55 protein-coding genes and 1 pseudogene (2 of these 56 cut by a window edge) are annotated in these 54171 nt (G+C 72.1%); 28 read left to right on the top strand and 28 right to left on the bottom strand.

Annotated elements, in window-relative coordinates:
- The 3 genes from ACE3Q8_RS04415 to ACE3Q8_RS04405 form a co-directional block, all read left to right on the top strand.
- Window positions 1-201: the end of a DUF885 family protein gene (locus ACE3Q8_RS04415; RefSeq protein WP_374469027.1), read on the top strand. The gene continues 1608 nt to the left of window position 1, outside the view; the window shows 201 of its 1809 coding nt (coding positions 1609-1809); its start codon lies beyond the left edge, outside the window; its stop codon occupies window positions 199-201.
- Between the two features lie 7 nt (window positions 202-208).
- Complete coding sequence (locus ACE3Q8_RS04410; protein ID WP_374469026.1) at window positions 209-2035, top strand: DUF885 family protein; 1827 nt, start codon at window positions 209-211, stop codon at window positions 2033-2035.
- Between the two features lie 94 nt (window positions 2036-2129).
- Entirely contained in the window at window positions 2130-2768 is a 639-nt protein-coding gene (locus tag ACE3Q8_RS04405) for a glutathione S-transferase family protein (RefSeq protein WP_374469025.1), read from the top strand.
- On the opposite strand, the gene ACE3Q8_RS04400 is transcribed toward ACE3Q8_RS04405, so the two are convergent.
- The 3 genes from ACE3Q8_RS04400 to ACE3Q8_RS04390 all read right to left on the bottom strand — a co-directional run bounded on the left by ACE3Q8_RS04400 (window position 2728) and on the right by ACE3Q8_RS04390 (window position 7066).
- The gene (locus tag ACE3Q8_RS04400) at window positions 2728-3135 is read right to left on the bottom strand and encodes a VOC family protein (protein ID WP_374469024.1); all 408 of its coding nucleotides are present in this window, start codon (window positions 3133-3135) and stop codon (window positions 2728-2730) included. The genes ACE3Q8_RS04405 and ACE3Q8_RS04400 overlap by 41 nt on opposite strands.
- Window positions 3136-3263: 128 nt before the next feature.
- Window positions 3264-5288, bottom strand: coding sequence for an elongation factor G (locus ACE3Q8_RS04395; RefSeq protein ID WP_374469023.1), 2025 nt, complete (start codon window positions 5286-5288; stop codon window positions 3264-3266).
- Window positions 5289-5488: 200 nt separating this feature from the next.
- The gene (locus tag ACE3Q8_RS04390) at window positions 5489-7066 is read right to left on the bottom strand and encodes an EAL domain-containing protein (protein WP_374469022.1); all 1578 of its coding nucleotides are present in this window, start codon (window positions 7064-7066) and stop codon (window positions 5489-5491) included.
- A gap of 87 nt (window positions 7067-7153) precedes the next feature.
- Here ACE3Q8_RS04390 and ACE3Q8_RS04385 point away from each other — a divergent pair, with 87 nt between their 5' ends.
- Window positions 7154-8296 (top strand): phosphatidylinositol-specific phospholipase C1-like protein, encoded by a 1143-nt coding sequence (locus ACE3Q8_RS04385; RefSeq protein ID WP_374469021.1) that lies wholly within the window; start codon window positions 7154-7156, stop codon window positions 8294-8296.
- On the opposite strand, the gene ACE3Q8_RS04380 is transcribed toward ACE3Q8_RS04385, so the two are convergent.
- The 3 genes and pseudogenes from ACE3Q8_RS04380 to ACE3Q8_RS04370 all read right to left on the bottom strand — a co-directional run.
- On the bottom strand, window positions 8271-8849 hold the full coding sequence (locus ACE3Q8_RS04380) for a hypothetical protein (RefSeq protein WP_374469020.1): 579 nt from the start codon (window positions 8847-8849) through the stop codon (window positions 8271-8273). The genes ACE3Q8_RS04385 and ACE3Q8_RS04380 overlap by 26 nt on opposite strands.
- A gap of 125 nt (window positions 8850-8974) precedes the next feature.
- A complete protein-coding gene (locus ACE3Q8_RS04375) occupies window positions 8975-9172 on the bottom strand; it encodes a cold-shock protein (protein ID WP_374469103.1) in 198 nt (65 codons plus the stop codon).
- Window positions 9173-9349: 177 nt separating this feature from the next.
- Window positions 9350-9547, bottom strand: a pseudogene (locus tag ACE3Q8_RS04370) (cold-shock protein); the annotation flags it as partial.
- A 186-nt stretch (window positions 9548-9733) separates the two neighbouring features.
- Here ACE3Q8_RS04370 and ACE3Q8_RS04365 point away from each other — a divergent pair.
- Window positions 9734-10321, top strand: a complete 588-nt coding sequence (locus tag ACE3Q8_RS04365) for a TIGR00730 family Rossman fold protein (protein WP_374469019.1) — start codon at window positions 9734-9736, stop codon at window positions 10319-10321.
- 120 nt (window positions 10322-10441) lie between these two features.
- Here ACE3Q8_RS04365 and ACE3Q8_RS04360 read toward each other — a convergent pair whose 3' ends face one another.
- Together ACE3Q8_RS04360 and ACE3Q8_RS04355 are read right to left on the bottom strand one after the other, a co-directional pair.
- On the bottom strand, window positions 10442-10612 hold the full coding sequence (locus tag ACE3Q8_RS04360; protein ID WP_374469018.1) for a hypothetical protein: 171 nt from the start codon (window positions 10610-10612) through the stop codon (window positions 10442-10444).
- Window positions 10613-10737: 125 nt separating this feature from the next.
- On the bottom strand, window positions 10738-10983 hold the full coding sequence (locus tag ACE3Q8_RS04355; RefSeq protein WP_374469017.1) for a hypothetical protein: 246 nt from the start codon (window positions 10981-10983) through the stop codon (window positions 10738-10740).
- Window positions 10984-11254: 271 nt separating this feature from the next.
- Here ACE3Q8_RS04355 and ACE3Q8_RS04350 point away from each other — a divergent pair, with 271 nt between their 5' ends.
- A complete protein-coding gene (locus tag ACE3Q8_RS04350) occupies window positions 11255-12325 on the top strand; it encodes an alpha/beta fold hydrolase (RefSeq protein WP_374469016.1) in 1071 nt (356 codons plus the stop codon).
- Between the two features lie 56 nt (window positions 12326-12381).
- On the top strand, window positions 12382-12600 hold the full coding sequence (locus tag ACE3Q8_RS04345) for a hypothetical protein (protein WP_374469015.1): 219 nt from the start codon (window positions 12382-12384) through the stop codon (window positions 12598-12600).
- 6 nt (window positions 12601-12606) lie between these two features.
- On the opposite strand, the gene ACE3Q8_RS04340 is transcribed toward ACE3Q8_RS04345, so the two are convergent.
- From ACE3Q8_RS04340 to ACE3Q8_RS04320, 5 genes are all read right to left on the bottom strand, one after another.
- Complete coding sequence (locus ACE3Q8_RS04340; RefSeq protein ID WP_374469014.1) at window positions 12607-13320, bottom strand: SDR family NAD(P)-dependent oxidoreductase; 714 nt, start codon at window positions 13318-13320, stop codon at window positions 12607-12609.
- A 43-nt stretch (window positions 13321-13363) separates the two neighbouring features.
- A complete protein-coding gene (locus tag ACE3Q8_RS04335; protein WP_374469013.1) occupies window positions 13364-13843 on the bottom strand; it encodes a cyclodeaminase/cyclohydrolase family protein in 480 nt (159 codons plus the stop codon).
- A gap of 6 nt (window positions 13844-13849) precedes the next feature.
- Entirely contained in the window at window positions 13850-14062 is a 213-nt protein-coding gene (locus ACE3Q8_RS04330; RefSeq protein ID WP_374469012.1) for a dodecin, read from the bottom strand.
- Window positions 14063-14123: 61 nt separating this feature from the next.
- Window positions 14124-14435, bottom strand: coding sequence for a cupin domain-containing protein (locus ACE3Q8_RS04325; protein WP_374469011.1), 312 nt, complete (start codon window positions 14433-14435; stop codon window positions 14124-14126).
- Between the two features lie 53 nt (window positions 14436-14488).
- A complete protein-coding gene (locus ACE3Q8_RS04320) occupies window positions 14489-16219 on the bottom strand; it encodes an ATP-binding protein (protein WP_374469010.1) in 1731 nt (576 codons plus the stop codon).
- A gap of 242 nt (window positions 16220-16461) precedes the next feature.
- On the opposite strand from ACE3Q8_RS04320, the gene ACE3Q8_RS04315 reads away from it, so the two are divergent.
- Complete coding sequence (locus ACE3Q8_RS04315; RefSeq protein WP_374469009.1) at window positions 16462-17025, top strand: PadR family transcriptional regulator; 564 nt, start codon at window positions 16462-16464, stop codon at window positions 17023-17025.
- On the top strand, window positions 17025-17321 hold the full coding sequence (locus tag ACE3Q8_RS04310; RefSeq protein ID WP_374469008.1) for a DUF2218 domain-containing protein: 297 nt from the start codon (window positions 17025-17027) through the stop codon (window positions 17319-17321). The genes ACE3Q8_RS04315 and ACE3Q8_RS04310 overlap by 1 nt, the downstream gene beginning before the upstream one ends.
- Here ACE3Q8_RS04310 and ACE3Q8_RS04305 read toward each other — a convergent pair.
- A complete protein-coding gene (locus tag ACE3Q8_RS04305) occupies window positions 17318-17800 on the bottom strand; it encodes an HXXEE domain-containing protein (RefSeq protein ID WP_374469007.1) in 483 nt (160 codons plus the stop codon). The genes ACE3Q8_RS04310 and ACE3Q8_RS04305 overlap by 4 nt on opposite strands.
- Before the next feature lie 61 nt (window positions 17801-17861).
- Here ACE3Q8_RS04305 and ACE3Q8_RS04300 point away from each other — a divergent pair, with 61 nt between their 5' ends.
- From ACE3Q8_RS04300 to alaS, 3 genes are all read left to right on the top strand, one after another.
- The gene (locus tag ACE3Q8_RS04300; RefSeq protein ID WP_374469006.1) at window positions 17862-18689 is read left to right on the top strand and encodes a CPBP family intramembrane glutamic endopeptidase; all 828 of its coding nucleotides are present in this window, start codon (window positions 17862-17864) and stop codon (window positions 18687-18689) included.
- A 231-nt stretch (window positions 18690-18920) separates the two neighbouring features.
- Window positions 18921-19988, top strand: a complete 1068-nt coding sequence (gene recA, locus ACE3Q8_RS04295) for a recombinase RecA (RefSeq protein WP_374469005.1) — start codon at window positions 18921-18923, stop codon at window positions 19986-19988.
- Window positions 19989-20204: 216 nt separating this feature from the next.
- A complete protein-coding gene (gene alaS / locus ACE3Q8_RS04290; RefSeq protein ID WP_374469004.1) occupies window positions 20205-22853 on the top strand; it encodes an alanine--tRNA ligase in 2649 nt (882 codons plus the stop codon).
- Between the two features lie 84 nt (window positions 22854-22937).
- On the opposite strand, the gene ACE3Q8_RS04285 is transcribed toward alaS, so the two are convergent.
- Both ACE3Q8_RS04285 and bla read right to left on the bottom strand, forming a co-directional pair.
- A complete protein-coding gene (locus tag ACE3Q8_RS04285) occupies window positions 22938-24158 on the bottom strand; it encodes an NADP-dependent isocitrate dehydrogenase (RefSeq protein WP_374469003.1) in 1221 nt (406 codons plus the stop codon).
- A gap of 90 nt (window positions 24159-24248) precedes the next feature.
- On the bottom strand, window positions 24249-25202 hold the full coding sequence (gene bla, locus ACE3Q8_RS04280) for a class A beta-lactamase (protein ID WP_374469002.1): 954 nt from the start codon (window positions 25200-25202) through the stop codon (window positions 24249-24251).
- A 101-nt stretch (window positions 25203-25303) separates the two neighbouring features.
- On the opposite strand from bla, the gene ACE3Q8_RS04275 reads away from it, so the two are divergent.
- The 6 genes from ACE3Q8_RS04275 to ACE3Q8_RS04250 all read left to right on the top strand — a co-directional run bounded on the left by ACE3Q8_RS04275 (window position 25304) and on the right by ACE3Q8_RS04250 (window position 32387).
- A complete protein-coding gene (locus ACE3Q8_RS04275; protein WP_374469001.1) occupies window positions 25304-26080 on the top strand; it encodes an RNA methyltransferase in 777 nt (258 codons plus the stop codon).
- Between the two features lie 62 nt (window positions 26081-26142).
- Window positions 26143-26613, top strand: coding sequence for a nuclear transport factor 2 family protein (locus ACE3Q8_RS04270; RefSeq protein ID WP_374469000.1), 471 nt, complete (start codon window positions 26143-26145; stop codon window positions 26611-26613).
- A 16-nt stretch (window positions 26614-26629) separates the two neighbouring features.
- Entirely contained in the window at window positions 26630-27460 is an 831-nt protein-coding gene (locus ACE3Q8_RS04265; RefSeq protein ID WP_374468999.1) for a TIGR00266 family protein, read from the top strand.
- Between the two features lie 244 nt (window positions 27461-27704).
- Window positions 27705-29291 (top strand): amidohydrolase, encoded by a 1587-nt coding sequence (locus ACE3Q8_RS04260; protein WP_374468998.1) that lies wholly within the window; start codon window positions 27705-27707, stop codon window positions 29289-29291.
- A 181-nt stretch (window positions 29292-29472) separates the two neighbouring features.
- Entirely contained in the window at window positions 29473-30024 is a 552-nt protein-coding gene (locus ACE3Q8_RS04255; RefSeq protein WP_374468997.1) for a hypothetical protein, read from the top strand.
- 281 nt (window positions 30025-30305) lie between these two features.
- Window positions 30306-32387: a S46 family peptidase gene (locus ACE3Q8_RS04250; RefSeq protein WP_374468996.1), complete on the top strand. Its 2082-nt coding sequence runs from the start codon at window positions 30306-30308 to the stop codon at window positions 32385-32387.
- Between the two features lie 11 nt (window positions 32388-32398).
- Here the strand turns inward: ACE3Q8_RS04250 and ACE3Q8_RS04245 are convergent, their stop codons facing one another.
- The 3 genes from ACE3Q8_RS04245 to ACE3Q8_RS04235 all read right to left on the bottom strand — a co-directional run bounded on the left by ACE3Q8_RS04245 (window position 32399) and on the right by ACE3Q8_RS04235 (window position 36131).
- The gene (locus ACE3Q8_RS04245; protein ID WP_374468995.1) at window positions 32399-33931 is read right to left on the bottom strand and encodes a cation:proton antiporter; all 1533 of its coding nucleotides are present in this window, start codon (window positions 33929-33931) and stop codon (window positions 32399-32401) included.
- Between the two features lie 65 nt (window positions 33932-33996).
- On the bottom strand, window positions 33997-34692 hold the full coding sequence (locus ACE3Q8_RS04240) for a response regulator transcription factor (protein WP_374468994.1): 696 nt from the start codon (window positions 34690-34692) through the stop codon (window positions 33997-33999).
- Window positions 34689-36131 (bottom strand): ATP-binding protein, encoded by a 1443-nt coding sequence (locus tag ACE3Q8_RS04235; protein WP_374468993.1) that lies wholly within the window; start codon window positions 36129-36131, stop codon window positions 34689-34691. The genes ACE3Q8_RS04240 and ACE3Q8_RS04235 overlap by 4 nt, the downstream gene beginning before the upstream one ends.
- Window positions 36132-36371: 240 nt before the next feature.
- Here ACE3Q8_RS04235 and ACE3Q8_RS04230 point away from each other — a divergent pair, with 240 nt between their 5' ends.
- The 3 genes from ACE3Q8_RS04230 (at window position 36372) to ACE3Q8_RS04220 (ending at window position 38609) form a co-directional block, all read left to right on the top strand.
- Window positions 36372-36506: a hypothetical protein gene (locus tag ACE3Q8_RS04230; protein WP_374468992.1), complete on the top strand. Its 135-nt coding sequence runs from the start codon at window positions 36372-36374 to the stop codon at window positions 36504-36506.
- Entirely contained in the window at window positions 36503-37570 is a 1068-nt protein-coding gene (locus ACE3Q8_RS04225) for a 2OG-Fe(II) oxygenase (protein ID WP_374468991.1), read from the top strand. The genes ACE3Q8_RS04230 and ACE3Q8_RS04225 overlap by 4 nt, the downstream gene beginning before the upstream one ends.
- Window positions 37571-37649: 79 nt before the next feature.
- Complete coding sequence (locus ACE3Q8_RS04220; protein ID WP_374468990.1) at window positions 37650-38609, top strand: hypothetical protein; 960 nt, start codon at window positions 37650-37652, stop codon at window positions 38607-38609.
- 12 nt (window positions 38610-38621) lie between these two features.
- Here the strand turns inward: ACE3Q8_RS04220 and ACE3Q8_RS04215 are convergent, their stop codons facing one another.
- Window positions 38622-39098: an Lrp/AsnC family transcriptional regulator gene (locus ACE3Q8_RS04215; RefSeq protein WP_374468989.1), complete on the bottom strand. Its 477-nt coding sequence runs from the start codon at window positions 39096-39098 to the stop codon at window positions 38622-38624.
- A 114-nt stretch (window positions 39099-39212) separates the two neighbouring features.
- Between ACE3Q8_RS04215 and megL the strand changes: the two genes are divergently transcribed.
- The 5 genes from megL (at window position 39213) to ACE3Q8_RS04190 (ending at window position 43613) form a co-directional block, all read left to right on the top strand.
- Window positions 39213-40403 (top strand): methionine gamma-lyase, encoded by a 1191-nt coding sequence (megL, locus tag ACE3Q8_RS04210; protein WP_374468988.1) that lies wholly within the window; start codon window positions 39213-39215, stop codon window positions 40401-40403.
- Window positions 40404-40570: 167 nt separating this feature from the next.
- Complete coding sequence (rpsD, locus tag ACE3Q8_RS04205; RefSeq protein WP_374468987.1) at window positions 40571-41188, top strand: 30S ribosomal protein S4; 618 nt, start codon at window positions 40571-40573, stop codon at window positions 41186-41188.
- A gap of 87 nt (window positions 41189-41275) precedes the next feature.
- Window positions 41276-41635: a hypothetical protein gene (locus ACE3Q8_RS04200; protein WP_374468986.1), complete on the top strand. Its 360-nt coding sequence runs from the start codon at window positions 41276-41278 to the stop codon at window positions 41633-41635.
- Window positions 41632-42078 (top strand): hypothetical protein, encoded by a 447-nt coding sequence (locus ACE3Q8_RS04195; RefSeq protein WP_374468985.1) that lies wholly within the window; start codon window positions 41632-41634, stop codon window positions 42076-42078. Before ACE3Q8_RS04200 ends, ACE3Q8_RS04195 begins: the two co-directional genes overlap by 4 nt.
- Before the next feature lie 62 nt (window positions 42079-42140).
- Window positions 42141-43613: a hypothetical protein gene (locus ACE3Q8_RS04190; RefSeq protein ID WP_374468984.1), complete on the top strand. Its 1473-nt coding sequence runs from the start codon at window positions 42141-42143 to the stop codon at window positions 43611-43613.
- On the opposite strand, the gene ACE3Q8_RS04185 is transcribed toward ACE3Q8_RS04190, so the two are convergent.
- The 5 genes from ACE3Q8_RS04185 to ACE3Q8_RS04165 all read right to left on the bottom strand — a co-directional run bounded on the left by ACE3Q8_RS04185 (window position 43610) and on the right by ACE3Q8_RS04165 (window position 46634).
- Window positions 43610-44035, bottom strand: coding sequence for an acyl-CoA thioesterase (locus ACE3Q8_RS04185; protein ID WP_374468983.1), 426 nt, complete (start codon window positions 44033-44035; stop codon window positions 43610-43612). The two genes, ACE3Q8_RS04190 and ACE3Q8_RS04185, sit on opposite strands and share 4 nt — an antisense overlap.
- Window positions 44032-44379: a Grx4 family monothiol glutaredoxin gene (grxD, locus tag ACE3Q8_RS04180; protein WP_374468982.1), complete on the bottom strand. Its 348-nt coding sequence runs from the start codon at window positions 44377-44379 to the stop codon at window positions 44032-44034. Before grxD ends, ACE3Q8_RS04185 begins: the two co-directional genes overlap by 4 nt.
- Before the next feature lie 81 nt (window positions 44380-44460).
- A complete protein-coding gene (locus tag ACE3Q8_RS04175) occupies window positions 44461-44694 on the bottom strand; it encodes a BolA family protein (protein ID WP_374468981.1) in 234 nt (77 codons plus the stop codon).
- A gap of 20 nt (window positions 44695-44714) precedes the next feature.
- Complete coding sequence (locus tag ACE3Q8_RS04170) at window positions 44715-45350, bottom strand: LysE family translocator (protein WP_374468980.1); 636 nt, start codon at window positions 45348-45350, stop codon at window positions 44715-44717.
- Between the two features lie 51 nt (window positions 45351-45401).
- A complete protein-coding gene (locus ACE3Q8_RS04165) occupies window positions 45402-46634 on the bottom strand; it encodes a serine hydrolase domain-containing protein (RefSeq protein ID WP_374468979.1) in 1233 nt (410 codons plus the stop codon).
- Window positions 46635-46716: 82 nt separating this feature from the next.
- Between ACE3Q8_RS04165 and ACE3Q8_RS04160 the strand changes: the two genes are divergently transcribed.
- Entirely contained in the window at window positions 46717-47196 is a 480-nt protein-coding gene (locus tag ACE3Q8_RS04160; RefSeq protein WP_374468978.1) for a CinA family protein, read from the top strand.
- A gap of 95 nt (window positions 47197-47291) precedes the next feature.
- Window positions 47292-48308 carry a DJ-1/PfpI family protein gene (locus ACE3Q8_RS04155; protein ID WP_374468977.1) on the top strand — a complete coding sequence of 339 codons (1017 nt, stop codon included), beginning with the start codon at window positions 47292-47294 and terminating at the stop codon, window positions 48306-48308.
- 4 nt (window positions 48309-48312) lie between these two features.
- On the opposite strand, the gene ACE3Q8_RS04150 is transcribed toward ACE3Q8_RS04155, so the two are convergent.
- The 3 genes from ACE3Q8_RS04150 to purL all read right to left on the bottom strand — a co-directional run.
- The gene (locus ACE3Q8_RS04150; protein ID WP_374468976.1) at window positions 48313-50901 is read right to left on the bottom strand and encodes a calcium-binding protein; all 2589 of its coding nucleotides are present in this window, start codon (window positions 50899-50901) and stop codon (window positions 48313-48315) included.
- A 110-nt stretch (window positions 50902-51011) separates the two neighbouring features.
- Window positions 51012-52145 (bottom strand): DSD1 family PLP-dependent enzyme, encoded by a 1134-nt coding sequence (locus ACE3Q8_RS04145; protein ID WP_374468975.1) that lies wholly within the window; start codon window positions 52143-52145, stop codon window positions 51012-51014.
- A protein-coding gene (purL, locus tag ACE3Q8_RS04140) for a phosphoribosylformylglycinamidine synthase subunit PurL (RefSeq protein WP_374468974.1) crosses the window boundary here: on the bottom strand, window positions 52145-54171 show its 3' portion. The gene runs 175 nt beyond the window's last position; 2027 of the gene's 2202 nt are visible here — the last part of the coding sequence; its start codon lies beyond the right edge, outside the window; the stop codon is at window positions 52145-52147. Before purL ends, ACE3Q8_RS04145 begins: the two co-directional genes overlap by 1 nt.

The raw sequence follows: 54171 nt of genomic DNA, 5'->3' as shown, positions 1-54171 counted from the left end.
TACTGCGTCCGCCCCGGCCAGGCCTGCAGCTACATGGTGGGCAAGCTCACCTGGCTGCGCCTGCGGGAGAAGGCGAAGACCGCGCTCGGCCCGCGCTTCGACATCCGCCAGTTCCACGACGCCGTCCTGCTGGGCGGCGCCATGCCGCTCACCGTGCTCGAGGGCGTGGTGGACCGCCACGTCGCCGCTTCGAAAGCTTGAGGATCCGATGACCCATCTCGACCGCCGCAGCTTCCTGCTCACCTCCGCCGGCGCGGCGCTTGCCGCCGCCACGCCGGCCCTGGCGCAGGCCGCCGGCGAGGACGCGAAGCTCCGCACCCTGCTCGACGGCATGTTCGAGACCCTGGTGGACGACAGCCCGCAGTTCGCCACCTCGCTCGGCCTCGACAAGGGCGCCCGCGCCCCGCTGAAGGCCCAGCTCAACGACAACAGCGCCCAGGCCAAGGCCCGCCGGCTGGAACGCTCCCGCAAGTGGCTGGGCGAGCTGAAGGCCATCGACCGGGCGAAGCTCTCGGCCTCGTCCAAGGTCGACCTCGACGTGGTCGCCTACCAGCAGGAGCGGGCGGTCGCTTATGGGGACAGGTGGAAGTTCGGCGACGTCGGCGGCAACTTCAATCCGTACGTCATCAGCCAGCGCGGCGGCGCCTACGCCAACGTCCCCGACTTCATGGACAGCCAGCACCGCGTCCAGACGCAGGCCGACGCCGAGGCCTGGCTGTCGCGCCTCTCGGCCTTCGCGCGCAACATGGACACCGACCTCGAGCGCCAGCGCGCCGACGTGGCCATGGGCGTGGTTCCGCCGGACTTCGTCTGCGAACTGGCGCTCGGCCAGATGCGGGCGCTGCGCGACCAGCCGGCGGCCCAGACGATCATGGTCACCTCGCTCGCCAAGAAGGCCCAGGCCGCGGGCCTGGCCGGCGACTGGGGCGCCCGGGCCGAGAGGATCGTGACCGCCGAGGTGTTCCCGGCCCTGGATCGCCAGATCGCCGGCATGCAGGCGGTGCGGGCGAAGGCGAAGCCCGACACCGGCGTCTGGGCCCTGCCGGACGGCGACGCCTACTACGCCGACTGCGTGAAGGCCTCCACCACCACCAACTACAGCCCCGAGGAGGTCCACCAGATGGGCCGCCAGCAGGTGGCCGAGATCAATGCCCGTCTGGACAAGATCCTGCGCGGCCAGGGCCTGACCAAGGGCACGGTGGGCGAGCGCCTGGTGGTGCTGAACAACGATCCCAAGCAGGTCTATCCGGCGACGGACGAGGGCCGCGCGCGGATGCTGGCCGACCTCAACAAGGACGTGGCCGACCTCTACGCCCTACTGCCGCGGGCCTTCGCCACCCTGCCCAAGGCCAAGGTCGAGGTGCGTCGCGTGCCGGTGTTCATCCAGGACGGCGCCGCCAACGGCTACTACCAGTCCGCCGCCCTCGACGGCTCGCGGCCGGCGGCCTTCTACATCAACCTCAAGGAAACCTCGGACTGGCCGCGCTATAACCTCAAGACCCTGGCCGTCCACGAGACCATTCCGGGCCACCACCTGCAGATCGCCCTGGCGCAGGAGAGCACCCGGATCCCGATCCTGCGGCGCACGGGCTTCGGCTTCTCGGCCTTCTCCGAGGGCTGGGCGCTCTATTCCGAGCAGCTCGCCGACGAGATGGGCGCCTACGAGGGCGACCCGCTGGGCCAGGCCGGCTATCTGCAGTCCCTGCTGTTCCGCGCCGCACGCCTGGTCACCGACACCGGCATCCACGCCAAGCGGTGGACCCGCGCCCAGGCCACCCAGTACATGGTCGACACCATCGGCAACACGCCGACCCGCGCACAGCGCGAGGTGGAGCGCTACTTCTCGAGCCCGGGCCAGGCCAACTCCTACAAGGTGGGCCATACCGTCTGGGCGAAGGTTCGCGAGGACGCCAAGAAGAAGCTGGGCGCGAAGTTCGACCTCAAGGCCTACCACGACGCCGTCCTGCTCTCCGGCGCCATGCCGCTGACGGTGCTGGAGCGCCACGTCCAGGAGTGGACCGCGCAGCAGGCCTGACGCGCCCGATCACGCCCTGCTGACATGCCGCTGTCAGCAGGGTGGGGGTAGGGTGAACCTCGGTTGGCGAAACCTGTCGCCTAGGGAGGACCCCATGCCTGACCTCGTTTTCTACACCAACCCCATGTCCCGCGGCCGGATCATCCGGTGGATGCTGGAGGAGGTGGGCCAGCCCTACGAGACGGTGCTGGTGGACTGGGCCAACAAGGACCCGGCCTTCCTCGCCGTGAACCCCATGGGCAAGGTGCCGACCATCGTCCACGGCGACACGGTGGTGACCGAGTGCGGCGCGGTCTGCGCCTACCTCGCCGACGCCTTCCCGCAGGCGGGCCTCGCGCCGCCGCCCGGCGACAGGGCCCGGGGCCCCTATTATCGCTGGCTGTTCTTCGCCGCCGGCCCGATCGAGCAGGCGGTGGGGACCAAGGCGCTGGGCCTGGAGCCGACCCCCGACCAGGAGGCGTTCCTCGGCTTCGGCAGCTTCGCCCGGGTGCTCGACACCCTGGAGGGCTATCTGAAGGACCGCGAGTTCGTGGCCGGCGACCGGTTCAGCGCCGCCGACCTCTACCTCGCCTCGCACCTCGACTGGGGGATGCAGTTCGGCACGCTGGAGAAGCGGCCGGTGTTCGAGGCCTACGCCAAGCGCCACACCTCGCGCCCGGCGGCCAAGCGGGCCGACGAGATCGACAACGCCCTCATGCCGCAGGCGGAGAAGCAGCCCGAGCCGGTTGGATGAGGTCCCACTTCGTCCCGTAGAGGTCCTCGAAGACCGCGACGGTCCCGTACGGCTCCCGCCGCGGCGCTTCGAGGAAACGGACCCCGGCCGCGGCCATCCTCGCATGGTCGCGGTCGAAGTCGTCGGTCTCCAGGAACAGGAAGACCCGGCCGCCCGCCTGGTCGCCCACCGCGCGGGCCTGGTCGCCGCTGGCCCTGGCCAGCAGCAGGGCCGCGTCCGAGCCCGGCGGCCGCACCACCACCCAGCGCTTCCCGCCGCCCATGTCGGTGTCCTCCACCAGGTCGAAGCCCACCTTGCCCACATAGAAGGCGATCGCCTCGTCGTAGTCGCGGACGAGCAGGGCGGCGAGGGACAGGCGCTGGGGCATGCGCCGGTCTTAGCAGTCGCTCCCCCTCCGGGGGAGCTCCCCGGAGCGGGTGAGGGGAGCCGCCCAGACGCCTGGGCTGACCCCCTCCGGCCCTCCGGGGCCGCCTCCCCGGGCGGGGAGGAACGACGCTAGGCCATCTCGCGGCGCGCCGCGGATGCTTCTTCCGCCAGGCGGCCGGTCAGCTCGCTCATGTGGTCGAAGTCGGCCTCGAAGGCGCCCAGGCCCTGGGTCAGGCCCCGCAGCTCGGCGATCAGGTGCTGGCGCTCGCTCTGCGGCAGGTAGGCCTCGATGCGCTCCCAGCCCCGCCAGTCCTCGCGCGGCGCAAGCCCCAGGATCTGCCCGCGCCGCGCGGTGAGCGCCGAGGTGACGTTCGAGGCGCTCGGCGAGGGCGAGTAGACCGTCAGCTTCTCGATCGGCTCCAGCAGGACCGAGCCGCATTGCCGAAGCCCCTCCTCGAGGGCCAGACGCCCCACCGTCCGGAAGGCCATTTCCGAGGAGTCGACGCTGTGGGTCTGGCCGTCGGTCAGGGTGACCTCGAGGTCGGTCACCGGAAAGCCCAGCGGCCCCTTCTCCAGCCCGTCGCGCACGCCCTGCTCGACCGCCGGAATCCACTGCCTCGGCACCGCGCCGCCGACGATCCTCGACTGGAAAACGAAGCCCGAGCCGCGGGGCAGGGGCCGGATCTCGACGGTGACATCGGCGAACTGGCCATGGCCGCCGGACTGCTTCTTGTGCCGCGCCCGATGGGTGGTCCCGCGCTGGATCGTCTCGCGGTAGGCGGTCCGCGGCTCCTGGGTATCGATTTCCACGCCGAACCGCCGCTTCAGCCGCTCCAGGGCCAGCCGCAGGTGTCCTTCGCCCTGGCCGGCCAGCAGCACCTGCCGGGCCTCGGCGTCGTGGGTCAGCGACAGCCCCGGGTCCTCCTCGATCAGCTTGGCGAGGGCGCCGGAGAGCCGCACGTCGTCCTTGCGGTTCTTCGCCGCCAGCGCGACCGCGAACAGCGGCCGGCGCGGACGCATGGCCTGGCGAAGCTGCTGCGGCTGGCCGGTGAGCGACAGGATCTGGCCGGCGGCCGCCTGTTCCACCTTGCCGATCGCCGCCACGTCGCCCGGCGCGGCCGACGCCACCTTCCGCAAGGCGCCGCCCTGCACAGCGAACAGCCCGGCGGCCCGGGCGCGCTCGCCGGTGGGCAGCACCAGCTCCGCGCCGTCGTCCAGCTTCTGGCCGAACACCCGCGCGTAGGCGAGCTTGCCGGACTGGCCGGCGTAGGCCGCCTTCAGCACATAGGCGCCCCGGTCGACGCCCAGCCGCTCGGCCGCCCGGTCGGGCAGCGGCGCCTCGTGGCGCAACGCCTTCAGCAGCCGCTGAACGCCGAAGCCGTTGGACGCCGAGCCGAAGAAGACCGGGACGATCAGCCCGTCCTGCATCTCGCGCACCAGGTCGGCGAACACCGCGTCGCGGCTCGGCGTCACGTCGGAGAGGAGCTGTTCCAGCAGCTCGTCGTCGAAGTCGGCGATCTGCTCCAGCATGTGGAAGCGCGCCTCGGCCTCGGCATCGCGCAGATCCTCGGGAATCTCCACCTGCATCGGCTCGCCCGGGCGGTTGACGAAGGCCCGTTCCAGCGCGAGGTCGATGAAGCCCGACACGTGCTCGCCGTCCCAGGTTGGGATCTGGCGGGCCACCAGCGGCGCGGCGCTCACCGGCGCCAGCGCCTCCAGCAGCTCGGCCAGCGAGCCGCGGGCCTGATCCATCTTGTTGATGAAGAGGGCGTGGGGCACGCCCAGCCGCTCCAGTTCGCGCAGCGTCGGCTGCAGGAGCTGGGCCTTGTTGGGATCCGGCTCGGCCACGACGATCGCCAGGTCCACCGCCGGCAGCGCCGCGTCCACGTCGGCGCAGAACTCGAGCGAGCCCGGGCAGTCGATCACCGCGTACCGGTCGCCCATGAACTCGAAGTCGGCCAGGTTCAGCTCCACGGAATGGCCGCGGGCGCGGGCCTCGGGGCTGGAGTCGCCGACCATCTCGCCGCCGCCGCCGGTCCGCGCGTGCGTCGCGCCGGTGGCCAGCAGCAGGGCCTCCATCAGCGTGGTCTTGCCTGCGCTCGTGGGGCCGACGAGCGCGAGCGCCCGAACCGACCCCTGGGTCTGGATTGGCATGGTCTGGTCCTCCCATCACCTCGGGCGCCGAGGGACGGGACGCCTCCACGGCGCAGTGCATGGCGGTCTGGGACCAGGGACAGGCTGGCCTTCGCCGCCTCCTGGGAAAACGCTACGCCCGAGAACGCCGGTCGGCTAGCGGCCACCCGTTCACGGCCCGGTGATCACGCTGGTGAGGAACCCCGCAACCCGCGCCGGCGTCAGGCCGCGGTCTTGTTCGGGGCCCAGTCGAGGTCGTCGGAGGCCGCGCCGTAGTACCAGCCCTGGGCGTAGTCGACACCGGCGTCGCGGACGGCGGCCTCGGCCTCCTCGGTCTCCACCATCTCGGCCAGGGTGCGGATCTTCAGCTCCTTGCACATGGAGACCAGGTGCTTGACGAAGGTCGCCTCGCGGCCGCCGCGCTGCAGGTCGCGGATGTAGCGCCCGTCGATCTTCAGCACGTCCAGCTTGAGCTGCTGCAGGTAGGCCAGCGACGCCGCGCCCGCCCCGAAGTCGTCGAGGCAGATCTCGCAGCCCTCGTTGCGCAGGGCCGTCAGGTGCCGGTCGGCGAGCTTCAGGTCCTCCAGCGCGGCGCTCTCCGTGAGCTCGAACATCACCCGGCCGCGGGCTTTGGGGAAGGCGTGCAGGGCGCGGGTGGCGCTCTCGATGAACTCGGCGCTGGCGATGGTGCGGCCGGACACGTTGACAGCCAGCTTGAGGCCCGGCCGTTTGGACAGCACCTCGAGGGCGCGCTCGAGGATGGCGAGGTCCAGGGCCTCGATCAGGTCCATCTCCTCGGCCATGCGGATCAGCGGGAAAGGGCTGCCGTCGCCGAACCGCACCAGCGCCTCATAGTGATGCAGGCCGCCGGTCTGCAGGGCGATCACCGGCTGGTAGACGAGGTGGAACTCCTTGTTGCGGATCGCGGCGCCCAGAGCGCCCACCTCGTCGAGGGTCTTCTCCAGCGAACGGCTGAGCGCGTCGCCCAGGTCGGTCGGCAGGGCTCCGCCCGGCCCCTCCTTGAGGAAGGTGTCGAGGCAGTAGCGCAGCGCGCGCACGGCCTGCCGGTCGCCCTCGCCCTTCAGCGGGATGGCCTCGGCCTTGGCGGTGATCGGCTTGGGCGCGCCGGCGTTGACCAGCTTGGTGACCCGCCGGACGAGGGCGCTCATGGCCTCGCCGCGGGCGCGGACCAGGGCGAACCGCTCGTCTCCCAGCGCCGTGGCGGCGGCGCCGCCGTAGGCCTCGGCGCGCAGGGCGCCGGACAGCTTGCGGTCGAGGGCGGCCCGGTCGGCCGGCGAGGCGCCCTTCCGGGCGGCTTCCAGGCCTTCCATGTCCAGCATGGCCAGCTCGAGGTCGGCGCCCGTGGCCTTGGCGTTGCGCAGCAGGGTCAGGGCCGCTTCCTCGAACGCGTCGCGGTCCTGCAGCCCGCCTGTCTTCGGCGCGGCGTCGGGCGAGGCGGAGGAGAGCGCGCAGGAGACCGCGCCCTTGTTGTCCGGCAGGCGCAGCGCGCAGATCGCCACGGCGCGCGGGGCGGCGTCCTTGGCCTGGGCCAGGCGGGCGATCACCGGGCCGCTGCGCGAGCCGTCCTCCAGGCCCTCGAACAGGGCGTCGACCATCGGCAGGTCGTCGGGATGGATGAACTCGTCCCAGGCGCGGCCCTTCAGCTCGCCCTCGGCGGCGCCGGAGACGATCTCGCTCGCGCCCATGGCGAAGGCGATGCGGCCGTCGGTCCCGACCTCCACGAGGAGGTCGGCGTTCGCGAAGGCGAAGCCGAGCAGCCTGGGAACGGCGATGGACACGAGGCACACTCCGGGCGCCAATTGGGACAGCGCAGCTTAGCGGGCGTCGATTAACCCTCTGTTGCCGCCACGACGGCTGGGCGGAGCGTGAAATTTCTGTCGCGCGGCGGCGCCATGGTGGCGACAGTGGATCCGATGATCGCAGCTCTGCTCGCCGCCGCCGCCATCTCCGCCGCCTGCGATCTGGAGGCGCCCTCCGGCGCACCCGGCTGCACGCGCGCGGCCGTGGACGCCCTGCCGATGAACGCCCTGCAGGCGGTCGGCACCCACAATTCCTACAAGCTCGCCATCGCGCCGGCCGAGATGGCCCTGCTGCGCGCCGCCAACCCGCGCCAGGCGGATGCGCTGGACTATGCGCACCGGCCGCTCGCCGAACAGCTCGACGACGGGGCGCGCCAGCTCGAGATCGACCTGCTCAACGACCCGGAGACCGGCCGCTACGCCGATCCCGTCTTCCATCGGCTTGCCAAGGCCGCCCAGCCCTACGACTTCGCGCCCCTGCGGAAACCGGGCCTGAAGGTGCTGCACGTCCAGGACCTGGACTACCGGTCGGCCTGCCCTACCTTCGCCGAGTGCCTGCGCCAGGTCCGCGCCTGGTCGGCGGCGCATCCCGACCACGCCCCGATCCTGATCCTCCTGAACCTCAAGGAGGGGCCGGTGCCGATCCCGGGCGCGAAGACGGCGGCGGCCTTCGACGCGGCGGCGCTGGACGCCATCGACGCCGAGATCCGCGGCGTCTTCCCCGACGACGCCCTGATCACCCCCGACAAGGTGCAGGGCCGCCACCCCACCCTGCGCGAGGCGGTGGCGGCCGGCGCCTGGCCGAAGCTGGGCGCCGCGCGTGGCAAGGTGATGTTCGCCTGCGACTGCGAGCCGGCGCAGGTCGCCCGCTACCGCGGTGACCGCAAGGTCCTGGAGGGCCGGGTGGCCTTCGTGAACATCGAGGAGACCTCGCCGGCGGCCGGCTACATCACCCTGAACGATCCCATGGCGCAGCAGGCCCGGATCGCCGCCGCCCTGAAGGCGGGGCTGATCGTCCGCACCCGGGCCGACGCCGACACCGCCGAGGCGCGCACGGGCGACCGCAGCCGGCAGGCGGCCGCCTTCGCGTCCGGCGCCCAGTACGTTTCGACGGACTACATGCGCCCCGACCCGCGCTTCCCGGCCTACGCCGTGCGGCTGCCGGACGGGCTGGCGGCGCGGCTCAGCCCGGGCTCGCCGCGGCGCTGAGCGCAGGCTCGGGGGCCCGAACGGGCGTCTCTCCCGGGGACCCGTCGACTTCGGTCGCGGCGGCGTCGCTGGCGGCCACCTCCGGCGCGGCGGGTGGCGAAGGCGGGACCGCGGCCTGCTCCACGTCCTTGTCCTTCTTCTTCTTGCCGCCGCCGAACACCTTCTTCACGACGCCGACCGTGCCCTTGCCGAGCGTGTTCCCGACCACGCTGCCGGCCACGCTGCCCAGCGGGCCGCCTGCCGCGCCCACCGTGCTGCCGACGAGCCCGCCGACTGTGCCGCCGGCGGCCTTGGCCACGTCGGGCTTCTTCTCGGGCTGGGCGGCCGCGGGCGGCGGCGGCGCGGGATCGCCGGGCTGCGGGCCGGCGGGCGCTGGCGCGGCAGCGTTCGCCACGGGCGCGGCCGCGGGCGGCGCCTCGGCGTCGGAGGGCAATGGGACAGGCTGGACGAGGGGCGCGGGCGGGGCCGTCTCGGGCGCCGCCGGCGTCTGGGCCGTCGCGACCGCGGGCAGCGACAGCGCGCCCGCGAGGGTCAGGATCAGCGTCTTGGGCACGACGTCCTCCAACAAAGCGTTCTTCCGCCCCTCGCGTGGGGGCCGAACGCCTCGGCGGGACGCCGGTTCAGCTCAGGTTGGCTGGGCCCGCCGAAGCGGGCCCGCCGTGTCGTCGAGGCTGGAGATCAGCCCGTGACGCGCAGGTTGGTCGCCGACGTCTTGCCGGAGCGACGATCCTGCTCGAGGTCGTAGGAGACCGTCTGGCCCTCGTTCAGGCCGCGCAGACCCGCCTGTTCGACCGCCGAGATGTGCACGAACACGTCCTGGCCGCCGTCGGAGGGCTGGATGAAGCCGAAGCCCTTGGTCGGGTTGAACCACTTCACCGTGCCGTCGCCGGAACCGGAGACCTGGCCGGCCGGGCGACCGCCGCCGCCGCCGAAGCCGCCGCCGCGCGGACGGTCGAAGCCGCCGCCGCCGCCGCCGAAGCCGCCGCCGCGCGGGCGATCGAAGCCGCCGCCGCCGCCGCCGCGGGAGACCGGGGCGCCCTGGCCGGTGACGACCAGCTGGCCGGCCGAAAGCTTGCCGGAGCGGCGATCCTGTTCCAGTTCGTACTGGACCTGGTCGCCTTCGTTCAGGCCGCGGAGGCCCGCCTGCTCGACTGCCGAGATGTGGACGAAGACGTCAGAGCCGCCGTCGTCCGGTTGAATAAATCCGAAGCCCTTAGCGGTGTTGAACCACTTGACCGTGCCGCTCGCCATTCGCGTGACCTAACCGAGATAGAAGTCTTCCGCCGCCAGAACCGGCGACGCCCGACCGCCGATTGTGGCGAGCCGTACTAGCTATGTAACGGTGGAAAACGCCCGCCGCCAGCCGCTCCGTGACAGAAGCCGCCAATCGGCTTATCAGCGTCGGCCCTCCCGAACGCCCTTGGACGGATCCTGATCGTGCAAAGCATTTGTATCTATTGCGGTTCGGCCGCCGGAACGGATCCCGCCTTCCTCGACGAGGCGGTGCGCGCGGGAACGCTCATCGCCGAGCAGGGACTGACCCTGGTGTACGGCGGCGGGCGCGTCGGGCTCATGGGAACGGTCGCCGACGCCGCGCTGGCGGCCGGCGGCAAGGTGGTGGGCGTCATGCCGGCCGACCTGGTCAGCCAGGAGATCGGCCACACCGGCCTCACCGAGCTGCACGTGGTCAACTCCATGCACGAGCGGAAGTGGAAGATGGCCGAGCTGGCCGACGGCTTCCTCTGCCTGCCGGGCGGCCCCGGCACCTTCGAGGAGATCTTCGAGCAGTGGACCTGGGCCCTGCTCGGCTTCCACGCCAAGCCTTGCGGCTTCGTCAACGTGAACGGCTATTACGAGCCGATGCGGGCGCTGGTGCAGAACATGGCCGACCACGGCTTCACCACCCAGCAGTACGCCGACATGCTGGTCTACGCCGACACCACCGCCGCAGCCCTGGACGCCTTCCGCGCCTACGTGCCGCCGCCGCCCAAGTGGAACCGCGCGCCGGTGGAGCAGCGCTACTAGGCTTCCGGCGGCGCTTCCGGCTGCAGGCGACGGTTCGTCCGCAGGCGCTGCACGAGCAGCCAGGCGGCGAACGCCGCCAGCGGCGCGCCGAGCGCCAGGAGCGGCAGGAGCACGTCCAACCTACTGCCCGCCGGCCAGCGGATTGGGGCGCGCCGCGGCCATCCGGCCGTGCAGCCGCTCCCGCTCCTGCCGCAGCCGCGCGTTCTCGGCGGTCAGGTCCACCACGTCGGCGGTGAGCTGTTCGACCCGCAGGCGCAGGTAGGCGTTCTCGCGGGCGAGGTCGTCGCCCATCACAACCACCCGATCATGGCGACGGCGGCCGCGACGAGCGCGAGGCCGGCCCACAGCGGCACGTTCCGCGGCGAGAAGAAGGGGGTCTTGGGGAGTTCGGGCATGGTGCGGCCTCCGCCGGGGTTTCAGGACCTGGGGGCCAGGCCCTGATGGTCGATGAGCCTGTCCTGCGGCGTCAGCAGCACCCGGGGGGTGCCGCCCGCCGCCTCGAACGAGCGGGCCGCCGAACAGGCGCTGGCCAGCGCCGCCCCGCGGGTCAGGTAGTCGCCATGGAAGACGTGGTCGCGCGTGACTTCCCAGACCCCGCCGCGGCTGCGGACGCGGAAGACGCAGGTGCGATGCTGATCCCTCAGCAGGAGGGTGGCGCTCACGCGCCGCGGCTCGCGCGGTGCAGGGAGAAGGCCACGGGGAGCAGGAGCGCGGCCACGACGCAGAGGGCGGAGCCGGCGAAAAGGACGGACATTGCTGTCTCGAAGAGGCGCCGCGCCGGACTTGCTCGACCGCTTGCCTGGCGGCGCACGCCCGACGGCGCGTGACTCCTATATGGGGAGCGGTGTGGGATATGCCAGCGCTACCGCAGACGCTTGGCGCCGGCCGCCGCGCCGCTAAGGTCCCGCGGCCCAGTCAGGAGGACCTTCCCGCATGTTCCGGCGTCTCGCGCTTGCGCTCGCCCTCGCGTTCTCGTTCGGCTCCCAGGCGCTCGCCGCGCCCGAGCCCCAGGCGCACGATTTCGCGATCCGCGACTTCCGGTTCCGCACCGGCGAGCGCCTGCCCGAGCTCAAGCTGCGCTACTACACCCTCGGCCAGCCGCGCCGCGACGCCTCGGGCGAGATCGTCAATGCGGTGATGGTGCTGCACGGCACCGGCGGCTCGGGGCGGCAGTTCCTGAGCGCGCAGTTCGCCGACGTGCTGTTCGCCCCCGGCGGCCTGCTCGACCCGGCCAAGTACTACGTCATCCTGCCGGACAACATCGGCCACGGCGCCTCGTCCAAGCCCAGCGACGGGCTGCGGATGCGCTTTCCGAAGTACGACTACGCCGACATGGTGGAGGCCCAGCACCGCCTGGTCACCGAGGGCCTCGGCGTGAAGCGCCTGCGGCTGATCATGGGCACCTCCATGGGCTGCATGCACGCCTTCATGTGGGGGGAGATGTGGCCCGACGGCGCCAAGGCCCTGATGCCGCTCGCCTGCCTGCCGGTGGAGATCGCCGGCCGCAACCGCCTGTGGCGCAAGATGGCCGTGGACGGCATCCAGGCCGATCCCGCCTGGCGCGGCGGCGACTACCGGGCCCAGCCGGAGCAGGGCCTCAGGACCGCCCAGTCGCTGCTGATCCTGGCGGGCGCCGCGCCCATCAACATGCAGGAGACCCTGCCGACCCGGGCCGCCGTGGACGCCTGGGCGGAGAAGGAGGTTCCCGCCCGGATCGCCCGGGGCGACGCCAACGACCTGATCTACCAGCTCGAGGCCTCGCGCACCTACGATCCCTCGAAGGACCTGGAGAAGATCACCGCGCCGGTCACCTGGATCAACTCCGCCGACGACCTGATCAACCCGCCCGAGCTCGGCATCGCCGAGCGGGAGGCCAAGCGCCTGCGCAACGGCCGCTACCTGCTGATCCCGGCCGGCCCGTTGACCCGCGGCCACGGCACCCACACCTGGGCGGCGCTGTGGAAGGACGAACTGGCCGCGCTGCTGGAACGCTCGGAGCGCTGACACCGATCGGGCTCCCGGCGTGTTATCCTCTTCGAAGGCATTGGAGGAGACCCCGGATGAAGCTCTCCGACGAGGACCGCGACCGGCTCGCCCTGCACTCGGCGTTCGCGGTGCATCAGATCGCCCGCTGGGTCGCCACCCAGCCCGATGTGGCGCCGGAGATCCGAGAACGGCTGCGCGGCCACATCTCGGCGATCGAGGGCGTGCTGGTGACCAACGGCCACGACTGGATCCGGGATGAGATCGAGGCCACCGAGGCCGCGCTCACCTCCTGAGGCCGCTCAGCGGACGTAGCTCGCGCCGTTGATGTCCAGGACCGCCCCGGTCATCGACGCCGGAGCCTCCAGGGCGAGGTAGGCGCAGGCGCCGGCCACCTCCTGCGGGCTCGCGACCCGGCCCAGCGGAATGTCGGCGGAGAGCTGGGCGGCGTCCCGCGCCGCCAGGTAGTCCTCGGCCATGCCGGTGCGAACGAAGCCGGGGCAGACCGCGAAGGCCAGGATCTGCTCGTGGGCGTAGCCGCGGGCGATGGACTTGGTCATCCCGACCATCCCGGCCTTGGAGGCGGCGTAGTGCCAGTGCTCCGGGCTGTCGCCGCGATAGGCCGCCCGGCTCGCCACGTTGACGATCCGGCCGCCGCCTGTCTCGCGGAAGTGCAGCACCGCGCGGCGGCAGAGGTCCGCGGCGGCCTGAAGGTTGATCTGCATCGTCCGCGCCCAGCCCGCCTGCCACTCGGCCAGGGGCGCGTCCACGGCCACGGGCTCGAAGACCCCGGCGTTGTTCACCAGCACGTCGATGCGCCCGCCCAGCGCCGCCAGCGCGCGCTCCCACAGGATATCGGCGGCGGCGGGGTCGGAGAGGTCGGCGCCCAGCACGCCCGGCGCCTCGCGGCTGCCGTGGCCGACGGCGCGCGCGCCCTTCGCCTGGACCGCGTCCAGGATGGCGGCGCCGATCCCGCGGGTGGCGCCGGTGACGAGGATGCTGACGGGGTCGCTCATGCCGCTGTCCTAGCGGTCCGGCGGGCCGGCGCAAGCGGCGGCGTCAGCCGGCGTCCTCGGCCTGGGCGCGGTTCGCCTGCGCGATCGCCGCCGCCGCGGCGGCGAGGCTGAGCGCCGCGTCGATGTCCGCCTTGAGCGCGCCGCGCACCGACAGCCCCGGCGCCCGGCAGAGCGCGGCCAGCGCCTCGGCCAGGCCCGCGAGACCGGCGGAGGTGTCGGCCAGGTCTTCGGCCGCCGCGGCCCGATCCGCGCCGGAGGCGGCGACGAAGGCCTCGAAGCCCTCGGCGTCGCGGTCCCCGGCGCTCAGGGCCTGTTCGGCGAGGCGCCGGGCGGCGTCCGCCGCGGCCGCCAGTGCGGGATCGCCCCCGCGCCGGCGGGCGGTGATCGCGAACGCCTTGGCGGCGCAGGCGCAGGCCAGAGAGAGCGCGACGGCGGCGGCCGCGCCGGAGCCCGGCGCCGGCCGGTCGGCGGCGAGGTCCGCGAGGAACTCGCCCAGCGCCTGCTCGCGCGCCGGCCGCGCCACGGTCGGTCAGTCCTCGACGGTGAAGCCGACCTTCAGGGTCACCTGGTAGTGGGCGACGCGCCCGTCCTCCACATGGCCCCGGGTCTCGACCACCTGGAACCAGCGGATGTGCCGGAGGCTCTCGTTGGCTCGGCCGATGGCGGTCTGGATGGCGTCCTCGATCGAGGTCGTGGAGGAGCCCACGATCTCCATGAGCCGGTAGACGTTGTCGTCCTGCATGGTTCCCTATCCCGGTTGCGATAGGCCTGCTTACGCTCCAGCCGGCGGACGGTTCCGCCGCTCAGGGCTCCGGATCGAACAGCAGGAAGGCGGCGGTCGCGCCCGGCCGGATGGCGTGCACGCAGCCGGCGGGGATGAGCTGCAGGTCGCCGGCCGCCAGCCGGACGTCCTCGCCGTCCAGGACGAGGGTCAGCTCCCCCTCGACCATCAGCAGCGCCTCGGCCCAGGCGTGGGCTTCCGGCGCCAGGCCCTCGCCCTCGGTGCGGAACAGCTTCAGCCTCACGCCGCCGACGTCGCCCAGCACGGCGCGGCCCCACTGGCCGGGCAGGTCCCGGGCCAGGCGCGCGAGCTTCAGCGGGGCGGCGGTCGTCATCCGCCGAGACCTGCCACTCCCCGGGCCCCTCCGCAACGGGCGCCGGCGTTCGGTCAGCCCGCCGCCGCCCGCCGCGCGGCCTGGTCGGGTTCCGCCGCCAGCGCCTCGGAGATCGCGGCGTAGAGGCGCTGGACCTCGATCGGCTTGGCCACGCAGTCGTCCATCCCGGCGGCGCGGTACTCGGCCAACTGATGGGTCATGACGTTGGCGGTCAGCGCCAGGATCGGCGTGCGCGGGCGGCCGGTCCGGGCCTCCTCCGCGCGGATCCGCCGCGTGGCCTCCAGCCCGTCCATCACCGGCATCTGCGCGTCCAGCAGGATCACGTCCCAGTCCTGCGCCCGCCAGGCCTCGAGCGCCTGGGCGCCGTCGTCGACCAGGACGGGCTCGATCCCCGCCTGGGCGAGCAGGGTCTGGAGCACCAGCCGGTTGGTGGCGTTGTCGTCCGCCGCCAGCACGCGGATTGCGCCCGACATCAAGGGCGCGGCGGCGACCGCGGCCTCGCCGGCCTCGTCGGCCGGCGCCGCGGCGAGGGGCAGCGCAAGGACGAAGGTCGAGCCCTCGCCGGGCGTGCTTTCGGCGCGGATCTCGCCGCCCATCAGCCCGGCCAGCTCCCGGCAGATGGCGAGGCCGAGCCCGGTGCCGCCGTGGGTGCGGAAATCGGACGGCTGGGCCTGGACATAGCGTTCGAACAGCCGGGCGAGCTGATCGGGCGCGAGCCCCGGGCCGGTGTCGGCGACGCTCACCTCCAGGGCCTCGCCGGCCCGGCGGACGGCCACCCGCACGCCGCCCGCCTCGGTGAACTTCACGGCGTTCGACAGCAGGTTGTAGCAGATCTGCCGGATGCGGGTCGGGTCGCCCAGGTAGCGGCCGTCCGCCGCCGGGTCGATGTCCAGCGACAGCCGCAGCCCCTTGGCCTCGGCCGTCCCGGCGTAGGCCTGGGCGGCGTGGGTGACCACGTCCGCCAGGTCGAACGGCACGGTCTCGATCTCCAGCTTGCCGGCCTCGATCTTCGACAGGTCCAGCACGTCGTTGAGGATCGCCAGCAGGGCGGCCCCCGACTGGCGGATCACCGTCAGCCGCTGCGCCTGTGGGCCCGGCAGGGGATCGGCGTCCATCGCCTGGGCCATGCCCAGGATGCCGTTCAGCGGCGTGCGGATCTCGTGTGTCATCGTGGCCAGGAACCGGCTCTTGGCCAGGTTCGCGGCGTCCGCCTCGTCCCGGGCCTCGCGCAGCGCCTCGGTGTTCATCCAGCCGTTGCGGATGGCGATCCAGATGTGGGCCAGGAACAGGGCGCCGGCGAGCACGATGGAGATCACCCCGGCGGGTCCCAGGGTGGCGCTGCTCGCCAGCGGCAGGGCGAACCAGTGCAGCAGGAAGGGCGTGATCGCCACCGCCAGGATCGTCCGGTCGTGATGCATGTGGACGCCCACGTGCACCAGGCTGGCGGCCAGCAGGATGATGGTGACGGCCAGCCCTGCGGACCCGCCGTTGAGCCACAGGTAGGTGGAGATGCTCGCGTAGAGGCCGGTGCTGAGCGCCGTGGCGAAGGCGCAGAACAGCCGCTGGCCCTGCGTGGGCTGCACGTCCTCGGACTTCAGGAACGGGCCGAACGCCAGGCCGTCGGGGATCTGGGCCAGCGAGACGGCGGCCAGCCACAGCCACGGCCACATCGACGGGGCCAGCGCGTAGCTGATGCCGGCCACGACGGTCGCCGCCCCCATGCGGGTGAACCGCTCGCGGGCCCGCGCCTGGGCGATCAGGGCAAAGTCGCGGCCGGCCCGCATCTGGCGCATCTCCATCCGGAACCCGCTATTCCACCACACGGCGACTAACGAACCGTTCCCGAGGCGGCCGGCCTGGTCTGCGCCGCCCGCCGCCAACTCCCGGGGCGGCGGCGGGAAGGCGGTCGGCCAGACGGCGCGCCGTCCAGCGACAGATCTCCACGCCGATCGCGCCCATGGCGAATAGATCGCGATATATCTTGCAGTCCGATATATCGCGGACTATATCGGCTCTCATGAGGCACATGCATCGCTACGGCTGTCAGAGCCGCTTCACCGCCACCGACGAGGCTGGCCGACATCATCATTCCTGGGGCCGCCACGGCGGGCGCCATCGCGGCGGCCGGGCCGGACGCTTCTTCGACTATGGCGAGCTCCGCCTGCTGATCCTGTCCATGCTCGCCGAGCGCCCGCGCCACGGATACGAGCTGATCAAGGACGTGGAGGAGACCTTCGGCGGGGCTTACAGCCCGAGCCCGGGGGTGATCTATCCGACGCTCTCCTGGCTCGACGACATGGGTTACGCCGCCGCCGAGGCGGAGGAGGGCGGCCGCAAGCGCTACCGGGTCACGGAGGAGGGCGAGGCCTTCCTGGCGGCCAACCGGGCGGCGGTGGACGGTCTGAGGGCCCGCGGCCGCGAAGCCGGCGGCGGCGGCCGGCGCGAGGTCCCGGCCCAGGTGGTGCGCGCCATGGAGAACCTGAAGCTCGCGCTGCGCCTGCGCCTGCGTCAGGGCGGGTTGACCCCCGAGGCTGCAGAGGCCATCGCCGCCACCCTCGACGAGGCCGCCCGCACGGTGGAGCGGAGCTGATGGGCGAGGCGCCCGTCCGCAGCGTGGCCGAGGTGGCGACGGCTCACGCCGCCAGATATCTCGTCCAGCTCTGCAAGCACTTCGCCCACCGGATTCCGGCCAGCCACGCCGAGGGGGTGGGGCGGATCGAATTCCCGATCGGCGTCTGCGACCTCGCCGCCGACGGCGACGGCCTGCGGATCACCGTGACGCCGGCCGCTGCCGACGAGCTCGAGGCCCTGAAGGACGTGGTCGTCCGCCACCTCGTCCGCTTCGCCTTCCGCGAGGAACTGGTCTTCGACTGGCGTCGGGCCTAGGAGGCCGCGGCCGTCGGTCGTCGCGGCCGCTTCCGGGTCAGCACCCACACGCCGAGCGGCAGGTTGACCGCCACCGCCGTGAGCACGCCTGGCGCATAGCCGCCGAGCGCGATCGCGGCGGGGACGTGCGGCGCGAGCACGTTGGCCAGCAGCACCGCAGCGGTGGCCCGCAGCGCCCACCAGCCCGCGTCCGCTCGGGCGGTTCGCGCCGCCCACAGGAGCAGCCCGCCAGCCGCCACGCTCACCGCCAGCAGGGCGGCCTGGAACGCCGCGGCGCCCGGCAGGGCGAGCGGCGCCCCCAGCCGCGCCAGCAGGGCGGCCGCCTCGGAGCGCACGGCCGGGTACGTCAGGCCTTCCTCGAGGTTGTGCAGCAGCACGGCCCCGAGCAGCAGCCCGGCGGCCAGCGGTCGCCGCCCACGCGCTTCGTCCCATGCTCCGGCCGCGCCCATGCCGAAGCCTAGCATCTCCTCACGTGACATGGATCAAGGCGGCCGGCGGCGCCACGGTTCAGGCTGTTGTCTTCCCAGCCCGGAAGCGCCCGTGCCGTCGCCGACCCGATCCCGCTCCCGTATCCGGCCGCCCGCCGGCCTGTCGGCGGCGCGCCCCGCCTCGCCGCTCGCCTTCTTCCTCGTCCTGGCCGGCCTCGCCGTTCCCCTGTGGCTGGCCAGCGACCGCTTCGGGGTGATCGGCTCGCTGCGCATCCCGACCACCGACCTGCTGCTGGCCTTCGCCCCGATGGCCGCGGCCCTGCTGCTCTGCGCCGTCCGCGAGGGCTCGGGCGTGGCGTTCGCCCTCCTGCGGCGGACGGTCGACCTCGCGGTGCTGCGCCGGCCCCGCTGGCTGGCCGCGACTCTGTTCCTGCCGCCCGCCATCTATCTCGGCGCCGCCCTCGCGGTGCGGATGACGGGCATGGCCGAGCCCGCCCCGGCCCTCGACCTCCTGCGGCTCGCGGCGCTGCTGCCGCTGTTCCTCGTCCTCGCGGCTGGCGAGGAGGTGGGCTGGATGGGCTATGCCTATGATCCCTTGCGCGCCCGTTTCGGCGCGGTGGGCGCGGCCCTGGTCCTGGCCGCGCCCTGGTGGGCTGGGCATCTGCCGTCGATGGCCCAGATCGGGGCCACGCGGCTGGACGTCGCCGCCTGGGCGCTGGGCGCCGTCGCCCTTCGTCTGGTGATGGGCTGGCTCTACCTGGGCTCGGGCAGCCTGTTCGCCGTCGTGTTGTTCCACGCCCTGCTGAATCTGTCGCGCATCGCCGCCTTCCCCGCCGCCGGGGCTCACTACGCCAGCGCCTACCAGGTCGCCGCCGCCGCGGCGGCGGCGTTGGCCGCGCTCGCCGTCCTGCCGGCTCTGCTGCGCCGTGGCGGCGGGTAGCAGGCGCGCCTGAGGCGGCCGCGAAGAACCTACGTCCGGTTCTGACGCAGCCTGGCCCCACAACACCCAGGCCGCGGGATGGTCCTGCGGCCGCGGCGCAGGACCGCTCCCATCGGGACGATGGGCCGGAACATCTTGCGAACAGAGAACGAAGGCGGTACAGCTCTCGTCCTCGACCGCGAGTCGAACGCCAGCCGGGTTGGCGGAATCGTGGGATAGAAGGGGTTGGACATGGCTCAATCGGCGTTGAAACTCGTGGCGAAAGAAGACGGAGATAAGCAGCGCGCGCTCGAGGCCGCGCTGACGCAGATCGATCGGGCCTTCGGCAAGGGCTCGGTCATGAAGCTGGGCGACAAGGGCAAGGTCGTGGAGATCGAGTCGGTGTCGACCGGCTCGCTCGGCCTGGACCTGGCGCTGGGCATCGGCGGCCTGCCCAAGGGCCGCATCATCGAGATCTACGGGCCGGAATCGTCGGGCAAGACGACGCTCGCCCTGCACGTGGTCGCCGAGGTCCAGAAGGCCGGCGGCACCGCCGCCTTCGTGGACGCCGAGCACGCGCTCGACCCGTCCTACGCCCATAAGCTGGGGGTGAATCTGGACGACCTGCTGGTCGCCCAGCCCGACACCGGCGAACAGGCGCTTGAGATCACCGACACCCTGGTGCGCTCCAACGCCGTGGACGTCATCGTCGTCGACTCGGTGGCGGCGCTGACGCCGCGGGCCGAGATCGAAGGCGAGATGGGCGACAGCCTGCCCGGCCTTCAGGCCCGCCTGATGAGCCAGGCGCTGCGCAAGCTCACCGCCTCGATCTCCAAGGCCAAGACCCTGGTCATCTTCATCAACCAGATCCGGATGAAGATCGGCGTCATGTACGGTTCGCCCGAGACCACCACGGGCGGCAACGCGCTGAAGTTCTACGCCTCGGTGCGCCTCGACATCCGCCGCACGGGCTCGGTGAAGGTCCGCGACGAGATCGTCGGCAACAACGTCCGCGTGAAGGTGGTGAAGAACAAGGTGGCCCCGCCGTTCCGCGAGGTCGAGTTCGACATCATGTACGGCGAGGGGATCTCCAAGCTCGGCGAAATCATCGACCTCGGCGTGAAGGCCGGCGTGATCGAGAAGTCCGGCTCCTGGTTCTCCTACAACTCCACCCGGATCGGCCAGGGCCGCGACAACGTCCGCGAGTTCCTCAAGCAGAACCCGGACATGGCCAACGAGATCGAGCGCGCCGTCCGCGGCGCCAAGTCGACCATCGAGGAAGAGCTCCTCGTGGGCGGCCCCGAGGACGGGGAGGAATAAGGCTTCTCGCCCGGCGGCTCCGCGGCCAGGGCGGCGCCCGCCAACCCACGCCGATCCCGGCCACCCCACGCGGGGCATGACGCCGGGCGAGACCGGACGCCTGAGGGACCGCCCCCTCAGGCGTCCTTTTTCTTTGCGGTCGCGGCTTAGTTTCGTAAACCCTCGCCCGCCCCCACTTAGGGGAACATCGCGACCACACCCGTTATCGGAATTCCAATGGCGACCCCGAACGAGATCCGGACCCACTTCCTCGACTTCTTCGGTCGGAAGGATCACCAGGTCGTCGCCTCGGCTCCCCTGGTGCCGCAGAACGACCCGACCCTGCTGTTCGTCAACGCCGGCATGGTGCCGTTCAAGAACTACTTCACCGGCGCCGAAACCGCGCCCTGGCCGCGGGCGGCCTCCTCGCAGAAGTCGGTCCGCGCCGGCGGCAAGCACAACGACCTCGACAACGTCGGCTACACCGCGCGCCACCACACCTTCTTCGAGATGCTGGGGAATTTCTCCTTCGGCGACTACTTCAAGGAGCAGGCGATCAGCCACGCCTGGGAGCTGCTGACCAAGGAGTTCCAGCTCCCGGTCGAGAAGCTGCTGGTCACCGTCTACCACGAGGACGACGAGGCGTTCGGCCTTTGGAAGAAGATCGCCGGCCTGCCGGACGAGAAGATCATCCGCATCGCCACCTCGGACAACTTCTGGTCCATGGGCGACACCGGCCCCTGCGGCCCGTGCTCCGAGATCTTCTACGACCACGGCGCCCACATCCCCGGCGGTCCCCCGGGCAGCCCGGACGAGGACGGCGACCGGTTCGTCGAGATCTGGAACCTCGTCTTCATGCAGTTCGAGCAGTTCGCCGACGGCACGCGGACGAACCTGCCCAAGCCGTCCATCGACACGGGCGCCGGCCTCGAACGCGTCGCGGCCGTGCTGCAGGGCGTGCACGACAACTACGACGTCGACCTGTTCAAGGATCTGATCGCGGCCGCCAAGCGCGAGCTGCGGGCCGAGGGCGCTGAGACCACCCCGTCGCACCGGGTGATCGCCGATCACCTGCGCTCCACCAGCTTCCTGATCGCCGACGGCGTCACGCCCTCGAACGAGGGCCGCGGTTACGTGCTGCGCCGGATCATGCGGCGCGCCATGCGCCACGCCCACCTGCTGGGCGCGGACGAGCCGCTGATGCACCGCGTCGCGCCGACCCTCGTGCAACTGATGGGCGACGCCTATCCCGAGCTGCGCCGCGCGGAGCCGGCCATCGTCGACACCCTGCGCCAGGAGGAGGAGCGGTTCCGCCGCACGCTCGGCCGCGGCATGGTGCTGCTCGACGAGGCGACCGCGGGCCTGAACGAGGGCGACGTCCTGCCGGGCGAGACCGCCTTCAAGCTCTACGACACCTACGGCTTCCCGCTGGACCTCACCCAGGACGCGGTGCGGGCCAAGGGCCTGACCGTCGACCTGGAAGGCTTCGACGCCGCCATGGCGCGCCAGCGCGAGCAGGCCCGCGAGAACTGGGCGGGCTCCGGCCAGGTGGCCGCGGCGGCCGAGTGGTTCGCGATCCGCGATCGGCTGGGGCCCACCGAGTTCATCGGCTACGACACCACCGAGGCCACCGGCGAGCTGCTGGTCCTCGTCGCCGACGGCAAGGAAGTCGACCAGGCCGGCGCCGGTCAGACCGTTCAGGCGCTGTTCGACCGCACGCCCTTCTACGCCGAGAGCGGCGGCCAGGCGGGCGACAAGGGCGAGGCCGAGTGGGACGGCGGCCGCGGCCGCGTCCTCGACGTCCAGAAGCAGGCCGGCGACCTCCACGTGCACGATCTCGAGATCCTCGAGGGCGCGCTGGCGGCCGGCGCGCGCGTGCGCCTGGCGGTCGACGCCGAGGGCCGCGCCTCGACCCGCTCGAACCACTCCGCGACCCACCTGCTGCACGCGGCCCTGCGCAACGTGCTCGGCCGCCACGTCACCCAGAAGGGGCAGATGGTCGACGGCGAGCGCATCCGCTTCGACTTCAGTCACGGCCAGCCGCTGACGCCCGAGGAGATCGACCGCATCGAGGCCGAGGTGAACGCGGTGGTCCGCCAGAACCTGCCGGCGCAGACCAAGAACATGCGCGCCCAGGAGGCCATCGAGGCCGGGGCCATGGCCCTGTTCGGCGAGAAGTACGGCGACACCGTGCGCGTGCTGACGCTGGGCCGCGCGCTGGACGGGCAGGGCGACTACTCGGTGGAGCTGTGCGGCGGCACCCACGTCTCGCGCACCGGCGACATCGCGCTGTTCAAGATCGTCTCGGAGCAGGGCATCGCCGCCGGCGTCCGCCGGATCGAGGCGCTCACCGGCGAGGCGGCCCGCCGCTACCTGCTGGAGCAGGCGCAGGTGTCCAAGTCGCTGGCGGAGCAGTTCAAGGTGCCGGTGGACCAGGTGGCCGCCCGCGTCGACGCCCTGCAGGCCCAGGCCCGCAAGCTCGAGAAGGACCTCGCCGAGGCCAAGCGCCAGCTCGCCATGGGCGGCGGCGGCGGCGGCGCGGCGGCGGGGCCCGAGGAGATCGGCGGCGTGAAGGTCATGGCCCGGGTCATGGAAGGCGTCGGCGGCAAGGACCTGCGGCCCATCGCCGAGGAGTTCAAGAAGCAGCTCCCCGACGGCGTCATCGCGCTCGTCGGCTCGGCCGAGGGCAAGGCGGCGGTGACCGTCGCCGTCACCGGCCAGGCCCAGGGCCGCTTCAACGCCGTGGAGCTCGCCAAGGCCGCGGTGCAGGCCATGGGCGGCCAGGGCGCCGGCGGCCGGCCGGACTTCGCCCAGGGCGGCGCGCCCGACGGCTCCAAGGCCGCCGAGGGCCTCTCCGCCGTGAAGAAGGCGCTGGCGGGCGCGTAAGCCACCGCCGCCTCAGCGTCCGCCGACGAAAACGGCGGCCGGGTCGCCCCGGCCGCCGTCTTCATGTCAGCCCTGGCGGGGCGCTCAGGCGGCTTCGCCGAGCGCCTTCTCGAGGTTGGCCGCCACCTTGTCGATGAAGCCCTCGGTGGTCAGCCAGCCCTGGGTGTCGCCGACCAGCAGCGCCAGGTCCTTGGTCATCGAGCCGCTCTCGACGGTCGAGACGCAGACCTGCTCCAGCGTGCGGGCGAAGCGCGACAGCTCCTCGTTGCCGTCCAGCTTGGCGCGGTGCTCCAGGCCCCGCGTCCAGGCGAAGATCGAGGCGATCGAGTTGGTCGAGGTGCTCTCACCCCGCTGATGCTGGCGATAGTGGCGGGTGACGGTGCCGTGCGCGGCCTCGGCCTCCAGGGTCTTGCCGTCCGGCGTCACCAGCACCGAGGTCATCAGCCCCAGCGAGCCGAAGCCCTGGGCCACCTGGTCCGACTGCACGTCGCCGTCGTAGTTCTTGCACGCCCAGATGAAGGCGCCCGACCACTTCAGCGCGGACGCCACCATGTCGTCGATCAGGCGGTGCTCGTAGGTCAGGCCGGCGGCCTTGTACTGCTCGGCGTACTCGGCCTCGAAGACCTCGGCGAAGATGTCCTTGAAGCGCCCGTCATAGGCCTTGAGGATGGTGTTCTTCGTCGACAGGTAGACCGGATACTGGCGGTTCAGGCCGTAGGCGAAGCAGGCGTGGGCGAACTCGCGGATCGAGTCGTCGAGGTTGTACATGCCCATGGCGACGCCGCCGCCCGGGAAGTCGAACACCTCGTGCTCGATGGTCTCGCCGTTCTCGCCGTCCCACTTGATGGTCAGCTTGCCCTTGCCGGGCACGCGGAAGTCGGTGGCCTTGTACTGGTCGCCGAAGGCGTGGCGGCCGACGATGATCGGCTGGGTCCAGCCCGGGATCAGCCGCGGCACGTTGCGGCAGATAATCGGCTCACGGAAGACCACGCCGCCCAGGATGTTGCGGATCGTGCCGTTCGGCGACTTCCACATCTTCTTGAGGTTGAATTCCTTCACCCGCGCCTCGTCGGGGGTGATGGTCGCGCACTTGATGCCCACGCCGTGCTTCTTGATCGCCTCGGCGGCCTCGACCGTCACCTTGTCGTCGGTGGCGTCGCGGTGCTCCATGCCGAGGTCGTAGTACTCGATCGGCAGGTCGAGGAAGGGGAAGATCAGCTTGTCCTTGATCAGCTTCCAGATGATGCGGGTCATCTCGTCGCCGTCCAGGTCGACGACGGGGTTGGCGACTTTGATCTTGGCCATGTGGCGGGGCGCTCCGAGGGGGGGAACTTCCAGTGTGGGGGGCCGTATAACCGCCCCGGCCCCCGACGCAAAGGCCAAGGGGGCGGTAGATCAGCCCACGCTGGCGCTCACCAGCCGGCCGAGCTCGGCGAGCAGGCCGGCCTGCCCCTCCGGAGACAGCGTCGAGCCCGACAGGAAGGCGGCCACCGCATAGCTCCGCCGGTCGGGCAGGGTGACCAGGCCCACGTCGTTGAAGGCCGTGGTGATCCCGAGGTGCGTCCCCGAGGTGCCCGGCTTGTGCGCGAACCGCGACCCCGCCGGGAAGCCGGCCAGCAGCCGGTCGCGCCCCCGGGGCGTCGCCAGCATCAGTTGCAGCAGGCGCCGCGTCGACGCCGGCGAGAGCAGCTCGTACCGGTCCAGCCGCAGCAGGAAGTCCAGCGTGGCCCTGGGCGTGGCGGTGTCGCGCGGGTCGCGCATGTAGGCGGCCATGGCCGCGCGGCGGGTCGCCTCGGGCACGGTGGCGCGGGCCTGCTCGAAGCCGGGGCCCTTCCAGTCCGGGCGGAAGGACGACATGCCGTAGATCTCGGTCTGCAGCTCGCGCTCGTAGCGGTCCACGCGGATCTCGTTCAGCCGCTCGGCGCCCAGCCAGGCTGAAACCGCCCCCGGCCCCCCGATCCGCTTCATCAGCAGGTCGGCGGCGGTGTTGTCGCTGTCCGTCACCGCCGCCGCCAGGATCTCGCCCACCGTGTAGTCGCGCCGCGCGGGCCAGGCGTCGGCGATCGGCGACCAGGCGGGCGACAGGTCTTGCGCCTCCACGATCACCGCCTCGTCCAGCGCCAGCCGGCCGGCGTCCACCTCGGCCAGCGCCGCGGCGCCCAGCGGCGCCTTGAAGACGCTCTGCATGGGGAAACGGCGGTCGCCGTTCATCGTGTAGTGCTCGCCGCTCTCCAGGTTCATCAGGCCGAAGCCCAGGGCGGCCGGCGCCGCGCGGGCGGCCAGCGCCGCGGCGCCCGCGTCCAGCCGGCGCATGTCGAGCTGCGGGGTGGTCGAGGCCGTCAGCGGCATGTCCTGCTCGCAGGCCGCGACGCCGAAGGCGAGGCCGAGGCTCAGGAAATGGCGGCGGGGAAGGGTTGCCAGGGGGACCTCCTGAAACGACAACGCGCGCGATGAGTGAAACGTCGATCCCCGAACCTGTCGTGATCCTGAACGCCCCGCAGCTTGCGGAGAACATCGGCGCGACGGCCCGCGTGATGGCCAACTTCGGCCTCAAGGACCTTCGCCTGGTCAACCCCAGGGACGGCTGGCCGCAGGAGCGGGCCTGGGCCTCGGCCTCCGGCGCCGACTGGCCGCTGAACGCCGCCCGCGTCTACGACGACGTGGCCGGCGCCATCGCCGACCTGCAGCTCGTGTTCGCCACCACCGCCCGTCCCCGCGAGCTGCAGCTCCCGGTGATCACGCCCCGGCAGGCGGCGCGGCAGCTCGCCGACGCGGCCGCGGAGGGCCAGCGCGTGGGCCTGCTGTTCGGCGGCGAGCGGGCCGGCCTCGAGACCCAGGACATCGCGCTCTGCCAGGCGGTGGTGACCATCCCCATCGACCCGCGCTTCCACTCGCTGAACCTCGCCCAGGCCGTGGCCATCAACGCCTACGAGTGGCGCACCACCGTGGCCGACGCCCCGCCGCCGAAGTTCCGCGAGGGCGCGCCGCCCGCCGACGGCGCGGCGCTGATGGGCCTCTACGAGCACCTGGAGCGGGAGCTGACCGAATCGGGCTTCTTCCACCCGCCGGAGAAGACGCCGTCCATGGTCCAGAACCTCCGCGCGGCGCTTGGCCGGGCGCGGTTCACCGACCAGGAGGTCCGCACCCTGCGCGGCGTGGTCACCGCGCTTTCGCGCGGTCGGGGCAAGGTGCTGGAGAAGCTCTCCAGGCGGAAGGACGAGGGCTGAGGCTTGCCCTCCCGGCCGGGCGAGGGAAGTATCGCCGCCCCGCCGGATCAGGAGATTGAGCCATGGCCGCCGTGACCCGACTGCTCGCCGCAGGCGCCGCGCTGCTGCTGGTGCTGGGGTTCGGCCCGCGCGCCGCGGCGCCCCCGCGCAAGGGGGCCGAGCGCGGCGTCCGCCAGGCGCTGGTGCGCCTGAACCAGCGGCTTTCCAAGCGCGACCCCGCCGTCGTCGACGAGTTCATGCCTGACGAGGACACCCTGCTGGTGGGCTCGGAGCTGGGCGAGGTCGCCCGCGGCCGGGCCGGCCTCGAGGCCCACTTCCGCACCCTCTACGGGCGCACCGAGACCCTGTCCTACGACTGGCGCGAGGTCGAGGTCTCGGTCCACGGCCCGATCGCCTGGCTGCACGCCGAGGGCCACGCGGTGGTCCGCGAGGCCGGCGCCGAGCAGCGCCGCCCTTATCGCCTCACCGGCGTCTTCGAACTCTCGCACGGCCAGTGGAAGTGGCGCCTCTTCCACGGCTCGGAACCCGCCTGACCGCTAGGAGCATCCCATGAGCCAAGGTCCCTGGAGCCACCACCGCAGCGCCGCCCTGGCCGACGACATCGACTTCGAGATCAAGGGCCAGGAGCTGCAGTTCGTCGAGATCGAGCTCGACCCCGGCGAGAGCGCTATCGCCGAGGCCGGCGCGCTGGTCTGGAAGGACGCCGTCGTGGGCATGACCACCGTCTTCGGCGACGGCTCGGGCGGCCAGGGCCAGGGATTCATGGGCAAGCTGCTCGGGGCCGGCAAGCGGCTGGTCACCGGCGAGAGCCTGTTCACCACCGTCTTCACCCACAACGGCTCCGGCAAGGCCAAGGTGGCCTTCGCCTCGCCGACGCCCGGCGCCATCCTGCCGCTGCACCTGGCCGAGCTCGGCGGCACGCTGATCTGCCAGAAGGACAGCTTCCTCGCCGCCGCGCGCGGGGTCTCCATCGGCATCCACTTCCAGCGGCGGATGATGACCGGCCTGTTCGGCGGGGAGGGCTTCATCATGCAGCGCCTGGAGGGCGACGGCTGGGTGTTCGTCCAGATGGGCGGGACCGTCGTCGAGCGCACGCTCGCGCCCGGCGAGCAGATCCACGTGGACACCGGCTGCCTGGCCGCCTTCACGCCCTCGGTGGACTTCGACCTCGTCATGGCCGGCGGGGTGAAGAGCGTCTTCTTCGGCGGCGAGGGCCTGTTCTTCGCCAGGCTCACCGGACCGGGCAAGGTGTGGATCCAGTCGCTGCCCTTCTCCAGGCTCGCGGGCCGGATGCTGGCCGCCGCCGGCGGCACGGGCCAGAACGCCGGCGAAGGCTCGATCCTCGGCGGCCTCGGCGACCTGATCGGCGGCAACCGCTGACCTTCAGTCCCTCCCCCGCCGGGGGAGGTGGCCCCAAGGGCCGGAGGGGGTCCGCTCGGACGCCGCTTCCGACCCCCTCAGCCGGCTTCGCCGACAGCTCCCCGGCGGGGGGAGCGACTTAGGGATGTCTCCGCCCCCGCAACGTGCAAACGCGCCGGCGGCTGGGGCGGAATCGGCGCCCTCCTCTGGACAACCGCCACGCTCCTCGTCCAGCGTCGCGCCTTCAGTTGGGGGGAGTCTCACCGTGTCCAAGTCCATCTCGCTCGCGCTCGCCGCGGCGCTGTTCGCCACCGCCGCCCACGGCGCCTCGCTGCCGGCCCTGAAGAAGCAGGCGATCGCCGGCGTCGACGCCCGCGCCAAGCTCGCCCAGGAGATGAACGATCAGATCTTCTCCTTCGGGGAGCTCGGGTTCCAGGAGGTGGAGACCTCCCGCTACATCACCGAGGTGCTGGAGAAGAACGGCTTCAAGGTCACCCGCGGGGTCTCGGGCATGCCCACCGGCTGGGTGGCCACCTGGACCAACAAGACCGGCGGCCCGGTGATCGCCCTGGGCTCCGACATCGACGGCATCCCCAAGGCCTCGCAGACGCCGGGCATCCCCTGGCGCAAGCCGCTGGTCGAGGGCGGCCCGGGCCACGGCGAGGGCCACAACTCCGGCCAGGCGCTGAACGTCGTCGCCGCGCTCGCGGTGAAGGACATCATGCAGAAGGAGGGCATCGCCGGGACGCTGATGCTCTGGCCGGGCGTCGCCGAGGAGCTGGTGGCCGGCAAGGCCTACATGGTGCGCGACGGCGTCTTCAAGGACGTGGACGCGGTGATCTTCACCCACGTGGGCGACAACCTCGGCACCAACTGGGGCAAGCCGTCGGGCACCGGCCTCGTCTCGGTGGAGTATACGTTCAAGGGCGGGACCGCGCACTCGGCCGGCAAGCCGTGGATGGGCCGCTCGGCGCTCGACGCGGTCAGCCTCATGAACGCCGGCTGGGAGTTCCGGCGCGAGCACATCCGCCCGGCGCAGCGCTCGCACTACGTGATCCGCGACGGCGGCGACCAGCCCAACGTCGTCCCCGAGCGGGCGAGCGTCTGGTACTATTTCCGCGAGCAGGACTTCCAGCGGATCAAGGACCTCTACGCCATCGGCAACAAGATCGCCGACGGCGCCGCCACCATGACCGACACCACGGTCGAGCGTCGGGTGCTGGGCACGGCCGCGCCGCGGCACTTCAACAAGCCCATGGCCGAAGCCGCCTACGCCAACATCAAGGCCGTGGGCCTGCCGAAGTGGACCGCCGACGACCAGGCCTTCGCCAAGGCCGTGCAGAAGGAGGTGAAGGCCGAGAAGAGCGACGGCCTCGCCACCGAGCTCGAGAAGCTGGAGCCGCCGAAGGAGAACCCGGAGAGCGGCGGGTCGGACGACATCGGTGACATCTCCTGGGTCGTGCCGACCATCACCGTCCGCTATCCGTCGAACATCCCCGGCCTGCCGGGCCACAATTGGGCCAACGCCATCTCCATGGCCACGCCGATCGCGCACAAGGGCGTGGTGGCCGGCTCCAAGGTGGTGGCCATGACCACGCTGGACCTGCTCACCCAGCCGAAGCTGCGGGCGGCGGCGAAGGACTACTTCACCAACGTCCAGACCAAGACCGAGCGCTACGTCCCGATGATCGAGGCCGCGGACAAGCCGGCGGTGGAGATGAACGCGGACGTCATGGCCCGCTTCCGGCCGGCCATGAAGGCCTACTACTACGACCCCGCCAAGCACCCGACCTACCTCGACCAGCTCGGCGTCAAGTGGCCGACCCTGGAGCGGCCGCCCGAGACCAAGTAGCGCAAGCCTCCTCTCCCCCCGGCCTGCGGCTCGGGGGGAGGTGGGGAAGCCGCGCATCCTCCGTCAGGCTGCAAAACCTTGACAACACGGTCTCCGCGTGTTCTCTTTTTGTTCTATGTCGCCCGAGCCCACCCATCTCGCTGAAGACCGCCACACGGTGACGCTCCGGGCGCTCGCGGGCATGAGCCTGGAACTCGCCCAGGACCTGCAGCAACGGGCGCTCGCCGCCGAGAGCGCCGAGGACGCGGTCCGCCTCGCCGCCGCCTTCCACCGCGTGGCCCGCGGCCTTCGCCAGACCCTGGCGCTGGAGCTCAAGGTCATCCGCTACAAGGACGAGGCGGCGCGCGAGACGCAGCAAGCCGCCGGCCTCGCCGAAACCGCCCGCCGGGCGGAGGCCGACGCCCACGACCAGGCCGTCGAGCAGCGCGCCGACGCCGTCCGCGCCCGGGTCGGCGACACCTTCTGGTCCGAGCACGAGCCGCCCGACTGGCGCATCACCGAGACCGGCCGCGAGCTGCCGCTCCGCCCGCCTGAGGGCGACCCGATCTGGGACCGGCTGGACGCCTTCCTCGATGAGGCCCGAACGCGCGAGGACTTCCTCACCCGCGACGTCCACCGCCTCGTCATCGAGGCGTGCGACGCCATCGGCGCCGACCCCACCCTGATCTACGCCATCCCCGGCCGAAGGCCGGCGGAGACCACCGCCGAACCGGCCGCCGCCGATTCGAGCTGACCGTCCGGCGCTCAGGCGGCAGCCCGACCACACACCCCTGTCATCCCGGTTTGGGCGCAGCCAAAGACCGGGCCCCATGAACACGACGTCCTCCCCCGAAGGCGCCGGCCTCTCCGCCTGCGCCTCGAAATCCGCACTCGTGTCTATGGGGCCCGGTCTTCGCCTGCGGCAAACCGGGATGACACCGGAAGGATGGGAGAGACCGGCGCCGTTGCCCGGCCCGCCGCGTGCGCTAAAACCGCTCGGGGCCCGTCCGAAGGCCCGTACAGGGAAGCCCTCGCATGCGTTTCGTCACCGCGGCCTGCGTCGCCGCGCTCGCCACGTCCGGCCTCGTCGCCGCCCCCGCCCTCGCCGACGAGGGCATGTGGACCTACGACAACTTCCCCTCGGCCAAGGTCCGCGAGGCCTATGGCGTGAATGTCGACCAGGCCTGGCTCGACCGGGTGCGCGGCGCGTCCGTACGCCTGACCACCGGCTGCTCGTCCTCGGTCGTCTCGCCGCAAGGCCTGGTGCTCACCAACGCCCACTGCGTCATCGAATGCGTGCAGGACCTGTCCTCGCCGCAGAAGGACTATGTGAAGGACGGCTTCCTCACCGCCACCCGGGAGGAGGAGCGCACCTGCCCGGGGATGCAGGCCGAGATCCTGACCCAGATCACCGACGTCACCGACCAGGTCCGCGCCGCCACCGCCGGCAAGGCGGGCCAGGACTTCGTGCGCGCCCGCGACGCGGCCATGGCCCAGGCCGAGAAGGCCGGCTGCGGCGACGACAAGGCCCTGCGCTGCCAGGTGGTCAGCCTCTACCGGGGCGGCCAGTTCAAGCTCTACAAGTATCGCAAGTACGCCGACGTCCGCCTGGTGTTCTCGCCGGAGTACGCCACGGCCTTCTTCGGCGGCGACCCCGACAACTTCAACTTCCCGCGCTTCAACCTCGATATGGGCTTCCTGCGCCTGTACGAGAACGGCCGCCCGGTCGCCACGCCCCAGCACCTGACCTGGGTGTCCCGTGCGCCCAAGGAAGGCGAGGTGACCTTCGTCTCCGGCAACCCCGGCTCCACGGACCGGATGCTCACCGTCGCCCAACTGGAGACCCAGCGCGACCTGATGATCCCGGTGGCCCAGCTCCAGCGCTCCGAGCTGCGCGGCCGGCTGCTGCAGTTCTCGTCGGAGAGCCCGGAGCACAAGCGGATCGCCACCGACCCGCTCACCGGCCTGGAGAACTCCTACAAGGTGTTCTTCGGCCGCCAGTTCGCGCTGAACGACGCCGCCTTCATGCAGGCCAAGCGCGCGGGGGAGGCCGAGCTGCGCAGCAAGGTGGCGGCCAACCCGCAGCTCGCCGCCGAGATCGGCGACCCCTGGGGCGAGATCGCCAAGGCCCAGGCCGCCGCGGCCACGCACTTCGTCCGCTACCGCCAGCTCGAGCAGGCGGCGGGCGGCGGCTCGCTGCTGTTCAACTACGCCCGCGACCTGGTCCGCGCCGCCCAGGAGCGGGCCAAGCCCTCGGCCGAGCGCCTGCCGTCCTACGCCGACACCCGGCTGCCGCTGCTGGAGAAGACGCTGCTGGACGCCCGGCCCGTCGACCCGGCGCTGGAGCAGGTCTACCTGGAGCACTGGCTGCTCAAGACCCGCGAGTACCTGACCGTCGACGATCCGGCGGTGAAGATGCTGCTGGGCCGCGAGAGCCCCGAGGGCCTGGCCGCACGGGTGGTGAAGGCCTCGACGCTGGGCGACCCGGGTGAGCGCCGCCGCCTTTGGGAGGGCGGGATGGCCGCCATCCAGGCGTCGGACGACCCGATGATCCAGCTCGCCCTGCGCCTCGACCCGCCCGCGCGGGCGGTCCGCCAGAGCTGGGACTCCGAGGTCGCCGGTCCCACCGACCGCGCCGCCGAGCGCATCGCCCGCGCCCGGTTCGCGGTCTATGGCGACCAGGTCTATCCGGACGCCACCTTCACCCTGCGGCTCTCCTACGGGAAGGTCGCCGGCTGGACCTACCGCGGCCAGACGATCCCCCACTTCACCACCATCGGCGGCCTCTACGAGCGGGCCACCGGCGCCGAGCCCTTCGCGCTCGCGCCGCGCTGGGCGCAGGCCGAGGCCAAGCTGGACAAGTCGGTGGTCTACAACTTCGTCACCACCAACGACATCATCGGCGGCAACTCCGGCTCGCCGGTCGTGAACGCGAGGGGCGAGGTGCTGGGCGCCGCCTTCGACGGCAACATCCACTCGCTGGGCGGCGCCTACGGCTACGACGGGACCATCAACCGCACGGTGGTGGTCTCCACCGCCGCGGCGACCGAGGCGCTGGCCAAGGTCTATGGCCTGAACGGCCTGGTCCGCGAGCTGAACGGCGGGCGCCGCCGCTAGGGCCGCGCCGGCTAGCCGCCGGCCGCCGCGCCGGCGCTCAGCTCCAGCCGGTCGAGCTCCTCCTCGGCCCGGCGGTAGGCGTCGTCTCCGATGTCGCCACGGGTCCGGAGCTCGGCGATCGCCCGCCGCGAGGCCGCGACGAGACGCCGGCGCAGCACGTTCTCGGGCCAGTCCTGCGGGCTGCCACCGTCCTTCGCCTGGCCGAGCGCCTCGGCGTACTCCTGGCGCAGGCGGTCGGCGGCCGGGCTGTCGTCGCCGTCGAGTTCGGTCATGGCCGCCTTCAGCGCCACCTTTCGGGCGATGCGCAGCTCGCTCTCCACGACCGTGTCGCGGGGCAGCCGCAGCAGCCGCAGCAGCGGCCCGAGCGTCAGGCCCTGCAGCAGCAGCGTGCCCAGCACCACCACGAAGGCGGCGAAGCGGATGAAGTCGCGGTAGGGGAAGCCCTCCGGCAGGGCGAGCGCGGCGGCCAGGCTGACGATGCCGCGCATGCCCGACCAGCCGACCACCGCCATGGCCCGGGCGTCGCCCGGCGCGGTGCGGCCGCCGCTCAGCCGGTGGGCGGCGACCACGGCGAGGTGGTGGGCCGCGACCCAGCCGATCCGGACCACGATCACCACGCCCAGGATCGCCAGGGCCGCGCCCAGGTAGGTCAGCCGCTCGGCAGGGCTCAGGCCTTCCAGGATCGGGCCGAGCTGCAGGCCCACCAGGGTGAAGGCCAGCACGTTGAGCACCACCGTCGCCGTCTCCCAGATGGCGAAGGACGGCACCCGCAGGTTCGCCGGCATCGGCGCCGAGCCGTCGCGGGCGAGCGTCAGGCCGAACACCACGATGGTCACGACGCCCGAGAGGCCGAGCCGCTCGGCCATCAGCCAGACCGCGAAGGTGGAGACGAACTGCAGGATGACCGAGGACGGCGCGTCGTGGATCTGCTGGGTCAGCCAGCGCATCGGCCGGGCGAGCAGCCAGCCCACCGCCACGCTGCCCACGAACACCAGGGCGAAGGTCGGCGCGGCCCGCGTCAGGCTGAACCCGCCCGCCGCCATCGCCGCCACCGCCAGCCGGTAGATCAGCAGCGACGAGGCGTCGTTGAGCAGGCTCTCGCCCTCCAGCACCATGCGGATCCGGTGGGGCGGGTTGACGTGGCGCAGCACGGCCAGCGCCGCCACGGCGTCCGGCGGCGCGACGAGCGCGCCCAGCGCCACCGCCGCCGCCCAGGGCAGGTCCGGCACCAGGGCCCGGGCGGCGAACGCCACCGCCAGCGTGGTCACGGCCACCGCGCCCAGCACCAGCGAGGTCACCGGGATCCAGTTGCGGCGCAGGTCGCGGAACGAGGCGTCGTAGGCGGCGTCCAGCAGCACCGGGGCGACGAACAGGGCGAGGATCAGGTCCGGCGGCAGCTCCAGCGCCGGCGCGCCCGGCACGAAGGCCAGGAAGGCGCCGCCCACCGCCAGCAGGGTCGGGTAGGGGATGTTCACCCGTCGGGCGACGGCGGAGAGCGCGGTGGCGCCGAGCAGCAGCGCCAGCAGGGACTCGAAGACGTGCATCCGGGCGGGGACCTCCTGCTCTGGCTTAACTTCTGTAGCAGGGGTTCCGCGCCAAGGCGGAGGGGCTAGTCCTCCGTCTTCAGCCGATAGCCGACGCCGGGCTCGGTCAGCACCAGCCGCGGGCTGGACGGCTCGCGTTCCAGCTTCTGGCGGAGCTGGCCCACGAGCACCCGGACGAACTGGGTGTCCACCTGGGCGCCGGCGCCCCAGACGGCGGTGATCACCTGCCGGTGGGTGACCACGCGGCCGGCGTGGCGGGCGAGGGTGCGCAGCAGGTCGTATTCCCGCGGCGTCAGCTTCACCTCCTCGCCCATAATCCGCACCCGCCGCAGCGCGAAGTCGAGCTCGAGGTCGCCCGAGCGGAACACCGCCTGGGCCGCGAACCGCCGCTCCCGGCCCCGCAGGCTCGCCCGCACCCGGGCCAGCAGCTCGCCGACGCCCACGGGCTTGTTGACGAAGTCGTCGGCGCCCAGGTCGAGCGCGGCGATCTTCTCGTCCTCCAGGTCGCGGGCCGACAGCACGATCACCGGAGCGTCGCTCCACTCGCGCAGCCGCTCGATCACCTGCTTGCCGTCCATGTCGGGCAGGCCGAGGTCGAGGATCACCGCGTCGCACGGGTCGGCCGCCATCAGCGCCAGCGCCGCCTCGCCGCTCTCCACCGCCTCCACGCCGTAGCCGGCGGCGGCGAGCGCGGGCTTCAGCGCGCGCAGGATCTGCGGCTCGTCGTCGACCAGAAGGAGGCGGAGCGGAGGAGCGGTCATAGGGCGGCCGGCAGGGTGAGGGTGACGGAAAGGCCGCCGGCGCCGGGGCGGTTGCGCGCCTCCACCCCGCCACCCATGCCTTCCATCAGCCCGCGGGCGATGGCGAGGCCGAGGCCGGTGCCGGCGGTGCGCGCCGTCTGGCTGCAGCGGTAGAACTTCTCGAAGATGCGCTCGAGCTCGGCCTCCGGGACCCCGGGACCCTCGTCGCAGACCTCGACCCGCACCTGCGGCCCGTCGGACACCGCCTGGACGGTGATCGCGCCCTCAGGGGGCGAGTAGCGGGCGGCGTTCTCGACCACATTCCCCAGCGCCTGCTCGAACAGCACCGGGTCGCCGAGCCCGTCCGGCAGCAGCGGCGGGAAGGCCACCTGCACGGGCCGCGGACTCCCCCGCCGGGCCAGCACGCGCTCGACCGACTCCTGCAGGCTGAAGGCGTTGCGGTGTACGGCGAGCTCGCCGGCCTCCAGCCGCGTCATGTTCAGCAGGTTGGCCACGAACGAGTCCAGTCGGACCGCCTCCTCCTGGATGGTCGCGGCGAGATCCTTGCGCACCGCGTCCTCGAAGGCGTGGCCGTACTCCTGCAGGCTGCTCGCCGAGGCCATGATGGCCGCGAGCGGCGTGCGCAGGTCGTGGGAGATCGAGGAGAGGAGGGCGTTGCGCAGCACCTCGGTGCGCGCCCGGGTCTCGGCGTCGGACTTGCCCGCCGCCAGGTGGGCGCGGGAGATGGCGGTGGCCCCCGCGTCGGCCAGGATTTCGATGAGCTGTTCCTGCTCCTGCGCGGCGGCGGCGCCGGCCTCAGCCGACGGCGCCCAGGCCGCGAAGCCGAGCGCCCCGTCGTCGGCCCGCAGCGGCCGCACCCGCCACGCGCCGCGCCTGAGGGTCCGCGGGCTCGCCGCCTCGAGCGCCTCCGCGAGCTCGCCGGCGAGAGGCGCCGCCTCGGCCGGCAGCGGGTCGCCGCGGTCTCCCACCCGCGCCGGACCGCGGGCCGCCTCGGCGAGATGGTGGGCCAGCCGCTCGCGGATGTGGGCCTCGTCCGACGAGGCGGAGAACTCGCGCGTCGCGTCGAACAGCACGCGGGTCGCGTGGGCCCGCGCCTCCGCCCGCTTGGCCGCGTCGCGGATCCGCCCGGTGAGCACGCCGGTCAGCATGGCCACCGCCAGGAAGACGGCCAGGTTGAGGGCGTCCTCGGCCTCGAAGGAGATGCTGAAGCGCGGCTCGACCAGGTAGAAGTTGTAGACCAGGAAGGCGACGCCCGCGGCCAGATAGGCGGGCCCCGAGCCGTACAGGAAGGCCACCACCAGGACCCCGGCCAGGAACACCATCGACAGCCGCGTCGTGCCCGTCACCCGGAACAGGATCTCGGCGGCGGCCGTCGACAGGGCGACCACGGCGAGCGACGCGGCGTAGCGCCACCAGGCTTTCTGCGGGTTGGGGGTCATCGGTCCTTGCGAGAGGCGCCGCCGGGAGCGCGGAGCCACCATCGCGAGCCCGCGGGGCGGGGTCAATTATGCACCGCTTATGCTGGCGATGGCGGGAAAGCTTATAAGTTCCTTATGCTTGCGCCTGCGCGGGCCGCGGCGCGAACTCGCGGTGACCCGGGCGCCCTCGGACATCCTCCGGCTGAGAACCAGCCGCCCCAAGCACCTCGGAGCGGCGCCCGGGTCACCTGGAGCGCCCCGATGCCTGACCTTCCGATCCTTGGCCTGCTTCTCCTCGTCGCGCTGATCGCCGCCGGCTTCGCCTGGCGGCTGGCGATGTTCTTCCGGATGCTCGACGCCACGGCCGCCCGCCGCGGCGGCGGCGGCGGCCGATGAGCGCGGTGCGCACGCCGGGCGATCCGGCGCCCTGGTTCGACCTGCCCACCCACGGCAATCCGAACTACCACTTCGCCTCGCTCGGCGGCCGCTGGATCCTCCTGGCCTTCCTGCCGCCGGAGGGGCCGGAGCGCACCGCCATGCTGGACGGCGTCGCCGCGCGCCGGGACCAGTTCGACGTGGACCGGCTGATCGGCTTCTTCGTGGAGCGGGACCGGCGGGTGTGGAGCGCCCAGGCTGAGGCGCGCGGCCTGCGCTGGTTCCTGGACGAGGCCGGCCGCGTGGCCGCCGGCTACGGCGCCCAGGGCGAGGACGGCCGGGCGGCGGGTCTCTGGGTGCTGGTGGACCCCTCGCTGCGGATCTGGGCCACCGCGCCGGGGATGGACGGGCGGGTCTTGGACGCGCTGCGCAGCCTGCCCGCGCCGGCCGACCACGCCGGGGCCAGCCTGAACGCACCGGTGCTCATTGTCCCGCGGGTGTTCGAGCCCGAGATCTGCCGCGAGCTGATCGGCGTCTACGAGCGGCACGGCGGCGCGCCGTCCGGCGTGATGCGGGAGCGGGAAGGGCGCACCGTGCCGGTGCTCGATGACTTCAAGAAGCGGCGCGACGCCCTGATCGGCGACGCCACGCTCTGCGCCGGACTCACCGACCGGATCAGCCGCCGGCTCGTCCCGGAGATCCGCAAGGCGTTCCAGTTCGCCGCCACCCGCATCGAGCGGCACATCGTCGCCTGCTACGACGCCGCGGACGGCGGCTACTTCCGGCCGCACCGCGACAACACCACCAAGGGCACCGCGCACCGCCGGTTCGCCGTGTCGATCAACCTGGACGCCGAGGCGCACGAGGGTGGCGACCTGCGCTTCCCGGAATTCGGACCGCGCACCTACCGGCCGCCGACCGGCGGGGCGGTGGTGTTCTCCTGCTCGCTGCTGCACGAGGCGACGCCGGTCACCCGCGGGCGGCGCTACGCCTACCTGCCATTCCTCTACGACGAGGCCGCCGCGCAGGTGCGGCAGGAGAACCTCAAGTTCCTGGGCGACCCGCAGGGCTCGGCCGCCGCCTAAGCTTATAATTTCCTTATGGTTGTCCGGCCGCGGCCGGGTGACATGTTCCACGCCTCCACTGTGTTCGAAGGGGGCGTGCATGCGTGACAGATCCAATCCCGCCTGGCTGCTGTGGCCTGAGGAGGAGATGCGCGCCGCCGGCGCCGCCCTCGTTCCGGAAGAGCCGCCGCCGGAACCTGTCTCCACGCCTGAGCCCGAGCCAGCGGCCATTCCCGCGGCGCCGGTCCACGACCCGTCCGAGATCGACTACGCGCAGCTCCTGGTCGACCGGCCCGACGTCCTGCGCGGCTTCTACGAGAGCTACTACGGCCCCGGAAACGACCGCGCCTCGACGGCCTGGTCGGAGCGCGTGGGCGCGGCGACGCCGGAGGCCTACGCCCGCTACTGGTACGCCGAGCACGGCCGCTTCGAGGGCTACGCCCAGGGGCCGACGACGGCGCAGGACACGGTCTCGCTGGAGCGCATCCTCATCGAGCGGCCCGACGTGCTGCGCGGCTTCTACGAGGCCTTCTATGGACCGGGGAACGACCGCAACTCGGATGCCTGGCTGAAGCGGGTGGGCGGCGACACGCCCGAGGCCTACGCCAAATACTGGTACGAGAAGTACGGCCGCTGGGAGGGCTATTCCCAGAGTGACAAGGCCGCGGCCGAGGCCATCGACATCCAGCGCCTCCTGGCCGAACGGCCGGACGTGTTCCGGGGCTACTACGAGGCGTTCTACGGGCCGAACAACGACCGGAAGTCGTCCGCCTGGGTGGACCGGGTGGGCGGCGAGACGGTCGAGGACTACGCCAAGTACTGGTACGTGGCCCACGGCCGGAAGGAGGGCTATTCCCAGAGACCGTCGGGCGAGCCCGGCGAGACCCCTGTCGGATACGAGCCGCCGCCGCTGCCGCCGCTGGAGGGCCATGACCCGGCCGAGGATCCCTGGAACCACCCGGCGATCTTCCCGGACTGGACGCCGCCGCATGAGGGATGGGAGCCGCCGCCGGACATCTGGCACGGCGGCACGCTGTTCGAGCCGGACCCGCTGGGCTGACGCCAGCCATCCTCACCCCTGCGCGGCGGCGAGCCCGAAGGGCGCCTTGACGTTGCGCACCGCGATCATCGAGCGGATATCGGCGATCGCCGGATTGCGCAGCAGGTGGCCGGTCAGGAAGGCCTCATAGGCGGCGAGGTCCTCCACCGCCACGTGCAGCAGGTAGTCGAACTCGCCGGAGATCAGGAAGCACGCGGCGACCTCCGGCCGGCCGCGCGTCCAGTCCTCGAACGGCAGGACCTCCTCGCTGGCGTGGCGGCGCACCTTCACGCCGACGAAGACGGTGAGGCCGCGGCCGTTGCGGCGCGGGTCAAGGTGCGCGTGGTAGCCGGTGATGTAGCCGGCCTGCTCCAGCCGCCGGACCCGCCGCAGGCAAGGGGACTCCGAGAGACCGACCCGCTGGGCCAGTTCGCTGTTCGGCAGGCGTCCGTCGCGCTCGAGCTCGGCGAGGATGCGGCGGTCGAGGGCGTCCAGGTCAGACTCTGCCACGAACAGCTCCCATTCTGATGGATGGCGCCAAGCAGCTTCGTTGAGACAGCGGAGAACGCAAGGACGTGCGACCCGTGGGCGGCTTATCCTGCCAAGGGTCAAGTGGAGTTGCGTATGAAGAGCGGTGGCGACTGGGCCTTCGAGACGCGGGCGATTCACGAGGGTTATGACCCCGCCGACCATCACGGCGCGCTCGCGCCGCCCGTCTACATGACCTCCACCTTCTGCTTCGAAACGGCGGAGTCCGGGGGCCGGCGGTTCGCCGGTGAGGAGGCGGGCTACATCTACACCCGCCTCGGCAACCCCACGATCGACCTGCTGGAGCGGAGACTGGCCTCCCTCGAGGGCGGCGAGGCGGCCGCGGCGACGGCCTCGGGCATGGGGGCCATCGCCTCCACCCTGTGGACCCTGCTTCGGCCGGGAGACCGGCTGGTCACCGACATGACCCTCTACGGGTGCACCTTCGCCTTCTTCCGGCACGCGCTGGCCGATTTCGGCATCGTCGTCGAGCACGTGGACATGACCGACCTCGCGGCGGTGGGCGAGGCCCTGTCGCGGCCGGCGCGGGCGGTATTCTTCGAGACGCCCGCTAACCCCAACATGCGTCTGGTGGACATCGCCGCGGTCGCGGAGGCCGCGCGCGGCGCCGGGGCGGTGGTGGTGGTCGACAACACCTACGCCACGCCGCTCCTGCAGCGGCCGCTCGGCCTCGGCGCCGACCTCGTCGTGCACTCCGCCACCAAGTACCTGGGCGGGCACGGCGACCTGGTGGCGGGCGCGGTGGTGGGCCGCGCGGACCTCATCGGCGCCATCCGCATGTCCGGGGTGAAGGACGCCACGGGCGCGGTGATTTCGCCCATGGACGCCATGCTGGTGCTGCGGGGCATGAAGACCCTGCAACTGCGGGTCGCCCGCCATAGCGAGAGCGCGCTGGAGATCGCCCGGCGCCTGGCCGTCCATCCCGCCGTCACCCGCGTCCTCTATCCCGGCCTGCAGGAACACCCCCAGCACGAGCTCGCAAGGCGGCAGTTCCAGGGCGGCTTCGGCGGCATGATCGCACTCGAGCTGACGGGAGGGCAGGCGTCTGCGATCCGCTTCCTGAACAGCCTGACTCTCGCGCGCTGCGCTGTCAGCCTGGGCGACGCCGAGACCCTGGTGCAGCACCCGGCCTCGATGACCCATTCCACCTACACGCCCGAGGAGCGGGCCCGGCACGGCATCTCCGACGGTCTGGTGCGGATCTCCGTGGGCTTGGAGGCGGTCGCCGACATCTGGCGGGACTTCGAGGGCGCGCTCGCCGGCTGAGACGGGCTCGCCTTGACTCTCCGGCGGCCGGCCAGCATATACGCGCCCTTCCAGCCGCCGGGCTCGCCCGGACGGGCCGGGAACCTATGACGGGTCGACGCGAAGCCGCCGTTGCAATCGCGCTCTCATCTCGGGAGCGCCGGCTCGGGTCAGATGAAGAGTGATCTATGTCCAAGCGCCATAGCGCCAAGTACAAGCTCGACCGCCGGATGGGCGAAAACATCTGGGGTCGCCCGAAGTCTCCCATCAATACCCGCGCCTACGGCCCCGGCCAGCACGGCCAGCGTCGCAAGTCCAAGGTCTCGGACTTCGGCCTGCAGCTCCGCGCTAAGCAGAAGCTGAAGGGCTACTACGGCAACCTGACCGAGAAGCAGTTCTCGCGCATCTACCAGGAAGCCGCGCGCCGGAAGGGCAACACCTCCGAGAACCTGATCGCGCTGCTGGAAAGCCGCCTGGACGCGGTGGTCTACCGCGCCAAGTTCGTGCCGACCCCGTTCGCCGCCCGCCAGTTCGTCAACCACGGCCACGTGCTGGTGAACGGCAAGCGCGTGAACATCCCGTCCTATCGCCTGAAGCCGGGTGACGTGGTCACCGTGCGCGAGCGTTCGCGCAACATGGCCCTGGTGCTGGAGGCCCTGCAGTCGTCGGAACGCGACACGCCGGACTACATCACCGTCGAAGGCAAGAGCATGAGCGCCACCTTCGTGCGGGCGCCGGAACTGGCCGAAGTGCCGTACCCGGTGAAGATGGAGCCGAACCTCGTGGTCGAATTCTACGCGTCCTAAGACGCGGACCTCGAACCGAGACATGCGAAGGCCCCGGAGCAATCCGGGGCCTTTTGCTTTGGCGACGGCTGTGGCCCATTGGCGGGCATGAATCGCCGGCTGTTCGTCCTGGCCGGGGTGGCCCTGGCCGGGTGCGCCACCCTTCCGCCCGTGCTGGTCGCACCGGCCGAGGGCGAGGTCCTGCCGGAGCTAGAGCCGGTGTTCGGCGTGGTCGCGGGCCGCGGGGGCCTGCGTGTGTCGGTGGCGTCGCGCGGCTGCACGGGGCGAGGCGACTGGGTGTCCTACGTGGAGGATCGCGGCGGCCGCCAGGCGGTGGCCTTCGCCAGGCGCCGGCTCGACCCCTGCCGCAGCCTTGCCGCCGGCCGTACCGAGATCCTCTTCACCTGGCGCGAGCTCGGCCTGCGGCCTGGCCCCCGCCTGACCCTGCTGAACCCGGTGGCGCGATGATCGCGCCGGAGCTGGCCGAGACGCTCGCCCGGCTGTCGGCGGCGACGCCGCTGATGCGCGACCCCTGGTGGCTGATCGGCAGTGCGGCCATGGCGCTGCACGGGGCGGCGCCGATCACTGTCGCCGACGTGGACCTGCTGGCGAGCCCGAGCGATGCGCGCCGGCTGGCGCAGGCCTGGGGGATCGCGCTGCAGCCCTCCGCGCCCAGTCCGCTGTTCCGCTCGGAGGTCTATTTCCAGTGGCCCGAGCCGCCGGTCCCGGTGGACGTGATGGCCGGCTTCCAGGTGATGACGCCGCAGGGCTGGGCGGCGGTCCGGCCCCGCACGCGGGTGGCCGTGGGCGGCCTCTTCACCCCCGACCTCTCCGAGCAGATCGAGATCCTGGAACGGTTCGGCCGGCCCAAGGACCTGGCCCGCGTCACGGTGCTGCGGGCGCTCACCTGAGGCTCGACGGCGCCGGCCCGGCCACCTAACGTTGCGCGCGGGGGTAGAGTGGAGACCTGCGCGTGCTGCCAAGATTGCTGGCCGTGGCTGCGGCCGCCTGGACGATCGCCGCCCCCGCCGAGGCCGCCTGGCGCCGCGCCGAGACGGAGCGCTTCGTCATCTACGGCGAGGGCAGCGAGGCCAAGGTCCGCGAATACGCGGAGAAGCTCACCACGTTCGACGCGACCCTGCGCGCCTTCTACCCGGCCGCCAACCGGCCGTCCTACACGAAGACCCAGGTCGTGATGGTCGGGGAGCGCTCGGACCTGCGCCGCATCCGCCCCGACCTGCCGCGCGAGGTGGCCGGCTTCTACGCTGCGAGCAACGAGGGCATTTTCGCCATCGCCCTCGCCGACGGCTCGCTGGGCGCCGACGACACCCTGTTCCACGAGTACGCGCACCACTTCCTGTTGGAGAACTTCCCGGTCGCCTATCCCGCCTGGTTCGTGGAGGGTTTCGCGGAGTACTTCATGACCGCCGAGATCGACCGTGAAGGCGTGAAGGTAGGCGGCTACAACCCCGCCCGGGCGGTGTCGATCTTCACCGACACCTGGATGCCCTGGGACGAGGTGTTCCGGAAGCGGACTTTCGAGATCCCCCGCCGGCAGCGCTTCGCCTTCTACGCCCAGGCCTGGCTATTGACCCACTACATGCACAACGGGGACCGCAACGAGAAGCTGGACAAGGCGATCCGCGACACCGCGGGCGGCATGGAGCCGGCGAAGGCGTTCTGGACCGCCACAGGGCTCGACCAGCAGACCCTGACGCGCGAGCTGCGCGCGTACCGCAAGCTCAATCGCCTGCTGGTGCCGAGGTCGAAGCTGCCGACCCCCAAGGTCACGGTCACCCGGATGCCGGACAGCGCGGACGACCTGTTCTTCGACCACGTCCGCCTGTTGCTGAGCGAGACCGGCAAGACCGACCCGGCGTTCCTGGCGCAGGTGCGCGCCCGCGCGGCGCGCCACCCCGACGACGTTTTCGCCCAGTCGACCCTGGCCCGCGCCGAGTTCGTGATGGGCGACGTCGCGGCGGGCGAGGCCCTCGTGCGGCGGCTGCGCGCCGCCCACCCCGACGACTACGAGGTGATGCTGCTGGAGCCGACCGGCCAGTGGCTGGCCGGCCTGCGCGAGCCGGCGATGCGGGAGGCGCGGTGGCGTGCGGCCCGGCCGCTGTTCGCCAAGGTCCATGCCGTCAATAAAACCGACTTCCGGCCGCTCTACGGCTATGCCGTCACCCGCACCCTCGAACCCACCTTCCCCACGGACAACGACATCGGCGTGCTGCTGGAGGCCCGGGCGCTCGCGCCGCCCGTCCAGGAAAGCAGCTTCCGGGCCGGGGTCGCCCTGCTCAAGAAGGGGCGGCGGGAGGAGGCGGAGAAGGTGCTGGGGCCGGTGATCAACAACCCGCACGGCGGCGCGCAGGCGGTTCGCGCCCGCGCCCTGCTGGAGGGGCGCACCGAGGACGAGGTGGCCAAGGAGGAGGAGACCGCCTCCTAGCCGCGGGCAAACATCTCGAGCATCCAGGGCTGGACGCGGCGCGGGCGGCCGGTGGCCTGCTCGATCAGCACCCAGGTGGTGACCACCTGCGCGCACATCGCCCCGTCGGGGCCGTCGATGCGGACGTAGCGGTCGAACCGCGGGCCGTCCGCCGTGTCGGCGACCCAGGTGCGGCCGCGGGCGGTCTCGCCGGGCAGCAGGGCGCGGCGGTAGTCGATCTCGTGGCGCAGGGCGATCCAGGCCCATTGCCGCTGCGCCTCGTCCGGCGCGCGGCTCTCCCAGTGGGCGATGGCGAGATCCTGGGCCCAGCCCAGGTAGACCACGTTGTTCACGTGGCCGTTGGCGTCGATGTGTTCGCGGCGGGGCTCGAAGTCGCGGACGAAGACCTGCCGGCCCTCGGGCGGCTCGAGCAGCCGGGTCACGCGGCGAGCACGCCTTGCGCTTCGAGGAAGCCCTTCAGCTCGCCGGTCTGGAACATCTCGCGGACGATGTCGGCGCCGCCGACGAACTCGCCCTTCACATAGAGCTGCGGGATGGTCGGCCAGTCCGAGAAGGTCTTGATGCCCTCGCGGAGCGGCTCGCTCTGCAGCACGTCGACGCCGACGAAGTCCACGCCGAGGTGGTCGAGGATCTGCACCACGACGGCGGAGAAGCCGCAGCGCGGCTGCTCGGGCTCGCCCTTCATGAACAGGATCACCGGGTTCTCGGCCACGGCGTTGGCGATCCAGTCGTGGACAGGATTGGGGGCGGTGGCGGCGTCGGTCATCGGTCGCCCTTTCGGCGAGGAAAATCAGGGCTCAAGAGCTAGGGACGGGCGGCCCCTGGGTCAAGCGCCGCCCGGCCGGCTTCAGGCCGGCGCGGAGGTCTCGAGGGCGAGCGCGTGCAGCTCGCCGCCCATCCGGCCCTTCAGGGCGGCGTAGACGAGCTGGTGCTGCCTCACCCGCGGCAGGCCCGCGAAGGCCTGGGAGACGATGCGGGCGCGGTAGTGGTCGCCGTCCCCGGCCAGGTCGGTGACCTCGATCTCGGCGTCGGGAAAGCCTGCCTTCAGGGCGGCTTCCAGGTCGGTCTGGCTCATCGGCATGGCGCTGACTTAAGTCCGCCTCAGCCGAAGGTCCAGAGCAGGCTCACGCCGAACACCGCCATCACCGCCGCGGCGATGCGGTCGAGCGGGCGCTGGGCGCGGGCGTAGGCCTGCACGGCCGCCGGCGCCGAGAACAGCCAGGCGAGCGCGACGCACCAGCCGAGGCAGGTGGCGGTGACCACCGCGGCGGCGGCGGCGTGCATCCAGTCGGGCATGTCGGGACCGACATAGGCGGAGAAGATGGACGCGAAGAACAGCACCGACTTCGGGTTGGTCAGGCAGATGGCGAAGCCGCTCCAGAAGGCGCCGCCCGGCCGGTCCGGCGCGTCGGCTGGCGGCGCGGGCTCCGCCTTCGCCCGCCATAGCCCGACCGCGAACCAGAGCAGGTACAGGCCGCCGGCGATCCGCAGGGCCTTGTAGAGCCAGGGCACGGCGGCCAGCAGGGCGGCCAGGCCGATCAGCGCGGCGGCGCACCAGACCAGGCAGCCGACGGTGGTGCCGAGCGCCGCGGCCACCGCCGCCGGCCGGCCACGCCGCATGGCGATCCGGACGATGAGGAAGTTCGTGGGCCCAGGGATGAGCGAGGTCGCCAGGGAGACGGCGAACAGGGATCCGAGGGCGAGCAGGTGCTGGTCCATGGCGGCTGGATAGGCCAAGCCTGTTGCCAAGGTCTGTCAGCATCCGCCCGCCGCCGGGCCCTTCATCCCTCAGTCGATGATCGCCGAGTAGATCAGGCTCTTCAGTTGGCCGCGGAAGTTGAAGGTCCCCGACGGCATGAGCTGGGTCATGAAGACGACGGACAGCTCCTCCTTCGGGTCCACCCAGAAGATCGTCGAGGCCGCGCCGCCCCAGTAGAAGTCGCCGACGCCGAGCCCCGCCGCACGCACCTGGTCCAGGGTGGAGGCGAATCCGAGGCCGAAGCCGACGCCGTCGTAGGCGGTCTCCGAGAAGCCGCCGATGGCGAGCTCGGTCAGCTCCTTGCCGCCCGGCAGGTGGTTCATCCGCATGAGCTCGAGGGTGCGCGGCCCGAGGATGCGGGCCCCGTCCAGCTCGCCGCCGCGGCGGAGCATCTCGCAGAACCGCAGGTAGTCGGCGCTCGTGCCCACCAGCCCGCCGCCGCCGGACTTGAAGGCCGGCTCGCGGGTGAAGTTGCTGTCGGCCGGATCGTCCATGAGCTTGAGCTGCTTGTCCGCGCCGCGCTGGTAGTTGGCGGCCAGCCGTTCGGCCTTCTCCGCCGGGACCCAGAAGGCGGTGTCCTTCATGCCGAGCGGCTGGAAGATCACCTCGTCCAGGTACTGGGCCAGCGGCTTGCCGGAGATCACCTCCACGAGCGCGCCGCAGACGTCGGTGGCCAGCGAGTACATCCAGGCCGTGCCGGGCTGGTAGCGGAGCGGCACCTGGCCGAGCTTGTCCAGGAACTCCTGCATGGAATCCCGGGCGTCGAAGGAGCGGATCTTCAGCGCCCGGTAGACATGGTCGATGGGGTGCTGGACGCCGACCCCCGGCAGGCCGCCGCCGTAGGTGAAGCCGGCCGTGTGGGAGAGCACGTCGCGGAAGCTGACCGGCCGGTCCGGCGCCTCGGTGACCATGTCCTCCCCGGAGCCCGAGACCCACACACGGTGGTTCTTCCAGGACGGGACGTAGCGGCTCACCGGATCGTTGAGCTGGAAATAGCCGCGTTCGTACAGCGTCATCAGCGCCACCGAGACGATGGGCTTGGTCATGGAATAGATGCGGAAGATGGTGTCGTCGGTCATCGGCTTGCCGCGCTCGCGGTCCATCAGGCCGAAGTTCCGCGCATAGGCGATGTGCCCGTGTCGCGCGACGGTCACCTGGCAGCCGGCGATCTTGCCCGGGGCGATGTAGTTGCGCTCCAGGTGATCGGTGATCCGCTCGAGCCGGCCGGCGTCGAGACCCGTCCACTGCGATTGGGCGTCCATCGTAATTCCTCCCTGAAAATGCTCTTCTTGAAATCGGCCGCCATCATGGGCGCCGAACGCGACGCGCGCCAAGGGGGCAGGGATGGACGAACTGGAGGCGCTGGCCGCCGAGGTGGGCGAGGCCCTGAAGGCGGCGGGTCAGACGGTGGCCGTGGCGGAGAGCTCGTCGGGCGGTCTCGTCTCGGCGGCCCTGCTCGCCGTGCCCGGCGCCTCGAAGTACTTCCTGGGCGGCGCCGTGGTCTACACGCCCAAGGCGCGGGTGATGCTCATGGAGATCCCCAAGGCGGCGCTGACGGGCATGCGCTCGGCGAGCGAGCCCTACGCCCTGCTGCTCGCCCGCACGGCGCGCGAGCGGTTCGGCGCCACCTGGGGGATCAGCGAGACGGGCGCGGCGGGGCCCACGGGCAATCCCTACGGCGATGCGCCCGGCCACACCTGCGTGGCGGTCTCCGGTCCGGTCGAGCACGTGCTCACCATCGAGACGGGCAGCGGCGACCGTTCGGCGAACATGCGGGCCTTCGCCGCCGCCGTCCTGGAGCTCCTGAAGCGCGCCTTGGGCTAGCCGCCCGGGCTGGCAGGATTGGCGGGATATCTGTCGTTTCGGCCGGAGAGGGCCGGGCGCAGGCTCTCCCCACACCCCGACCGGGAGTCTCGCCGATGTTGAGCCGCCTTGTCGCCGGCCTCGCCGCCGCGCTGATCCTCGCCACCGGAGCCGCCGCCCGGCCGATGGTGGTCATCCTCGCCGACGCGCGGGGGACCGTCGCCACCGACTTGCTCGCCCCCTATGCGGTGCTCGCCGAGAGCGGGGCCGTGGACGTGAAGGTGGTCGCCGCGACGGCCGATCCGGTGCGGCTCACGCCCGGCTACGCCTGGCTCGCGCCGCAGGCCACCCTGGCGGAGCTACGGAGCCGTCGGCCGGATGTGGTGATCGTCCCGGCACTGGAGGTGGTGGACGACGCCGCCCGAGCCGCCTGGCTGCGCGAGCAGGTCCGCCGCGGCGCCCGGGTGATGTCGGTCTGCAACGGCGCCCAGGCGCTGGCGTCGGCCGGCCTGCTCGACGGGCGGCAGGCCACCGTCCACTGGTACAGCCGCAAGCGCATGGCCGAGCAGCATCCGAAGGTGCGGTGGCGGCAGGACGTCCGCTGGATCACCGACGGGCCGATCACCACCACGGCAGGGATCAGCGCCTCCGAGCCCGCCACGCTCCAGCTCCTGCGCGAACTCGCCGGCGAAGAGGTGATGCGCGCGACCGCGCACCGTCTCTCGCTGCCGCCGCCCGACCGGCGGCACGCCGGCGCAGACTACCGCCTGACGCTGAAGGGCGCGGGGCTGGTGGTGGCCAATCGGGCGGCCTTCTGGAGCCACGAGACGGTGGCGATCCCGCTGGAGACCGGGTTCGACGAGATCGCCTTCGGCACGGCGCTTGACGCCTGGTCGCGGACCTACCGCTCCACGGCCTGGGCTACGGGGGCGCCGGCCACCCGCTCGCGCCACGGGCTCGTGGTCTACCGCAGCCGCACGCCCCCCCGTCGATCCGACCGCACTGTCCGGCTGCCCGGGCCCGACGTCATGCTGCGCACCTTCGCCCAGGTCGGGCGCGCCTACGGCGAGACCACCGCCCGCTTCGTCGCCCTGCAGTTCGAGCATCCGTACGGCGCCGTCAGCGCCTGGTGAGCGCCTACGCGCCGAGGATCCAGCTCCCGCTCAGGGTGGAGAGGCTGACGCCCACCAGGACCATCTGGCCGCCGCCAGTCATGCTGATGACGGTGTCGGCGCCGACCTGGGCCACGGCGTACTGCGTGCCCGGATCGAGCAGCACCCGGTCGCCCTCGGTCACCTTGAAGTCCGTCACGCGGTCGATCCCGGCGTCGCCGAACGTGTGGAAGAGGTCGGCCCCGGTCCCGCCGGTCACCGTGTCGTCGCCCTTGTCGCCGGAGACGTAGTCGGCGCCCGCGCCGCCGCGGACGACGTCGTTGTCCTGGCCGCCGCGCACGACGTCGTTCCCGTCCCCGCCCTCGCAGGTGTCCGCGCCCATGTTGCCGTAGACGATGTCGTCGCCGGCGTCGCCGTAGAGCAGGTCGTTGTCCTTGCCGCCCACGACCCAGTCGTTGCCGGCCGCGCCGCCGGCGCTGTCGGCGCCCATGTTGCCGTGGATGTCGTCGAACTCGGCGCCGCCCAGGATCCAGTCGTCGCCTTCCTCGCCGCGCAGGTAGGTGACCCCGGCGCCGAAGGCGAGGGTCTGCGGGCTGCCGGCGTAGATCACGTCGTCTCCGATGCCGCCCCACACAGTGTCGGCGCCCCCACCGCCGCCGAGGGTGTCGTCGCCCGTGAAGCCGCGGATGAGGTCGGCGCCGCTTCGGCCTGTGACGGAGTCCGACCCCGACAGCAGCGCCGAGAGGGCTTCGCCGGTGGCGTTGTCCTCCGCCCATCCGACGAGTTGGGGCAGCGAGATGGCGGGGCCGGAGTAGGAGGCCAGGAAGCCCGGAACCCGAAGGGTCAGGCTCGTCGCCATGCCCCCCGTCACATAGACCATGTCGCCGACCTCGAGGTAGGTGAAGCCCGAGCCGGTGGCCTGGAAGCCGGCCAGGTTGTTGGAGGACGAGAAGCTGGTGGCGTCGAAGGCGATGTCGTCCGGCGGGAACAGGCTCCCGATGCGTGCGGTGTCGACGTTGCCCTCGATCCGGATCGAGGCGCCGACCTGCGGCGCCCCGCCGACGTAGGTGATCGGGCCGGCCAGGGCGCTGGTGGCGGTGTCGGGCAGCGGGCTCAGGGCCGGAAACGCGAGCCTCGGGATCGCCACGATGCTGTTGTGGTCGATGGCGCCCAGGACCCCGCCGCGAAGCTGCACGAGCGCGGTCTGCCCGGTGAAGACGAACACCGAATCCCCCACCTGGGCCGCGACATAGGACGCCGACCCGGCGGCGATTTGCGCCCGGGCCTGCGCCTGGGCGTCGGACAGGCTGAGCGATCCCGTGAGCTCGACGTAGTTCGAGGCCGTCGCGACCGGACCGCCGAACGTCAGGCGGTCCCCGGTCTCCCAGTCCCGGATCACGTCGTAGGCCACGCCCGAGGACTCCGCGGGCGCGACGACGAAGAGATCAGCCCCCGAGCCACCGAAGAGCTGATCGGGCTTGCCGCCGCCGTTCAGGGTGTCCGCGCCCGGTCCGCCGAACAGGAAGTCCTCCGTACGCGAGCCGAGGAAGATGTCGGCGCCTGACGTCCCGAGCGCCATCCGCGCGCCGTCGGCGAAGATGAAGCCGGTCTCGCCCTGGATGCCGGCGCCGAACAGCAGCGTCCGCTCCTGGCCGGCGCGCGCGGCGGTGAAGGTGACCGTGCCGTCGGCGTTGAAACTGACCTTCAGGGCTTCGGGATCCGAGGCGTTGGCCTGCAGGCTGAGGTCGTTGGCGGTCGCGTCGTAGCCGAGCGCCTCCCCCTCGGTGATGAAGCTGAACTGTAGGGTCCCCGCCGTGGGGACGGGGTGGATCAGCGGCGGCGGCGGTTGCGGCGCCGGGCCGGCGGAGAGGCCGAAGAAGTTGAAGGCGTCCACCCAGTCGAGGTTGCGGCCGCGCAGGAGGAAGGCGTCGTCCGCCTGGCCATTGTCGTTGCGGGTGTCGGCGAACACCACGACGTCGCCGCCGACCGCCACGGCTACGACGTCGGCGGCGCCGGAGGCGATCTGCTGGTTTGCGGTGGTGAGGGCGGAGGCGTAGTTCGCGGCGGCGAACTCCGCATAGCCCGCCCCGCCGCCGGTCAGCGGCAGACGGATGCGGTCTGACGCCTCCCAGTCGGCGACGACGTCGATCCCGCCTTCGGCCGTGCCGCTCTCCCAGGCCGACCAGATGAAGAAGTCGATGGCCGCCCCGCCGGTCAGGGTGTCGGCGCCGGGGCCTCCGCTCAGCCAGTCGGGTCCGTCGCCGCCGTCGACGCGGTCGCCACCGTCAAGGCCCGAAAGGGTGTCCGGCCCCGCGCCGCCGTAGAGGTTGTCGGCGCCCGCGCCGCCGCTCCGGTCGTAGAACTCCAGCGACGGGAAGACGAGGATGGAGCCGTCCGGCAGCCTCACCGAGGCGCCGCCGGAATAGGGGCCGAAGGTCACGCTCGACCCCGTCGGCTTGTACCTCAGCGCAAACATGCCGCCGCCGCCGAAGATCTCCACGGCGAAATTCTGCGCCGTCGGCTCGGCGAGGCCCGTGAACCGCAGCTCGTCCCGCCCCGCGGCGTACCTGTTGGCCTCCTCGCTGGCGATCGTCAGGAACTCGTAGGTCGCCACGGCAGGCCTCCGGCTGAGCGTGGCTCACGCCGACGCCGGCGCAGCCTAAGGCCAAGCTTGCGCCGCCTTCAATGCGGGACCGTTTGCGCCCGGATTGTCGCGCAGACCGGCTACTGGCTCGCGCCGCGGCCTTCCACCGGGATGATCGCCTCCAGGACGTCGCCCCGGACCAGCCACAGGACCTCGTGGCGGTCGATGGTGGGGTCGATGTGGCCGGGGACCAGGTCGATGCGGTCGCCGCGATGCGCCGCGTGCGCTTGCGGCCGCATCAGGAGGCCGTGCTCGTCGCCGAAGAACCGGAAGGCGGCGGTCTCGAAGCCCGGCGTGGCCGGGACGGGGAGGGGGCCGTCGGTGGACAGCGCCTTCAGGCCGGCGTCCACCGTCACCCACTGCGGGTGATTGGCGCTGATCACGGTGGCCGCGACGAACAGGGCCTGGCGGAAGGCGCCGTCGGGGTCCGCGCCCAGCGCGTCGCGGTACTCGCGGTCCATGAAGGCGTAGGAGCCGGGCTGCACCTCGGTGAGCACGCCCTGAGCCGCATCGGCCTCGAAGGTGCCGGTGCCGCCGCCGGTGACCACCTCCACCGTCCCGCCGACCTCGCGGACCGCGGCGATGGCGTTGGTGAGCCGGGCCATGCCGTCGGCCACGGCGCCGGCCCGGGCGTCGGCGCCGGCCATGTGCTGCCAGTGGCCGCCGTAGCCCTGGACGCCGAGCAGGCGCAGATCCGGGTGGCGCAGGATCGCGCGCGCCACGTCGGCGGCATGGTCGGGGCCCGCCACGCCGGTCCGCCCGAGGCCCACGTCCACGTCGATCAGCACCTGGATCGGCGCGCCGGCGGCGGCGAGCTCGCCCACGCCGTCCACGTGGTCCACGACGATGCGGAAGTCGGCAAGGTCGCGGGCCAGGCGTGCGGCGCGCTCGGCGTTCGCTGCCCCGGCGATGGGGGAGGTGACGAGGATCGTGTCGATCCCCGCGGCCGCCAGCGCCTCGGCCTCGGCCAGCTTGGCGCAGCAGATCCCGACCGCGCCCGCTTCCAACTGGCGCTTCGCCACCCAGGACGACTTGTGCGACTTCGCGTGCGGCCGCAGGTCGAGACCGGCCGCCCGCGCGCGCCCGGCCATCCGCGCCAGGTTGGCTTCCAGGGCGTCGAGGTCGAGGACGGCGGCCGGCGTCGGGATGGCCTGGCGCGAGCCCGGCCGCCCGATCAGGGCCTCGGCGGCGGCGAGGTGCGGCCGCCCGGCCATCAGCCTTCCATGAACCGCGGCATCCAGCCCTCGTGCGCCGCGCGCACTTGCGCCAGCGACAGGCTGAAGAGGCCGGGGACGGCCAGCACGTCGCCGCCGGCCTCGCCGACGATCCGGGCCGGGACCCCGCACGCTTCCGCCGCCGCCAGCAGGGCGTCGGCGGCGGGCGTGGCGATCAGGTAGCGGGCCTGGTCCTCACCGAATAGGAAGGCGTGCGCCGGCAGGCTCTCGTCCGGGGTGAGCTGGACGCCCACGCCGGACGCCATCGCCATCTCGGCGGCGGCGGCGAGCAATCCGCCGTCGGCCAGATCGTGGACGGTCGCGGCCTGGCCGCTCTGCACGAGGCTGCGGACGAAGTCGCCGTTGCGGCGCTCGACCGCGAGGTCGACCGGCGGCGGCGCGCCCTCCTCGCGCCCCTGCACCTCGCGCAGGTACATCGATGCGCCCAGCCAGCCCTCGGTGGCGCCCACCAGCACCAGGTGCTCGCCGCCCTTGAGGTTGCCGAACTCGGCCCGTCGACGGCTGTCCTTCAGCAGGCCCACGCCGCCCACGGTAGGGGTCGGCGGAATGGCCTGGCCGTTGGTCTCGTTGTAGAGGCTGACGTTGCCCGAGACCACGGGGAACTCCAGCTCGCGGCAGGCCTCGGCCATGCCCTCGATGGCGCGTACGATCTGGCCCATGATCTCGGGCCGTTCGGGATTGCCGAAGTTCAGGTTGTCGGTGATGGCGATGGGCGCGGCGCCCACGGCCGTGAGGTTGCGCCAGGCCTCGGCCACCGCCTGCTTGCCGCCCTCGTAGGGGTCGGCCTGCACGTAGCGGGGCGTGACGTCGGAAGTCACCGCCAGCGCCTTGCCCGTGCCGTGCACGCGCACGATGCCGGCGTCGGCGCCGGTGGCGCTGTCCTCCAGGGTGTCGGCCATGACGTGGCGGTCGTACTGCTCCCAGATCCAGCGCTTGGACGCCATGTCCGGGCTGCCCATGAGCTGCAGCACGGCGCCGGCCCAGTCGCTGGGGGCGGGCACGTCGCCGGCGGTCAGCTTCGGCTGCGGCTGGGGCGCGACCCACGGGCGGTCGTAAAGGGGGGCGTCGTCGAACAGCGGCGCGAGCGGCACGTCGCAGACCACGTCGCCGTGGTGCTTCAGGACCAAGCGGCCGGTCTCGGTGGTCTTGCCGATGACGGCGGCGTCCAGGCCCCACTTCTGGAAGATGCGGTGGCCGTCCGCCTCGCGGCCGGGCTTCAGGATCGCGAGCATGCGCTCCTGGCTCTCCGACAGCATCATCTCGTAGGCGGTCATGCCCTCTTCGCGCTGAGGCACCTGGTCGAGGTCGAGCTCGATGCCGACCCCGCCCTTACCGGCCATCTCCACCGACGAGGAGGTGAGGCCGGCCGCGCCCATGTCCTGGATGGCGGCGACGGCTCCGGAGGCCATCAGCTCAAGCGTCGCCTCGATCAGCAGCTTCTCGGCGAAGGGGTCGCCGACCTGCACCGTCGGGCGCTTCTCCTCGGAGGCGTCGTCGAACTCCGCGGAGGCCATGGTCGCCCCGTGGATGCCGTCGCGGCCGGTCTTGGAGCCGAAGTAGACGACCGACAGCCCGGGCGCAGGCGCGGCCGAGTAGAAGATCTTGTCGGCGTCGGCCAGGCCGACGCACATGGCGTTGACCAGAATGTTGCCGTCGTAGCCGCGGTGGAAGTTGGTCTCACCCGCGACGGTGGGCACACCCACGCAGTTGCCGTAGCCGCCGATGCCGGCGACGACGCCGGCCACCAGCCGCTTCGTCTTCGGATGCTCGGGTGAGCCGAACCGCAGCGCGTTCAGGAGCGCGATCGGGCGAGCGCCCATGGTGAAGACGTCGCGCATGATGCCGCCGACGCCGGTGGCCGCACCCTGGTAGGGCTCGATGTAGGACGGGTGATTGTGGCTCTCCATCTTGAAGATGCAGGCCTGGCCATCGCCGATGTCGATCACGCCGGCGTTCTCGCCGGGACCCTGGATCACCGCCGGACCTTTGGTGGGGAATTTGCCCA

The sequence above is a fragment of the Phenylobacterium sp. genome (assembly GCF_041913825.1).
GTDB lineage: Bacteria > Pseudomonadota > Alphaproteobacteria > Caulobacterales > Caulobacteraceae > Phenylobacterium.
The sequence above is the reverse complement of the archived record's forward strand: the minus strand, read 5'-3'. Positions and strand labels throughout refer to the sequence as shown.

What these genes read in the sequence shown, in the direction of transcription:
- ACE3Q8_RS04410 (WP_374469026.1), top strand. Translation starts at nt 209, where the DNA reads ATGACCCATCTCGACCGCCGCAGCTTCCTGCTCACCTCCGCCGGCGCG.
- ACE3Q8_RS04405 (WP_374469025.1), top strand. Translation starts at nt 2,130, where the DNA reads ATGCCTGACCTCGTTTTCTACACCAACCCCATGTCCCGCGGCCGGATC.
- ACE3Q8_RS04400 (WP_374469024.1), bottom strand. Translation starts at nt 3,135, where the DNA reads ATGCCCCAGCGCCTGTCCCTCGCCGCCCTGCTCGTCCGCGACTACGAC.
- ACE3Q8_RS04395 (WP_374469023.1), bottom strand. Translation starts at nt 5,288, where the DNA reads ATGCCAATCCAGACCCAGGGGTCGGTTCGGGCGCTCGCGCTCGTCGGC.
- ACE3Q8_RS04360 (WP_374469018.1), bottom strand. Translation starts at nt 10,612, where the DNA reads ATGGGCGACGACCTCGCCCGCGAGAACGCCTACCTGCGCCTGCGGGTC.
- ACE3Q8_RS04350 (WP_374469016.1), top strand. Translation starts at nt 11,255, where the DNA reads ATGTTCCGGCGTCTCGCGCTTGCGCTCGCCCTCGCGTTCTCGTTCGGC.
- ACE3Q8_RS04345 (WP_374469015.1), top strand. Translation starts at nt 12,382, where the DNA reads ATGAAGCTCTCCGACGAGGACCGCGACCGGCTCGCCCTGCACTCGGCG.
- ACE3Q8_RS04340 (WP_374469014.1), bottom strand. Translation starts at nt 13,320, where the DNA reads ATGAGCGACCCCGTCAGCATCCTCGTCACCGGCGCCACCCGCGGGATC.
- ACE3Q8_RS04330 (WP_374469012.1), bottom strand. Translation starts at nt 14,062, where the DNA reads ATGCAGGACGACAACGTCTACCGGCTCATGGAGATCGTGGGCTCCTCC.
- ACE3Q8_RS04325 (WP_374469011.1), bottom strand. Translation starts at nt 14,435, where the DNA reads ATGACGACCGCCGCCCCGCTGAAGCTCGCGCGCCTGGCCCGGGACCTG.
- ACE3Q8_RS04320 (WP_374469010.1), bottom strand. Translation starts at nt 16,219, where the DNA reads ATGCGGGCCGGCCGCGACTTTGCCCTGATCGCCCAGGCGCGGGCCCGC.
- ACE3Q8_RS04315 (WP_374469009.1), top strand. Translation starts at nt 16,462, where the DNA reads ATGCATCGCTACGGCTGTCAGAGCCGCTTCACCGCCACCGACGAGGCT.
- ACE3Q8_RS04310 (WP_374469008.1), top strand. Translation starts at nt 17,025, where the DNA reads ATGGGCGAGGCGCCCGTCCGCAGCGTGGCCGAGGTGGCGACGGCTCAC.
- ACE3Q8_RS04305 (WP_374469007.1), bottom strand. Translation starts at nt 17,800, where the DNA reads ATGTCACGTGAGGAGATGCTAGGCTTCGGCATGGGCGCGGCCGGAGCA.
- recA (WP_374469005.1), top strand. Translation starts at nt 18,921, where the DNA reads ATGGCTCAATCGGCGTTGAAACTCGTGGCGAAAGAAGACGGAGATAAG.
- alaS (WP_374469004.1), top strand. Translation starts at nt 20,205, where the DNA reads ATGGCGACCCCGAACGAGATCCGGACCCACTTCCTCGACTTCTTCGGT.
- ACE3Q8_RS04285 (WP_374469003.1), bottom strand. Translation starts at nt 24,158, where the DNA reads ATGGCCAAGATCAAAGTCGCCAACCCCGTCGTCGACCTGGACGGCGAC.
- bla (WP_374469002.1), bottom strand. Translation starts at nt 25,202, where the DNA reads ATGCCGCTGACGGCCTCGACCACCCCGCAGCTCGACATGCGCCGGCTG.
- ACE3Q8_RS04275 (WP_374469001.1), top strand. Translation starts at nt 25,304, where the DNA reads ATGAGTGAAACGTCGATCCCCGAACCTGTCGTGATCCTGAACGCCCCG.
- ACE3Q8_RS04270 (WP_374469000.1), top strand. Translation starts at nt 26,143, where the DNA reads ATGGCCGCCGTGACCCGACTGCTCGCCGCAGGCGCCGCGCTGCTGCTG.
- ACE3Q8_RS04265 (WP_374468999.1), top strand. Translation starts at nt 26,630, where the DNA reads ATGAGCCAAGGTCCCTGGAGCCACCACCGCAGCGCCGCCCTGGCCGAC.
- ACE3Q8_RS04255 (WP_374468997.1), top strand. Translation starts at nt 29,473, where the DNA reads ATGAGCCTGGAACTCGCCCAGGACCTGCAGCAACGGGCGCTCGCCGCC.
- ACE3Q8_RS04250 (WP_374468996.1), top strand. Translation starts at nt 30,306, where the DNA reads ATGCGTTTCGTCACCGCGGCCTGCGTCGCCGCGCTCGCCACGTCCGGC.
- ACE3Q8_RS04245 (WP_374468995.1), bottom strand. Translation starts at nt 33,931, where the DNA reads ATGCACGTCTTCGAGTCCCTGCTGGCGCTGCTGCTCGGCGCCACCGCG.
- ACE3Q8_RS04240 (WP_374468994.1), bottom strand. Translation starts at nt 34,692, where the DNA reads ATGACCGCTCCTCCGCTCCGCCTCCTTCTGGTCGACGACGAGCCGCAG.
- ACE3Q8_RS04235 (WP_374468993.1), bottom strand. Translation starts at nt 36,131, where the DNA reads ATGACCCCCAACCCGCAGAAAGCCTGGTGGCGCTACGCCGCGTCGCTC.
- ACE3Q8_RS04230 (WP_374468992.1), top strand. Translation starts at nt 36,372, where the DNA reads ATGCCTGACCTTCCGATCCTTGGCCTGCTTCTCCTCGTCGCGCTGATC.
- ACE3Q8_RS04225 (WP_374468991.1), top strand. Translation starts at nt 36,503, where the DNA reads ATGAGCGCGGTGCGCACGCCGGGCGATCCGGCGCCCTGGTTCGACCTG.
- ACE3Q8_RS04220 (WP_374468990.1), top strand. Translation starts at nt 37,650, where the DNA reads ATGCGTGACAGATCCAATCCCGCCTGGCTGCTGTGGCCTGAGGAGGAG.
- megL (WP_374468988.1), top strand. Translation starts at nt 39,213, where the DNA reads ATGAAGAGCGGTGGCGACTGGGCCTTCGAGACGCGGGCGATTCACGAG.
- rpsD (WP_374468987.1), top strand. Translation starts at nt 40,571, where the DNA reads ATGTCCAAGCGCCATAGCGCCAAGTACAAGCTCGACCGCCGGATGGGC.
- ACE3Q8_RS04200 (WP_374468986.1), top strand. Translation starts at nt 41,276, where the DNA reads ATGAATCGCCGGCTGTTCGTCCTGGCCGGGGTGGCCCTGGCCGGGTGC.
- ACE3Q8_RS04195 (WP_374468985.1), top strand. Translation starts at nt 41,632, where the DNA reads ATGATCGCGCCGGAGCTGGCCGAGACGCTCGCCCGGCTGTCGGCGGCG.
- grxD (WP_374468982.1), bottom strand. Translation starts at nt 44,379, where the DNA reads ATGACCGACGCCGCCACCGCCCCCAATCCTGTCCACGACTGGATCGCC.
- ACE3Q8_RS04175 (WP_374468981.1), bottom strand. Translation starts at nt 44,694, where the DNA reads ATGCCGATGAGCCAGACCGACCTGGAAGCCGCCCTGAAGGCAGGCTTT.
- ACE3Q8_RS04165 (WP_374468979.1), bottom strand. Translation starts at nt 46,634, where the DNA reads ATGGACGCCCAATCGCAGTGGACGGGTCTCGACGCCGGCCGGCTCGAG.
- ACE3Q8_RS04160 (WP_374468978.1), top strand. Translation starts at nt 46,717, where the DNA reads ATGGACGAACTGGAGGCGCTGGCCGCCGAGGTGGGCGAGGCCCTGAAG.
- ACE3Q8_RS04155 (WP_374468977.1), top strand. Translation starts at nt 47,292, where the DNA reads ATGTTGAGCCGCCTTGTCGCCGGCCTCGCCGCCGCGCTGATCCTCGCC.
- ACE3Q8_RS04145 (WP_374468975.1), bottom strand. Translation starts at nt 52,145, where the DNA reads ATGGCCGGGCGGCCGCACCTCGCCGCCGCCGAGGCCCTGATCGGGCGG.